The organism is Piscinibacter gummiphilus (genome assembly GCF_032681285.1).
GTDB lineage: Bacteria > Pseudomonadota > Gammaproteobacteria > Burkholderiales > Burkholderiaceae_C > Rhizobacter > Rhizobacter gummiphilus_A.
The window spans coordinates 1,945,646-2,002,901 of sequence record NZ_CP136336.1; the positions used below are offsets into that span (position 1 = coordinate 1,945,646).

47 protein-coding genes and 1 tRNA gene (2 of these 48 cut by a window edge) are annotated in these 57,256 nt (G+C 68.8%); 30 read left to right on the forward strand and 18 right to left on the reverse strand.

Features of this window, described 5'->3' with window-relative positions; all coding sequences use genetic code 11:
- The 6 genes from RXV79_RS09225 to RXV79_RS09250 all read left to right on the forward strand — a co-directional run.
- On the forward strand, positions 1-16 hold the 3' portion of the coding sequence (locus RXV79_RS09225; RefSeq protein WP_316703138.1) for a cation-translocating P-type ATPase. It extends 2,507 nt beyond the left edge of the window; 16 of the gene's 2,523 nt are visible here — the last part of the coding sequence; its start codon lies beyond the left edge, outside the window; its stop codon occupies positions 14-16.
- Positions 17-111: 95 nt separating this feature from the next.
- Positions 112-2,799: a PAS domain-containing protein gene (locus RXV79_RS09230; protein ID WP_316703139.1), complete on the forward strand. Its 2,688-nt coding sequence runs from the start codon at positions 112-114 to the stop codon at positions 2,797-2,799.
- A gap of 91 nt (positions 2,800-2,890) precedes the next feature.
- On the forward strand, positions 2,891-4,432 hold the full coding sequence (locus tag RXV79_RS09235; protein WP_316703140.1) for an AMP-binding protein: 1,542 nt from the start codon (positions 2,891-2,893) through the stop codon (positions 4,430-4,432).
- A gap of 36 nt (positions 4,433-4,468) precedes the next feature.
- Positions 4,469-5,281 carry a 3-hydroxybutyrate dehydrogenase gene (locus RXV79_RS09240; protein WP_316703141.1) on the forward strand — a complete coding sequence of 271 codons (813 nt, stop codon included), beginning with the start codon at positions 4,469-4,471 and terminating at the stop codon, positions 5,279-5,281.
- A 132-nt stretch (positions 5,282-5,413) separates the two neighbouring features.
- Positions 5,414-6,445 (forward strand): glycosyltransferase family 2 protein, encoded by a 1,032-nt coding sequence (locus RXV79_RS09245; protein ID WP_316703142.1) that lies wholly within the window; start codon positions 5,414-5,416, stop codon positions 6,443-6,445.
- Positions 6,433-8,052 carry an ArnT family glycosyltransferase gene (locus RXV79_RS09250; protein ID WP_316703143.1) on the forward strand — a complete coding sequence of 540 codons (1,620 nt, stop codon included), beginning with the start codon at positions 6,433-6,435 and terminating at the stop codon, positions 8,050-8,052. Before RXV79_RS09245 ends, RXV79_RS09250 begins: the two co-directional genes overlap by 13 nt.
- Here RXV79_RS09250 and RXV79_RS09255 read toward each other — a convergent pair.
- Complete coding sequence (locus RXV79_RS09255; RefSeq protein WP_316703144.1) at positions 8,000-8,410, reverse strand: GtrA family protein; 411 nt, start codon at positions 8,408-8,410, stop codon at positions 8,000-8,002. The two genes, RXV79_RS09250 and RXV79_RS09255, sit on opposite strands and share 53 nt — an antisense overlap.
- Between RXV79_RS09255 and RXV79_RS09260 the strand changes: the two genes are divergently transcribed.
- Positions 8,297-9,250 carry a ChbG/HpnK family deacetylase gene (locus tag RXV79_RS09260; RefSeq protein ID WP_316703145.1) on the forward strand — a complete coding sequence of 318 codons (954 nt, stop codon included), beginning with the start codon at positions 8,297-8,299 and terminating at the stop codon, positions 9,248-9,250. The genes RXV79_RS09255 and RXV79_RS09260 overlap by 114 nt on opposite strands.
- 18 nt (positions 9,251-9,268) lie before the next feature.
- Here RXV79_RS09260 and RXV79_RS09265 read toward each other — a convergent pair whose 3' ends face one another.
- The gene (locus RXV79_RS09265) at positions 9,269-10,426 is read right to left on the reverse strand and encodes an ABC transporter substrate-binding protein (protein WP_316703146.1); all 1,158 of its coding nucleotides are present in this window, start codon (positions 10,424-10,426) and stop codon (positions 9,269-9,271) included.
- A gap of 209 nt (positions 10,427-10,635) precedes the next feature.
- On the opposite strand from RXV79_RS09265, the gene RXV79_RS09270 reads away from it, so the two are divergent.
- Positions 10,636-12,834 (forward strand): 3-hydroxybutyrate oligomer hydrolase family protein, encoded by a 2,199-nt coding sequence (locus tag RXV79_RS09270; protein ID WP_316703147.1) that lies wholly within the window; start codon positions 10,636-10,638, stop codon positions 12,832-12,834.
- Between the two features lie 34 nt (positions 12,835-12,868).
- On the opposite strand, the gene RXV79_RS09275 is transcribed toward RXV79_RS09270, so the two are convergent.
- Positions 12,869-13,438 (reverse strand): LuxR C-terminal-related transcriptional regulator, encoded by a 570-nt coding sequence (locus RXV79_RS09275; RefSeq protein ID WP_316703148.1) that lies wholly within the window; start codon positions 13,436-13,438, stop codon positions 12,869-12,871.
- Between the two features lie 200 nt (positions 13,439-13,638).
- On the opposite strand from RXV79_RS09275, the gene RXV79_RS09280 reads away from it, so the two are divergent.
- From RXV79_RS09280 to RXV79_RS09330, 11 genes are all read left to right on the forward strand, one after another.
- A complete protein-coding gene (locus tag RXV79_RS09280) occupies positions 13,639-14,406 on the forward strand; it encodes an ABC transporter ATP-binding protein (protein ID WP_316703149.1) in 768 nt (255 codons plus the stop codon).
- 321 nt (positions 14,407-14,727) lie between these two features.
- Positions 14,728-15,432: an ABC transporter ATP-binding protein gene (locus RXV79_RS09285; RefSeq protein ID WP_316703150.1), complete on the forward strand. Its 705-nt coding sequence runs from the start codon at positions 14,728-14,730 to the stop codon at positions 15,430-15,432.
- Positions 15,433-15,515: 83 nt separating this feature from the next.
- Positions 15,516-16,664, forward strand: coding sequence for an ABC transporter substrate-binding protein (locus RXV79_RS09290; RefSeq protein ID WP_316704041.1), 1,149 nt, complete (start codon positions 15,516-15,518; stop codon positions 16,662-16,664).
- 24 nt (positions 16,665-16,688) lie between these two features.
- A complete protein-coding gene (locus tag RXV79_RS09295; RefSeq protein WP_316703151.1) occupies positions 16,689-17,576 on the forward strand; it encodes a branched-chain amino acid ABC transporter permease in 888 nt (295 codons plus the stop codon).
- Between the two features lie 31 nt (positions 17,577-17,607).
- Positions 17,608-18,564, forward strand: a complete 957-nt coding sequence (locus RXV79_RS09300; protein ID WP_316704044.1) for a branched-chain amino acid ABC transporter permease — start codon at positions 17,608-17,610, stop codon at positions 18,562-18,564.
- A complete protein-coding gene (locus RXV79_RS09305) occupies positions 18,561-20,114 on the forward strand; it encodes a methyl-accepting chemotaxis protein (RefSeq protein WP_316703152.1) in 1,554 nt (517 codons plus the stop codon). The genes RXV79_RS09300 and RXV79_RS09305 overlap by 4 nt, the downstream gene beginning before the upstream one ends.
- Positions 20,115-20,452: 338 nt before the next feature.
- Positions 20,453-21,928 carry an extracellular catalytic domain type 2 short-chain-length polyhydroxyalkanoate depolymerase gene (locus tag RXV79_RS09310; RefSeq protein ID WP_316704047.1) on the forward strand — a complete coding sequence of 492 codons (1,476 nt, stop codon included), beginning with the start codon at positions 20,453-20,455 and terminating at the stop codon, positions 21,926-21,928.
- A gap of 53 nt (positions 21,929-21,981) precedes the next feature.
- Positions 21,982-23,481, forward strand: coding sequence for a sigma-54 interaction domain-containing protein (locus RXV79_RS09315; RefSeq protein ID WP_316703153.1), 1,500 nt, complete (start codon positions 21,982-21,984; stop codon positions 23,479-23,481).
- Between the two features lie 238 nt (positions 23,482-23,719).
- Positions 23,720-24,931, forward strand: a complete 1,212-nt coding sequence (locus tag RXV79_RS09320) for a substrate-binding domain-containing protein (protein ID WP_413816673.1) — start codon at positions 23,720-23,722, stop codon at positions 24,929-24,931.
- Between the two features lie 66 nt (positions 24,932-24,997).
- Positions 24,998-25,363 (forward strand): hypothetical protein, encoded by a 366-nt coding sequence (locus RXV79_RS09325; protein ID WP_316703154.1) that lies wholly within the window; start codon positions 24,998-25,000, stop codon positions 25,361-25,363.
- Positions 25,364-25,451: 88 nt separating this feature from the next.
- On the forward strand, positions 25,452-27,359 hold the full coding sequence (locus RXV79_RS09330; RefSeq protein ID WP_316703155.1) for a hybrid sensor histidine kinase/response regulator: 1,908 nt from the start codon (positions 25,452-25,454) through the stop codon (positions 27,357-27,359).
- 3 nt (positions 27,360-27,362) lie between these two features.
- Here RXV79_RS09330 and RXV79_RS09335 read toward each other — a convergent pair whose 3' ends face one another.
- Positions 27,363-29,321: a TonB-dependent receptor plug domain-containing protein gene (locus RXV79_RS09335; protein ID WP_316703156.1), complete on the reverse strand. Its 1,959-nt coding sequence runs from the start codon at positions 29,319-29,321 to the stop codon at positions 27,363-27,365.
- Positions 29,322-29,569: 248 nt separating this feature from the next.
- On the opposite strand from RXV79_RS09335, the gene RXV79_RS09340 reads away from it, so the two are divergent.
- The gene (locus tag RXV79_RS09340; RefSeq protein ID WP_413816674.1) at positions 29,570-31,312 is read left to right on the forward strand and encodes a cytochrome D1 domain-containing protein; all 1,743 of its coding nucleotides are present in this window, start codon (positions 29,570-29,572) and stop codon (positions 31,310-31,312) included.
- Positions 31,313-31,325: 13 nt separating this feature from the next.
- The gene (locus RXV79_RS09345; protein ID WP_316703157.1) at positions 31,326-32,060 is read left to right on the forward strand and encodes a hypothetical protein; all 735 of its coding nucleotides are present in this window, start codon (positions 31,326-31,328) and stop codon (positions 32,058-32,060) included.
- Here the strand turns inward: RXV79_RS09345 and RXV79_RS09350 are convergent.
- Together RXV79_RS09350 and RXV79_RS09355 are read right to left on the reverse strand one after the other, a co-directional pair.
- On the reverse strand, positions 31,993-32,688 hold the full coding sequence (locus RXV79_RS09350) for a Crp/Fnr family transcriptional regulator (RefSeq protein ID WP_316704055.1): 696 nt from the start codon (positions 32,686-32,688) through the stop codon (positions 31,993-31,995). The genes RXV79_RS09345 and RXV79_RS09350 overlap by 68 nt on opposite strands.
- A gap of 67 nt (positions 32,689-32,755) precedes the next feature.
- Positions 32,756-33,661: a nucleotide-binding protein gene (locus RXV79_RS09355; RefSeq protein ID WP_316703158.1), complete on the reverse strand. Its 906-nt coding sequence runs from the start codon at positions 33,659-33,661 to the stop codon at positions 32,756-32,758.
- Between the two features lie 149 nt (positions 33,662-33,810).
- Here RXV79_RS09355 and RXV79_RS09360 point away from each other — a divergent pair, with 149 nt between their 5' ends.
- A complete protein-coding gene (locus tag RXV79_RS09360; RefSeq protein ID WP_316703159.1) occupies positions 33,811-35,028 on the forward strand; it encodes an MFS transporter in 1,218 nt (405 codons plus the stop codon).
- Here the strand turns inward: RXV79_RS09360 and RXV79_RS09365 are convergent.
- The 4 genes from RXV79_RS09365 to RXV79_RS09380 are packed head-to-tail and all read right to left on the reverse strand — an operon-like array spanning position 35,012 to position 38,749.
- Positions 35,012-35,848, reverse strand: coding sequence for an arylamine N-acetyltransferase family protein (locus tag RXV79_RS09365; protein WP_316703160.1), 837 nt, complete (start codon positions 35,846-35,848; stop codon positions 35,012-35,014). The two genes, RXV79_RS09360 and RXV79_RS09365, sit on opposite strands and share 17 nt — an antisense overlap.
- Positions 35,845-36,753 (reverse strand): DMT family transporter, encoded by a 909-nt coding sequence (locus RXV79_RS09370; protein WP_316703161.1) that lies wholly within the window; start codon positions 36,751-36,753, stop codon positions 35,845-35,847. Before RXV79_RS09370 ends, RXV79_RS09365 begins: the two co-directional genes overlap by 4 nt.
- Positions 36,750-37,247, reverse strand: a complete 498-nt coding sequence (locus RXV79_RS09375; protein ID WP_316703162.1) for a methylated-DNA--[protein]-cysteine S-methyltransferase — start codon at positions 37,245-37,247, stop codon at positions 36,750-36,752. Before RXV79_RS09375 ends, RXV79_RS09370 begins: the two co-directional genes overlap by 4 nt.
- Positions 37,248-37,258: 11 nt before the next feature.
- Entirely contained in the window at positions 37,259-38,749 is a 1,491-nt protein-coding gene (locus RXV79_RS09380) for a DNA-3-methyladenine glycosylase 2 family protein (protein ID WP_316703163.1), read from the reverse strand.
- Between the two features lie 168 nt (positions 38,750-38,917).
- Here RXV79_RS09380 and RXV79_RS09385 point away from each other — a divergent pair, with 168 nt between their 5' ends.
- Genes RXV79_RS09385 through RXV79_RS09395 form a run of 3 tightly spaced genes read left to right on the forward strand, consistent with a single transcriptional unit; the run spans position 38,918 to position 42,594 of the window.
- Positions 38,918-40,306: a phosphomannomutase/phosphoglucomutase gene (locus tag RXV79_RS09385; RefSeq protein ID WP_316703164.1), complete on the forward strand. Its 1,389-nt coding sequence runs from the start codon at positions 38,918-38,920 to the stop codon at positions 40,304-40,306.
- Positions 40,307-40,324: 18 nt separating this feature from the next.
- Positions 40,325-41,296 carry a lipopolysaccharide heptosyltransferase I gene (gene waaC / locus RXV79_RS09390; RefSeq protein ID WP_316703165.1) on the forward strand — a complete coding sequence of 324 codons (972 nt, stop codon included), beginning with the start codon at positions 40,325-40,327 and terminating at the stop codon, positions 41,294-41,296.
- Between the two features lie 2 nt (positions 41,297-41,298).
- The gene (locus tag RXV79_RS09395) at positions 41,299-42,594 is read left to right on the forward strand and encodes a 3-deoxy-D-manno-octulosonic acid transferase (RefSeq protein WP_316703166.1); all 1,296 of its coding nucleotides are present in this window, start codon (positions 41,299-41,301) and stop codon (positions 42,592-42,594) included.
- On the opposite strand, the gene RXV79_RS09400 is transcribed toward RXV79_RS09395, so the two are convergent.
- The 5 genes from RXV79_RS09400 to RXV79_RS09420 are packed head-to-tail and all read right to left on the reverse strand — an operon-like array spanning position 42,572 to position 49,696.
- The gene (locus RXV79_RS09400; protein ID WP_316703167.1) at positions 42,572-43,909 is read right to left on the reverse strand and encodes a TolC family outer membrane protein; all 1,338 of its coding nucleotides are present in this window, start codon (positions 43,907-43,909) and stop codon (positions 42,572-42,574) included. The genes RXV79_RS09395 and RXV79_RS09400 overlap by 23 nt on opposite strands.
- A 52-nt stretch (positions 43,910-43,961) precedes the next feature.
- Positions 43,962-44,615, reverse strand: a complete 654-nt coding sequence (locus RXV79_RS09405; RefSeq protein ID WP_316703168.1) for a protein-L-isoaspartate O-methyltransferase family protein — start codon at positions 44,613-44,615, stop codon at positions 43,962-43,964.
- A gap of 40 nt (positions 44,616-44,655) precedes the next feature.
- Positions 44,656-47,835: an efflux RND transporter permease subunit gene (locus RXV79_RS09410; protein WP_316703169.1), complete on the reverse strand. Its 3,180-nt coding sequence runs from the start codon at positions 47,833-47,835 to the stop codon at positions 44,656-44,658.
- A gap of 12 nt (positions 47,836-47,847) precedes the next feature.
- Positions 47,848-49,005, reverse strand: coding sequence for an efflux RND transporter periplasmic adaptor subunit (locus tag RXV79_RS09415; protein ID WP_316703170.1), 1,158 nt, complete (start codon positions 49,003-49,005; stop codon positions 47,848-47,850).
- Positions 49,006-49,018: 13 nt separating this feature from the next.
- Positions 49,019-49,696, reverse strand: a complete 678-nt coding sequence (locus RXV79_RS09420; protein WP_316703171.1) for a TetR/AcrR family transcriptional regulator — start codon at positions 49,694-49,696, stop codon at positions 49,019-49,021.
- Positions 49,697-49,882: 186 nt separating this feature from the next.
- Between RXV79_RS09420 and RXV79_RS09425 the strand changes: the two genes are divergently transcribed.
- Positions 49,883-50,740, forward strand: a complete 858-nt coding sequence (locus RXV79_RS09425; RefSeq protein ID WP_316703172.1) for an undecaprenyl-diphosphate phosphatase — start codon at positions 49,883-49,885, stop codon at positions 50,738-50,740.
- Here the strand turns inward: RXV79_RS09425 and trmB are convergent, their stop codons facing one another.
- A complete protein-coding gene (trmB, locus tag RXV79_RS09430) occupies positions 50,741-51,439 on the reverse strand; it encodes a tRNA (guanosine(46)-N7)-methyltransferase TrmB (RefSeq protein WP_316703173.1) in 699 nt (232 codons plus the stop codon).
- A gap of 51 nt (positions 51,440-51,490) precedes the next feature.
- Positions 51,491-53,122: a serine hydrolase gene (locus tag RXV79_RS09435; RefSeq protein WP_316703174.1), complete on the reverse strand. Its 1,632-nt coding sequence runs from the start codon at positions 53,120-53,122 to the stop codon at positions 51,491-51,493.
- Between the two features lie 212 nt (positions 53,123-53,334).
- Here RXV79_RS09435 and RXV79_RS09440 point away from each other — a divergent pair, with 212 nt between their 5' ends.
- From RXV79_RS09440 to RXV79_RS09455, 4 genes are all read left to right on the forward strand, one after another.
- Positions 53,335-54,240 carry an aspartyl/asparaginyl beta-hydroxylase domain-containing protein gene (locus tag RXV79_RS09440; protein WP_316703175.1) on the forward strand — a complete coding sequence of 302 codons (906 nt, stop codon included), beginning with the start codon at positions 53,335-53,337 and terminating at the stop codon, positions 54,238-54,240.
- Positions 54,241-54,320: 80 nt separating this feature from the next.
- A complete protein-coding gene (locus tag RXV79_RS09445) occupies positions 54,321-54,947 on the forward strand; it encodes an acyltransferase (RefSeq protein WP_316703176.1) in 627 nt (208 codons plus the stop codon).
- A 54-nt stretch (positions 54,948-55,001) separates the two neighbouring features.
- Positions 55,002-55,075: transfer RNA gene (locus RXV79_RS09450), tRNA-Gly, on the forward strand.
- A 68-nt stretch (positions 55,076-55,143) separates the two neighbouring features.
- Complete coding sequence (locus tag RXV79_RS09455; RefSeq protein WP_316703177.1) at positions 55,144-56,025, forward strand: GGDEF domain-containing protein; 882 nt, start codon at positions 55,144-55,146, stop codon at positions 56,023-56,025.
- 1 nt (position 56,026) lies between these two features.
- On the opposite strand, the gene RXV79_RS09460 is transcribed toward RXV79_RS09455, so the two are convergent.
- On the reverse strand, positions 56,027-57,256 hold the 3' portion of the coding sequence (locus RXV79_RS09460; protein ID WP_316703178.1) for an NAD-dependent succinate-semialdehyde dehydrogenase. It continues 252 nt past the right edge of the window; the window shows 1,230 of its 1,482 coding nt (coding positions 253-1,482); the start codon falls outside the window, past its right edge; its stop codon occupies positions 56,027-56,029.

Genomic DNA, 57,256 nt, shown 5'->3' on the forward strand with positions numbered 1-57,256 from the left:
TCGCACCGCTTCGTGAACGAAGCCCTGGAAGCGCGGGCATTCCACCTGATGCAACGGTAACGACTTGGCTAGACTCTTCTTGTAACTTTCTACTTACAACGACTCCCGCGCATGGCGATCCGCCGCCCCCCGTCGCTGTCCCGGCCCATCAGCGCGTGGACGGCCTTGTTAGAGGCCAGCACCGAACTGCTGGCCTTGCTCGACCGGCATGGCGTCGTGGTGTGGGCCAACCCCGCGTTGCTGCGGGCGGTGGGTGCCCCTGAGGGCCTGCCGCCAGGGCAGACACTCGCCGACGCGCTCCGCCTGCGCGCCGGCGCTGCCATGCAGACCCTGGCCGACGCCTTGCGTGCCCGCCAGCCGGTGCAGCTGAGCGCGCTCGCCTGGTGCGACGCCGAAGGTGCGGTGCGCAGCGCCGATGCCACCCTGAAGCCGCTGCGCGAAGAAGAAGCCAGCGCCGACGCGAGCTGGCTCTGGGCCATGCGCGACACCACCGAACTCACCCGCTCGCAGGCCGAGACCACGCGCGTCACCGAGCGGCTGGCGCGCGCGCAGGAGTTCGGCCGCCTCGGCCTCTACGAGCGCGAGCTGCCGATGGGCAAGGGCCACTGGGACGCCAACATGTTCCGCCTGTGGAACTTCGACCCCGCCAATGGCGCGCCCGACTTCAAGACCTTCGTCTCGCGCATCCACCCCGACGACCGCCCGGGCATGGACTACCGCGACTCCGCCCGCACCCCCGGCAAGTACGCCAAGCGCTACCGCATCAGCTCGCCCAGCGGGCAATGGCGGCATGTGCACGCGCAGTGGGAGGTGAAGGCCGGGCCCGACGGCGAGCCCAACATCATCATCGGGGCGATGGTCGACGACACCGAGGTCTACGAACTCGCCGAGTCGTTCAACACCACGAGCGCGCAGCTCAAGCTGGCGGTCGAACTCGGCAACATCGCGATCTGGCGGCACGACCTCCGGCTCGACCGCATCTTCTACAACGACAAGGCCTTCGAAGTGCTCGGCATCATGCCGCGCCCCGAGGGGCTCGCGCTCGACGAGGTGCGCTCGCTGATCCACCCCGACGACATTCCGCGTGTGGTGGCCACCGCGGCCGAATCGCTCGACACCGACCGCCCGGTCGACATGGAGGCGCGCTACCGCCGCTCCGACGGCACCTACCGCTACGTGCTCACGCGCCGCGTGGTGCGGCGCAACGCCGATGGGCAGCCCATCGAGTTCATGGGCGTGGCGCTCGACGTCACCGAGCAGGTGGCCAAGACGCGGCGTGCGCAGGAGCTGGCGCGCCGGCTCGAAGTGGCGGCGTCGGCGGCGGGGCTGGGCATCTGGAGCCGCGAGCCGGGCCTCGAGCGCGGCGAGTGGAACGAGCAGATGTTCCACATCATCGGCCGGCCCGTCTCGCAGGGCGTGCCACGGCGCACCGAGTGGCTGAACGAGGTCGTCCACCCCGACGACCGCGAGCGCATGCGCACCGCACACGCCGAGCTGCGCGCCACCGAAGACGTGACCGTCGAACATGAATACCGCATCGTGCGGCCCGATGGCGAGGTGCGCTGGGTGGTGAGCCGGGCGCGGCACGAGAAGCGCGAGTCGGGCAGCGTGCAGTTCGGCATCGCCATCGACGTGACCGAGCGGCAGGAGAAGCTCGTGGCCCAGCGCGAGAGCCAGGCGAAGTCGGAATTCCTCGCACGCATGAGCCACGAATTGCGCACGCCGCTCAACGCGGTGCTCGGGTTTTCGCAGCTGCTGCGGCTCGACCCGGCGCTGGCCGGCTCGGCCTCGCTCGCCAAGGTGCAGCACATCGTGTCGGCCGGCGAACACCTGCTGTCGCTCATCAACGATGTGCTCGACCTGTCGAGCCTGGAGAGCGGGGAGGTGAAGCTCGACCTGCGCCCCGTGCGCCTGGCCGACGTGCTGCAGGAGGCGAAGGCGCTGGTGGAGCCGGCGGCGCGCGATGCTGGGGTGAGCGTGGCGGTCGACGAGACGGACGCCGTGGTGCGGGCGGACCGCACCCGCGTGCGCCAGGTCGTGATCAACCTGCTGAGCAACGCCGTCAAGTACAACGTCTTGCGCGGGCGCGTCCACGTGAGCGTGCGCGAGAGCGGCGACGTCGCGCTGCTGAGCGTGGCCGACAGCGGGCGCGGCATGACGCGCCAGCAGATGGCGCACCTCTTCGAGCCATTCAACCGCCTCGGGGTGGAGCGCGAGGGCATCGAAGGGGCCGGTGTGGGCCTGTCGGTCGTGAAGGCGCTGGTCGAGCGCATGGGCGGCTCGGTGCAGGTCGAGAGCACCCCGGGCGTCGGCTCCCGCTTCGAGGTGCGGCTGCCGCGGCACACCGGGCCGGTGGTGCCCGACGAAGCGCCGCCCGCAGACGTGGCGCCCCCGGTGCCGCCTGCGCCGCCTGCATTGCGTCCGCAGCGCCAGGGGCGCCTGCTCTACATCGAAGACAACCCGGTCAACGCGCTGCTGGTCGAAGAGATGGTGCGGCGCCATGCAGGCCTGCAGATCGAGACGGTCGCCAGCGGCCTGGCCGGGGTGGCGCGGGCCCGCGAGCTGCAGCCCGACCTGATCCTCGTCGACATGCAACTGCCCGACGTCGACGGCTACGAGGTGCTGAGCCGCCTGCGCGAGCAGCCCTCGACCGCGGGCATCCGTTGCGTCGCGCTGTCGGCCAACGCCATGCCGGAAGACATCGCCCGTGCCAGCGCGGCGGGCTTCACCGACTACTGGACGAAGCCGATCCACATGCCGACTTTCCTCGCCGCGCTGGAGCGCCTGCTGCCGGGCTGAAAACCCGCGGGTGCAGGGTCAACCCTGATGTACTTGTGCGCCTTGCGAGGCGCGTAGTGCGACTCTTACCCTCACGGGTTCAGGAGTACGCATGAACCTCGCCCATCTGCTGCTGCGCAGTGCCCGCAGCGCCGGCCACCGACCCGCCGTCTACCTCGGCACCGAACTTCTCTTCGACTACGCCACGCTCGCCACGCGTGCGGCCTCGCTCGGCCGCGCGCTCACCGAGCGCCACGCCCTGCAGCCGGGCGACCGGGTCGGCCTCTTCATGAGCAACCACCCGGCGGTGCTCGAGATCTTCTTCGGCTGCTGGTGGGCGGGCCTGGCGGTCGTGCCCATCAACCCCAAGCTGCACCCGCGCGAGGTCGACTACATCCTCGCGCACAGCCAGGCATCGGTCGCCTTCACCACCGGCGACATCGGCCCCGCGTTGGCGGCGCTCGACGCGCGCACCGCCGAGTGGCGCGAGCTGCTCTTCGTCGACCAGCCGGACTACGAGCGGCTGCTGCAGGCGGCGCCGCTCGACGCGCCGGCCGAACGCCGCGGCGACGATCTCGCGTGGCTCTTCTACACCTCGGGCACCACCGGCCGGCCCAAGGGCGTGACGATCACGCACCGCAACCTGATGACGATGTCGCTGTGCTACTTCAGCGACGTCGACCCGGTGCAGCCCGACGATGCCGCGCTCTACGCCGCGCCGATGTCGCATGGCGCCGGCCTCTACAGCCTGCCGCACGTGCTGGCCGGTGCGAAGCATGTGGTGCCGGCCTCGCGTGGCTTCGATGCAGCCGAAGTGCTCGCGCTCGGCCGCCATTTCGGCAGCGTCTCGATGTTTGCCGCGCCCACGATGGTCAAGCGCCTGGTCGACCAGGCCGAGGCGCAAGGAGAGGATGGCACCGGCCTCAAGACCATCGTCTACGGCGGCGGCCCGATGTACGTGGAAGACATCCAGCGGGCGCTGCGGGTGATGGGCCCGCGCTTCGTGCAGATCTACGGGCAGGGCGAGAGCCCGATGACGATTACCGCGCTGTCGCGCCAGCAGATCACCGACACGCAGCACCCCGACCGCCTTGCGCGCCTCGGCTCGGTGGGGGTGGCAATGGCGGCCGTCGAAGTGCGCGTGACCGATGCACAAGGCCGCACGCTGCCCACCGGCGAGACCGGCGAAGTGGTGGTGCGTGGCGACTCGGTGATGGCCGGCTACTGGCGCGACGCCGCCGCCACCGCCCACACCCTGCGCGACGGCTGGCTCTTCACCGGCGACATGGGCAGCCTCGACGAACACGGCTTCCTCACGCTGCGCGACCGCTCGAAGGACGTGATCATCAGCGGCGGCTCCAACATCTACCCGCGCGAGGTGGAAGAGGCACTGCTGCGCCACCCCGGCGTGGCCGAGGTCTCGGTGGTGGGGCGGCCCGACGCCGACTGGGGCGAGGTCGTCGTCGCCTTCGTCGTGGCCCGCCCCGGCACCGAGCTCGAGCCGCTGGCGCTCGACGAGGTGTGCCGCGAGCACATCGCGCGTTTCAAGCGCCCCAAGGAATACCACCTGCTCGACGCCTTGCCGAAGAACCACTACGGCAAGGTGCTCAAGACCGACTTGCGCGCGCGGCTGGCCGCGATGCCGGCGCGCTGACCGCTTTACTTTCCTCAACCACGTCGAGACCTCCCCATGACCTCAACCTCCCTGCGTGGCCGCACCGCCCTCGTCACCGGCTCGATGCAAGGCATCGGCCTGGCCATCGCCACCCGCCTTGCGCAAGACGGTGCCCACATCGTGCTGCACGACGTGGCCGAGCCCGCCAAGGCCCAGGCCGCCCTCGACGCCGTGCGAACGGCCGGTGCCCCCGCGGCAACCTACCTGCAGCGCGACCTGCGCCACGCCGCCGAGATCGACGCGCTGATGGCCGAGGCCATCGCGTGGCAGGGCCGGCTCGACATCGTCGTCAACAACGCCGGCATCCAGTACACCGCGCCCATCGTCGACATGCCGCCGCAGAGCTGGGACGCGATCCTTGCGATCAACCTGTCGTCGGCCTTCCACACCATGCGCCTGGCCTTGCCCGGCATGGTGGCCCGCGGCTACGGGCGCATCGTCAACATCGCCTCGGTGCATGGCCTGGTGGCCTCGGCGCAGAAGGGCCCGTACGTGGCCGCCAAGTTCGGCCTCGTGGGCCTCACGCGCGTGGCGGCGCTCGAATGCGCGGCCGTCGGCTCGAGCGAGACGGGCGGCGTGACGGCCAACTGCATCGCCCCGGGCTGGACCGAGACCGCGCTCATCCAGCCGCAGATCATGGCGCGCGCTCAGGCGCATGGCGGCGACCGCGCCGCCGGCATCAAGGAGTTGCTGCAGGAGAAGCAGCCGAGCCACCGCATGTCGGCCCCGTCCGAGATCGGCGAGGTGGCCGCGATGCTGTGCCAGCCCTGGGCGCACAACATCAACGGCATCACGCTGCCGGTGGATGGGGGCTGGACGGCGCAGTAGCGCCGAGCACAGGGCCGGCCCGGCGCGCCCGCGTGCCGGACCTTGACATCGCGCAACACCCCCTGCGGCGCTCGGTTCAATCTGTCCACCGTCTCGCGCCGTCGCGAGCGCTTGTCGTGGAGAGGTGAAGCCATGAGCGCCGTCCTGGAGGCTCCGCCGGTGACGCTCGCGCCGGCCATCGTGACGCCGCCGCTGCCGCGGCAGCGTCCCGTCTCGCTGTCATGCGTGCTGCCGTGCTGGAACGAGGCGCGCAACCTGCGCCTGCTGCTGCCCTTGCTGGCGCGTGTGCTCGCGAGCCTTGCCGACGAGTGGGAAGTGGTGGTCGTCGACGATGGCAGCACCGACGACACCACGGCGGTTCTCGGCGAATGGACCGAGATGCCCCACGTCCGCCTGGTGCAGCTGTCGCGCAACTTCGGCAAGGAAGCCGCGCTCAGTGCCGGGCTGGAAGCCGCCCGCGGCGACGTGGTCGTGCTGATGGATGCCGACCTGCAGCACCCGCCGGGGTTGATCGCCACGATGATGGCCCATTGGCGCGCCGGCGCCGACGTGGTGTATGCCGTAAGGGCCAGCCGCGACGACGAGGCGTGGGCCAAGCGCGCCGGCACGCGGCTCTTCTACGCACTGATCAACCGCTTCGAGCGCGTGCCGATCCCCGAAGACGCAGGCGACTTCCGCGTGCTGGACCGGCGGGCCGTGGATGCGCTGCTTTCGCTGCCCGAGCGCAACCGATTCATGAAGGGCCTGTATGCCTGGATCGGCTTCGATGCAGTGGCCGTGCCTTACCAGCCGCAACCGCGCGCCCACGGCCGCAGCCATTTCGGCGCGGGGCGGTTGCTGCGCCTGTCGATCGACGGTCTGACCGCCTTTGCGAACTGGCCGCTGCGCATCGCGGGCAGCGTCGGCGTCTTCTGCGCGCTCGCCGGCTTCATGTATGGCGCGTACCTCACGGCGTCGTACCTGCTCTACGGGCACCCCATCTCCGGGTGGACGACCATCGTTGTCACGCTGCTCTTCTTCTTCGGCCTGCAGATGATCTTTCTCGGCATCCTGGGCGAATACGTCGCGCGCATCTTCGACGAGGTCAAGCATCGGCCGCTCTTCGTGGTCAAGCGCGAAGCGGGAAGCGGTTTACCCCCGCGAACCAAGCCATGCGCCAGATGATGGGGCTCGGCGTGGCGACCGAGCCGGCATGGCGCGGCATGGCCTCGCAGCGCTGGCGCCACGTGAAGGCGTGGGGGCACGAGTGGGGGTGGCTTGCCGCGACGCTGGCATGGCTCGTGGTCACGGCGTGGGCTCGCCCTCTGGCGTTGCCGGACGAAGGCCGCTACGTCGGCGTGGCGTGGGCCATGCTCACGAGCGGAGACTGGGTGGTGCCGCAGCTCGATGGCCTGCCTTACTTCCACAAGCCTCCGCTGTTCTACTGGATCACGGCGGGCTCCCTGTCTCTCTTCGGCCCCAGCGAGTGGGCCGCACGTGCCGGCCCGCTGCTGGGTGCCGCGGCGGGCACGGTGGCCGCGTTCCTCTTCGTCCGACGGTGGTGGTCCGCTTCGGTCGCACGGGCGATGCTGCTCGCGTTTGCCACCCAGCCGCTCGCATTCGTGGGCGCTCAGTTCGCCAACCTCGACATGCTGGTGGCCGGCTGCATCGCGGTGACGATCTTCTCGTTCGCGCATGCCGCGCTCGAAGCCGGCCTCGGCCAGCGGCCGTCGCGGAGGGTGCTCGTGGCGGGCTATGCGTTCGCTGCGCTCGGCGTGCTTGCCAAAGGCCTCATCGGGCTCGTGCTTCCGGGCGTGGTGCTGCTCGCCTGGTGCGTGGCGAGCCGCCGGCTCCGCGTGGTGCCGTGGCTGCTCTGGCCGCCGGGGCTGGCCCTCTTCGCGGCCATCGTCGTGCCCTGGTTCGCCGCGATGCAATGGCGCTTCCCGGCGTTCGCCCACTATTTCTTCGTGGTGCAGCACTTCTCACGCTACGCGCAAGGCGGCTTCAACAACGTGCAGCCGTGGTGGTTCTGCGCGGTCGCGATTGCCGTGCTCTGCCTGCCCTGGTCGGCGTGGCTCGTGCTGCCGCGCCGTGGCGGCCTGGGCGGCGCAGAGGTTCCGGCGCTGCGCAGCCTGATGTGGAGCGGGCTGCTCGTCATCACCGTGTTCTTTTCCATCCCGCAGTCGAAACTCGTGGGCTACCTCTTGCCGGTCACCTGGCCGTTGGCGCTGCTGGTGGCCGACAAGGTGACGCCGCTCACTGGCGAGGGGCACAGGCGTCGTTTGTGGGCGGGCAGCCTCGTGCTCGCCGTGGCGGCGTGCCTCGCCGCGGTCACGGCCTTCGCACTGCGTGGCGACCACTCCACGCGCGATCTGAGCCGGCCGCTGGCAACGCAGCTTCAGCCCGGCGACCAGATCTTCTTTCTGCACGATGCCTACTTCGACCTGCCGTTCTATGCACGCCTGCGCCAGCCGGTTCGCATCGTGGAGGATTGGGGCGAGCCCGACATCGCCGCGCGAGACAACTGGCGCAAGGAGCTGGCCGACGCCGCCCGCTTCGCGCCCGATCGAGCCGCCACATCGCTGGTGACCCCGGCGCAGTTCGGCGCACTCCTGTGCAGTGGCTCCAACAGCTGGGTCGTCGGTCACCCTGCCAACCGGGCCCGATACGCGGCGCTGGCCAGCGCAGAGCAGGTGGCCACCGCGCACGAGACCGTGCTCTGGCGCGTGGCGGCTGGCGTCAGTCGCGAGGCCTGTCCCGAAACGCCCAGCCCGAGCTCAGCAGGTAGGTGATGAGCGCCACGGCCACCAGCACGAGTGCGAGGAGCAGGTCGTACCGCAGGCCGCTGAACCGCAAGAAGGCGGCATACGCTGCTTCATTGAGGGCAAAGCCGCCCAACGACAAGGCCATGAACCGTGGCATCGCCTCCTGCCAAGGCGTGGTTCGCGCACGGAAGGTCAGCCGCCACTGGCCGAAGAACGACACGCAGAACGCGACGCACCACCCCGCCACGTTGGCCACGAGCGGTGCCCAGCCATGCCGGGACACCAGCCAGACCACCACCCCCAGGTGCACCGCCGCCGCCGCACCGCCCACGGCGACGAACCAACCGAGACTGCGCCAGTGAGTCACGTGTCGAGCGAGTTGCATGGAGCGCCGAGTATCGGCTCGGCAGCGGCAGCGGCCAAGCGCCGCCGCATCGCTGTTTGCGTGGACGACTTCGGCTTGTACCCCGGCATCGCCACGGCCGCCGTGCACCTGGCCGCGCACGGGCGCATCAGCAGCGTGAGCTGCATGACGGGGGCGCCTGCCTGGCAAGTTGGCCGCCCGGCATTGCGACAGCTGCAGGCGCTGGGCGTGGAGCTCGGTTTGCATCTCGACTTGAGCTCGCACCCGCTCGATGCCCGGCTGCGCGGCAGCCTGCCCCACTGGTTGTTTCGCGCAGGCACGGGCACGGTGGACGTGAACCTCCTGCGCCGCGAGATTCAAGCCCAGCTGGAGCGCTTCGAGGCCATGACGGGTGGCGCACCCGACTACGTCGATGGCCACCAGCACCTGCACCAGTTGCCGGGCGTCCGAACGACTCTGGTCGACGTGCTGCGAGAGCGGTACCCGGGGCGCCTGCCCTGGCTGAGGTCCACGCGGGCCGCCGCCGCAGGCGCAGGCCACAAGGCGCGCGTGATCGAGCGGCTGGGCAACGCCGGCCTCTCGACACTCGCACGACGATACGGCCTTGCGCAGAACGCGCACCTCCTCGGCGTCTACGACTTCTCAGGCGAGCCCGACCGTTACCTCACGCTGCTCGCCGGTTGGCTGGCCGGCGCAGGCGATGGTGATCTGCTCGTCTGCCACCCCTCGAGCGATGCGGCACCGGGCGACCCGATCGGGCCGGCGCGCCGCCGCGAGTTCGAGGTGCTGCGCAGCGCGCCATTCGATCGCCTGCTGAAAGATGCGGGTCTGAGCGTCGTACCGCTGCGCGACATGGCGTGATCGTCGGGTCGTCCGCCTTCACTTCAGCAGCTTCCCCTGGCTGCCGATCACCGTCACCTCGACGAAGCGCGAGCCCACGCGTTCCTTCGGCCCGTAGCTGATGCGCACGCCGCCGAGGTTGTGGTTGTTGATCGACTCCAGCGCGTTCATCACCTTGGCGCGCGTGGGCTTCGGCCCCGCGCGGCGCAGCGCCTCCACCAGCACCTTGGCGCCGAGGTATTCCTCGAAGTTGGTGTAGTTGACTTCGTCCTTCGGCGCGTATTTCTTCATCGCCTCGTGGAACTCGCGCACCACCGGCATCGTCTGCCGGTAGGGGTAGGGCACGACCTGGCTGATGCCCAGGCCGCGCACGTTCTCGAGGCCGCCGAGCTTGACGAGTTCGGCCGGGTCGACCACCGAGATGTTGAAGAGCTGGCCGCCGCCACCCGCCGCGCGGTATTGCTTCGCGAAGGCCGCGGCGGGCTTGTTGACCGCCACCATGATCACCGCCTGCGGCGAGGCGGCGCGGATCACCTTCACCGCCGCATCGACATCGGTGGTATTGCGCTCGTAGCCCGCCGAGGCCACGAGCTTGCGGCCGCGCCGCTGCAGCGCTGACTCCACACCGGCCAGGCCCGCCGTGCCGAAGGCGTCGTTCTGGTAGAGCACCGCCACGCGCGTGAGGCCCTGCGTGTTGAGCTGCTTGATCATGTGCTCGGTCTCGTCGGCATAGCCGGCGCGCACATGGAAGATCCACGGGTTGAACGGTTTGCGCAGCAGCTCGCCGCCGGTGTAGGGCGCCACGAGCGCGATGCCGGCATCGGCCAGCACCTTGTCTTCGAGCAGCTTGCCGATGTTGGCGGTGCCGGCAAAGCCGAAGAGCGCGAGCACCTCGGGCTTGGCCACCAGCTCCTTGGTGAGGCGCAGCGTCTCGTCGACCTTGTAGCCGTCGTCGAGCACCAGCGTGCGGATCTTCGCCCCGTGCACGCCACCGGCCTCGTTGACGGCATCGAAGTACACCTTGCCGCCCAGCACCATCTGGTGGCCGGTGCTGGCCAGCACGCCCGACAGCGGCGCCACCTGGCCGATGGTGATGGTCTCCTGCGCCGATGCGAGCGTGGCCCCCGCCATCAGGGCGACGCTGGCGATCCATGTGCCGCTGCGCGAGCGTGTGCGTGTCTTGAGCCCTGTGTGCATGCGATGCCCCTCGTTACCAAATGTGAGGCGATGCTAGGAGGCGCCTGCGCGCGCCACCACGGGGCCTTCGATGGCGGTGCCCCTACCTAGGGGTTGCTGCTGGCGATGAACTACCTAACGAGTCGTACTGATGTAGTCCTACGACTGCTCGCCGCGCGGGGTGACTTCTACATTGGGCCGCTCACCAACCCCGAGAGGAGACATCCCCAATGAATTCAAAGAACAAGCCCATCCTGCGTGTCGCATTGCTCACTTTGGGTGCTGCCGGGCTGAGCGCCTGCGGCTCGTCCGACGACCCCGAGGTGAGCACGCTGCCCAGCGGCATGACCACCGTGAGCGTCACCACCTACAGCGCCACCACGGTCGGCAGCGGCAGCACCGCCGCCACGCAGGACCTGCTCACCGGCGGCCTCGGCCGCACCGGCCTCGGCGCCGCCACCGCGCCCACCTACGCCGACCCGGCCAACCCCACCGCCGCGGAGTTGCGCCGCAATGCGCTCTATGCCAACTACCGCGGCCTCGTCGACTACACCGCCAATGGCGGCTATGGCCGCCTCTATGGCCCCAACATCGACCTCGCCGGCAACGACACGCTCGGCGAAGGCCTGATCCCCGGCCGCGAATACCTCGCCGTGCTCGACGACGGCACCGGCCGCAAGCAGGTGACGGTGGCGGTGCAGATCCCCACGAGCTTCGACCGCAATGCGCCGTGCCTCGTGGCCGGCCCGTCGTCGGGCTCGCGTGGCGTCTATGGCGCGCTCGCATCGGCCGCCGAGTGGGGCCTGAAGCGCAACTGCGCCGTCGTGCTCACCGATGCCGGCAAGGGCGTGGGCCTCTACGACCCGACCGATGACACCGTGAACCGCATCGACGGCACACGCGCCACGCGCACCGCCGCGGGCGCGCTCTCGCACTTCGCGGCGACGATCACCGACACCGCCCGCGCAGCGTTCAACGCCGCCTTCCCCAACCGCCTGGCGATCAAGCAGGTGCACTCGCAGGTCAACCCCGAGAAGGACTGGGGCACCGACACGCTCACCGCCATCCGCTACGCGCTCTACGCGCTCAACCAGGAGTACGCCGACAACTCACCGCTTGGCAACGGCAAGCTCGCCCGATTCACGCCGGGCAACACGCTCGTGATCGCCGGCTCGGTGTCGAACGGTGGTGCCGCGGTGCTGCGCGCCGCCGAGCAAGACACGAGTGGCCTGATCGACGGCGTGGTGGCCGGCGAGCCGAGCGCCCAGCCCGACACCACCACCGGCTACGGCGTGAGCTTCGCCGGTGCGCCGGTGTCGAGCTTCGGCCGCCCGCTGGCCGACTACTTCACCTTCGCCAACATCTACCAGCCCTGCGCCGCGCTCGCGCCGGCCGCGCAGATGGCCGAGACCTCGGTCTACAACTACATGACGCTCACCGGCATGAACGCGCGCGCCACCAACCGCTGCACGGCGCTGGCGGCCAAGGGCCTGGTGACGGGCGCGACCACCGCCGACCAGGCCACCGATGCGCTGGCCCGCCTGCGCGCCTACGGGTGGACGGCCGACAACGACACCATGCACAACGCGCACTACGGCCTGGGCAATGCCGCGATCATCTCGGCGATGTACCCGACCGGCTACGGCCGCTTCGGCCTCGCCGACAACCTCTGCGGCGTGAGCTTTGCGCAGGTCAACGGCACGGGCGACGTGGTCGCGGTCAACGCCAACGTCAAGGCCGCCAGCTTCGCGCTCGCCAACGGCACGGCCAACGGCACGCCGGCAAGCGTGGTCTACAACGATTCGGAAGGCGGCGCCAAGTCGTGGGCGTTCGCGGTCTCGCCCTCGACCCACATGGCCGACTTCGCGCTCGATGCCGCGCTGTGCCAGCGTGCGCTCGTGACCGGCACCGACCCGGTGACCGGCGCGGCCCTGAGCGGCGTCTCGACCCCCACGCTCGCACAGAGCCAGGCGGTGCGCACCGGCATCAGCGAAGTGCTGTTCAACGGCAACCTGCGCGGCAAGCCCACGCTCATCATGTCTGGCCGCAGCGATGCGCTGCTGCCCATCAACCACGCGGTGCGCGCCTACAGCGCCTACAACCGTGTGGTCGAAGGCAACGCCAGCCAGCTGCGCTACGTGGAGGTCGAGCACGCGCAGCACTTCGACGCGTTCATCCCGTTCTCGGGCTTCGACACGCGCTTCGTGCCGCTGCACGTGTACTTCAACCAGGGCATGAACGCGATGTGGGCCAAGCTGCGCAACAACACCGCGCTGCCGGGGAGCCAGGTCGTGCGCACCACGGTGCGCGGCGGCACGCCGGGCGCAGCGCCGGCCCTGACCACGGCGAACGTGCCACCGATGGCGGCCACCCCGGCTGCGGGCGATGCCATCACCTTCAGCGGCAGCAGCATCGCCATCCCGAACTGATGGCGGTTGAGTGAAGAAGCGCCTGCGCCGGGCGCTACATCAGGCCGGCCAGACGCGACACCATCTCGGTGGCCGTGTTGACCTTGAGCTTTCTCAGCAGCCGCACGCGGTGGGCGTCGATCGTGCGCGGGCTCACCTCGAGCACGCGTGCGATCTGCTTGCTGGTCTTGCCTTCGATCAGCAACTGCGCGATCTCGCGCTCACGGGAGGTGAGCGCGGTGGTGATGGGGCGGCGCGCCGAGATGTCTTCGAACATCCACACCGTGCAGCCATACGGGTCGTCGCGGTCGAGCGTGCGGCCCGAGGCGTGGCACCAGAAGAGCCGGCCGTCGCGGTGTTTCATGATGCGCTCGTCGGCATAGCGGCCGCAGTCGCGCAGCGCTTCGAAGCCGCGTGCACCGATGCCCATGAACTCGCTCTGCGAGGGGTACAGCATGCACATCGACTGCCCCGTCAGCTCGGCGGTCTCGTAGCCGAACATCGAAGCGAGTGCTTCATTGCAGCGCTGGATGACGCGGTTGTTGAGCACGCACAGTCCCACCGGGGCCATGTCGAAGGCCAGCACGAGGTTCACGTCCAGCGGTGGTGGAGGAGCGGGGTTCATGGCGAGTGTCGGCGCGAGCATAGCGAGGCGCCAATGCACATCACATGCCACGAGTACTTACGCAGAAAGCAGTAACGGCTTCTTCCCCAAAAACTGCACGGTCGAGCGCAACCTTGCCCGGGTGAACCCTAGCGTAGTCGCTCGCCATTGCCGCACGCAACGTCAGTCACGACACTGCCGCCTCTCGCAAAGGAGCAGCAGTGGATTGCATTCTTCACACCGAGCGCTTGACGAAAGAGTTCAAGGGCTTCGTGGCTGTCGACAAAGTGGACTTGCGTGTCCGCCGAGGAGACATCCATGCATTGATCGGCCCCAACGGCGCAGGCAAGACGACCTGCTTCAACCTGCTGACCAAATTCCTGACACCGACCTCGGGCCGGATCGTTTTCAACGGCCACGAGATCACCCACGACACGCCGGCCCGCATCGCCGAGCGCGGCGTGATCCGCTCCTTCCAGATCTCGGCGGTGTTTCCGCACATGACGGTGCTGGAGAACGTGCGCGTCGCGCTGCAGAAGAAGCTCGCCACGTCCTTCCACTTCTGGAAGCCCGAGCGTTCTCTCGATGGCCTGAACGCGCGGGCGATCGAGCTGCTGCGTGAAGTCGACCTCGCACCCTACGCGCACCTCACCACCGTCGAGTTGAGCTACGGCCGCAAGCGCGCGCTGGAGATCGCCACCACACTCGCGATGGAGCCCGAGCTGATGCTGCTCGACGAGCCCACGCAAGGCATGGGCAGCGAAGACGTCGACCGCATCCGCCAGCTCATCAAGCGGGTGTCGGCGGGTCGCACGATCCTGATGGTCGAGCACAACATGAGCGTCGTCTCCAGCATTGCCGACACGATCACCGTGCTGGCGCGTGGCGCCACGCTCGCTGAAGGGCCGTATGCGGAGGTGTCGAAGAACCCGTCGGTGATCGAGGCCTACATGGGGTCGGCGAGCGTTGAACTGGTGGGGGCGCATTGATCGTGACGCGTGCTCCGGTTGGCGCGAGCCGAGGCTGCCGGGTGACCGGCTCCGCTCATGTCCCCCGGCCAGGCTGCGCCTGGCCTCCTCCTTTACTTCGCTGCGCCGGTCACCCGACAGCCTCGGCAAGCACCTCAGGTAGCACGCCAAGTTTTCGGCGTGCCTCCAGTGTGGCTGGCTCGCTGCGGTGGGGCGCCGTGTGGAGTGAAGTAAAGGAGGAGACCGTTCACCACGGGAGTGGTGAACGGTCGGGGGACATGAACGGAACACGGCGCCCCGCCGTAGCGAGCCCGCTCAGCCCCAAGCAAAGGACCCATTGAGATGCCCACCAAGTTTCTGGAAATCAACAACCTACAAGGCTGGTACGGCGAAAGCCACGTGCTGCATGGCGTGAACTTCCACGTCAACGAAGGCGAAGTCGTCACGCTCCTGGGTCGCAATGGCGCCGGCCGCACGAGCACCATGCGCGCCATCATGGGCTTGATCGGTGCTCGCAAGGGCAGCATCAAGGTGCAAGGCAAGGAGACGATCCACCTCCCGACGCATCGCATCGCACGTCTCGGCCTGGGCTACTGCCCCGAAGAGCGCGGCATCTTCTCGAGCCTGAGCGCGGAAGAGAACCTGCTGCTGCCGCCGTCGCTGATGCCTGCGGGCATGAGCCTCGACGACATCTACGCGATGTTCCCCAACCTCAAGGAGCGCGCCAAGAGCCAGGGCACGCGCCTCTCGGGCGGCGAGCAGCAGATGCTGGCCGTGGCCCGCATCCTGCGCACCGGCGCCAAGCTTCTGCTGCTCGATGAGATCTCCGAAGGCCTCGCGCCGGTAATCGTGCAGAAGCTGGCCGAGATGGTGCTGATGCTGCGCTCGCGCGGCTACACCGTGCTGATGGTGGAGCAGAACTTCCGCTTCGCCGCACCGCTGGCCGATCGCTTCCTCGTGATGGAGCACGGCCGTGTCACCCAAGAGTTCACCCAAGCCCAGCTGCCCTCGCGGCTGGATCAACTGCACGAAACCCTCGGCGTCTAACAGTTCCTAAAGGAGACACTGTCTTGAATCTCTCGAAAATCAAAGCCATCGCCGCTGCCTGCGGCCTCGTGTGTGCCGCTCCGATGGCGCAGGCCCAGATCTCCGGTGACGTGATCCGCATCGGCTTCATCACCGACGTGTCGGGTCTGTACTCCGACATCGACGGCCCCGCCGGCGCCGAAATGATCCGCCAGGCCGTGGCCGACATGGGCGGTGCCGTCAACGGCAAGAAGATCGAGGTGCTGGTGGCCGACCACCAGAACAAGGCCGACATCGCCAGCTCCAAGGCCCGTGAGTGGTTCGACCAGCAAGGCCTCGACCTCCTGATCGGCGGCACCAACTCCGGCGCCAGCCTCGCGATGGCCGGCATCGCCGCCGAGAAGAAGAAGCCCTTCATCGCCGTGGGCGCAGCAGCTTCCGCGCTGACCAACGAGCGCTGCTCGCCCTACACCGTGCACTGGGCCTACGACACCGTGGCGCTGGCCAAGGGCACCGGCAACGCCGTGGTCAAGGCCGGCGGCAAGAGCTGGTATTTCCTGACCGCCGACTACGCCTTCGGCTCGGCGCTGCAGACCGACACCTCGGCCGTCGTCAAGGCCGCCGGCGGCAACGTGATCGGCTCGGTGCGCCACCCGCTGTCGGCCAGCGACTTCTCGTCGTTCCTGTTGCAGGCGCAGTCCAGCAAGGCCGACATCCTGGGCCTGGCCAATGCCGGTGGCGACATGATCAACGCGGTGAAGGCCGCCAACGAGTTCGGCATCACCAAGACGATGAAGCTCGCGGGCCTGCTGATGTTCATCAACGACGTGCACTCGCTCGGCTTGAAGACGGCGCAGGGCATGTACCTCACCGACAGCTGGTACTGGAACCAGGACGCCGACACCCGCGCCTGGAGCCGCAAGTTCTTCGACAAGTTCAAGCGCATGCCTTCGTCGATCCAGGCCGCCGACTACTCGGCCGCGCTGCAGTACCTCAATGCCGTCAAGGCCACCGGCACCGACGACGCCGACAAGGTGCTCGCCCACATGCGGAAGACGCCGATCAACGACGTGTTCGCCAAGGGCGGCCGCATCCGCGAAGACGGCCGCATGGTGCACGACATGTACCTGATGCAGGTCAAGACGCCCGCGCAGTCGAAGGAGCCGTGGGACTACTACAACGTGGTCGAGACGATCAAGGGCGAAGCCGCGTGGACCACAAAGGCCGAAACGCGCTGCACGTTGTGGAAGTGATGGCACAAGGGCAGGAGAACAGCCGTGGCTGAGATATTCGGAATCCCTGTCCAGGCCTTCATGGGGCAACTCATGCTGGGCCTGGTGAACGGCTCGTTCTACGCCATGCTGAGCCTCGGCCTGGCGGTGATCTTCGGCCTGCTCGGCATCGTGAACTTCGCGCATGGCGCGCTGTACATGATCGGCGCCTACGTGGCGTGGTTCGTGCTCGAGACCGTTGGCATCAACTACTGGGCGGCGCTCTTGATCGCGCCCTTGGTGGTGGGCGCCATCGGCCTCGTGATCGAGCGCACGCTGCTCAAGCACCTCTACAAGCTCGACCCGATCTACGGCCTCTTGCTCACCTTCGGCATCTCGCTGATCTTCGAAGGTGTGTTCCGCGAGCAGTACGGCGTGTCGGGCCAGTCGTACTCGGTGCCCGAGGCGCTGCAGGGGGCCACCAACCTCGGCTTCATGGTGCTGCCCAACTACCGGGCGTGGGTCATCGTGGCCTCGCTCATCGTGTGCCTGGGCACCTGGGCGCTGATCGAGAAGACGAGCCTGGGCGCCAAGCTGCGCGCCGGCACCGAGAACCCGGCGCTGGTGCAGGCCTTCGGCATCAACGTGCCGATGATGGTGATGTTCACCTACGCGGGCGGTGCAGCCCTTGCCGCATTGGCGGGCGTGCTGGCGGCGCCGGTGATCCAGATCACGCCGCTCATGGGCACCAACCTCATCATCGTCGTCTTCGCGGTGGTGGTGATCGGCGGCATGGGCTCCATCCTCGGCTCCATCCTCACCGGGCTCGCGCTCGGGTTGGTCGAAGGCCTCACCAAGGTGTTCTACCCCGAGGCCTCGAACATCGTCGTCTTCGTGATCATGGCCATCGTGCTGATGATTCGCCCCGCCGGCCTCTTCGGCAAGGAGAAGTAAGTTGTCTTCACTGTTCTCGACTCCGGCACGCATGGCGGGCTGGGCGGCGCTGGCCCTCTTCGTCGCCGCACCCTTCATCGGCATCTACCCGGTCTTTGCGATGAAGGCGCTGTGCTTCGCGCTCTTTGCGTGCGCCTTCAATCTGCTGCTCGGCTTCACCGGCCTGCTGTCGTTCGGCCACGCCGCCTTCATGGGCGCGGCGGCCTACGGCACGGGCTGGCTGGTGCGCTCGGCCGGCTTCACACCCGAGCTCGGGCTGATCGCCGGCGTGCTGGTGGCGGCAGGGCTCGGGCTGGTGGTGGGGCTGATTGCCATCCGCCGCCAGGGCATCTACTTCGCGATGATCACGCTCGCGATGGCGCAGATGATCTTCTTCATCTGCCTGCAGGCACCCTTCACCGGCGGCGAAGACGGGCTGCAGGGCGTGCCGCGCGGCAAGCTCTTCGGGCTCTTGCCGCTCGACAACGACCTCGCGATGTACTTCTTCGTGCTGGCCATCTTCGTGGCGGTGTACCTCTTCATCATCCGCGTGGTGCACTCGCCCTACGGCCAGGTGTTGAAGGCCATCCGCGAGAACGAGCCGCGCGCCATCTCGCTCGGCTACAACGTCAACCGCTACAAGCTGCTCGCTTTCGTGCTCTCGACCGCCATCGCGGGCCTGGCCGGTGGCCTGAAGACACTGGTGCTGGGGTTCGCGACCCTGTCCGACGTGCACTGGTCGCTCTCGGGCGAGGTGATCCTGATGACCCTGCTCGGCGGCCTCGGCACCTTTGCCGGCCCGGTGGTGGGGGCGTTCACCATCATCGGCCTGCAGAACTTCCTCGCCGACCGTGTGGGCTCGTGGGTCACCGTCATCATCGGCGCGATCTTCGTGGTCTGCGTCCTGGCCTTCCGCCGTGGCTTCGTGGGCGAGTTCATCGCGCGCCGCAAGAAGCCGGCCGCGGCCGAGCCGGCAGCCGCACCGGCGCAGGTGGAAGTGCACGCATGAGGCCCCAGCTCTCCGTCGCCAGGCGTCTCGCACTGGGCTTCGCCAGCCTGGTGCTGATGCTGGTGGGCGTGGCCACGCTCAACGGGCTCGAGATCCGCTCGCTGGGTGCGCGCATGCAGCACATCGTCGAAGTCGACAGCGCACGCAGCGACCTCGCGCAGGCCCTGCTCGCCCAGATCGGCCAGATGTCGGTGCAGGCCCGCACGGTAGCCCTGCTCACCGACCTGCGCGAGATCGACAACGAGATCAAAGCGCTCAACGCGACGGTGGCGCGCTATCAGGAGACCGAGCGCCAGCTCGCCGAGTCGCTCGACGGGGCCAAGTCGTCCGACGAAGAGCGCCAGCTGGTGGGCGAAATCGCCGCCACCTCCAAGGTGGCCATCCCCTTGCTGCTGCGCGCCGCCCGGCAGGGGCAGGAGGGCTCCAACATCGAAGCCACCACCACGCTCATGACGCAGGCCCGCCCGCAGGAAGCCCTGTGGCGCGGCAAGGCCGAGCAGCTGATGGCGGTGGAGCGGCAGTCGAGCGTGGCCTCGTATGCGAGCGCCGTGTCGGGCCAGCAGCGCGCCTTGTCGATCGCGGCGGTGGTGGTGGCCATCGCCGTGCTCGCGGGTGCGTTGCTGGGCTGGCGCATCACGCGCAGCGTGAAGCAGCCGATCGACCGTGCCATCCGCGTGGCCGAGCGCATCGCCGAGGGCGACTTGAGCTCGCAGGTGGAGGTGGGCTCGCACGACGAGATCGGCCGCCTGCTGCTGGCCATCGCGGCCATGCAGGAGCGCCTGCGCACGCTCGTGGGCCAGATCCGCGAGTCGTCCGACAGCATCCATGTGGCCAGTGCCGAGGTCAGCACCGGCAACCTCGATTTGAGCCAGCGCACCGAGCGCGCCGCGTCGAGCCTTCAGCAGACGGCTTCGTCGATGGAAGACCTCACGAGCACGGTGCGCCACAGTGCGAGCGCCGCCGAGAAGGCCAACCAGCTCGCGCACCGCGCCTCGGCTGTGGCCACGCGCGGCGGCGAGGTGGTGTCGCAGATGGTGTCGACCATGCGCGAGATCGACGACAGCTCGCGCAAGATCGCCGACATCATCGGCGTGATCGACGGCATCGCCTTCCAGACCAACATCCTTGCGCTCAACGCCGGCGTGGAAGCGGCGCGCGCCGGTGACCAGGGCCGCGGCTTCGCGGTGGTGGCCAGCGAGGTGCGCAGCCTCGCGCAGCGCAGCGCCGTGGCCGCGAAGGAGATCAAGGCGCTGATCGACTCTAGCGTCGACAAGGTCGATGCCGGCTCGCGGCTGGTGAAGGCGGCAGGCGAGACCATGGTCGAGATCGTGGCGAGCGTCGATGAGGTGGCCGCCATCGTCGGCGAGATCACCACTGCCGCCTCGGCGCAAAGCACGGGCATCAGCCAGGTGAGCAGTGCCGTCACGCAACTCGACCAGGTCACGCAGCAGAACGCCGCGCTGGTGGAAGAAGCCTCGGCCGCCGCCGAGAGCCTGCGCGAGCAGGCACAGAGCCTGACCAACGTGGTGTCGGCCTTCCGGCTGAAGTAGCCGGGCGCGCACGCCGCGCGTGATCGGAAGCCGGACGGGTTGTCTTCGAACCGGACGTTGCTGCACTGCGATGCCGTCCGGCGAGCAGGCAACCGTCCCCACGCCATCGCCGGCGTGAGCCCGCTCTCCGAGGGGAACGCGCGCCACGAGCGCGCCGGCCGGGGCTGGCACCAAGCTTGCGCTCTTCAGCAGGTGCACTCGACGCACCGCAGGGAGCGGAGAGGGCCCGGCAAGCACCGGGCCAGCCCACGCCCCGACTGCACGACGATGCAGCGGGGAAACCCCAGGCCCAATCAGAGGCAAAGGAGACAAGCTTGAAATTCACCCGCATCCTCGTCATGGCCGCCGCCCTCGGCGTGGCCGCTTCATCGGCCAGTGCCGCCGTCGTGGCGCTGCCGGCCTACAACGTCGACAAGAGCCAGATCACCGTGTCGGGCCTGTCGTCGGGCGGCTTCATGGCCAACCAGCTCGGCTACGCCTACTCGGCCACCTTCTCGGGCGTGGGCGTGTTCGCCGGCGGCCCCTACATGTGTGCCGGCCACAGCAACTACACCGCCTGCATGTACAACGCGACCATCAGCGCCAGCATGCTCAACACCATGCAGGCCGACCTCAACAACTGGAGCGGCACGGCCATCGACAACAAGGCCAACGTGGCCAACCAGAAGGTCTACATGTTCGTGGGCACCAGCGACTTCACCGTCGGCCCCAACCCGATGGACGCACTGAAGACGCAGTACACCAACAACGGTGTGTCGGCCGCCAACCTCGAGTACGTGAAGCGCGCGAGCACGGCGCACGTGTTCCCGACCGACTTCGACTCGACCGGCAACAACAGCTGCGGCAGCTCGGCCTCGCCCTACATCTCGAACTGCGGCTACGACGGCGCGAAAGCCGTGCTCACCAAGCTCTACGGCACGCTGAACGCGCGCAACAACGCACCGGCCGCGGCCAACTACATCGAGTTCAACCAGTCGACCTACAGCAACAACAACCCCGGCATGGCCGCGAGCGGCTGGCTCTACGTGCCGTCGGCCTGCGCAAGCGGCACGCAGTGCAGGCTGCACGTGGCGCTGCATGGCTGCCAGCAGAGCACCTCCAACATCGCCGACAAGTTCGTGAAGAACACCGGCTACACCCGCTGGGCCGACACCAACAACATCATCGTGCTCTTCCCGCAGACCAAGGCCGACAGCACCAGCCGCGCCACCTCGGCCAGCGGCTCGCTGCCCAACCCCAACGCCTGCTGGGACTGGGTGGGCTGGTATGGCAGCAACTTTGCGCAGAAGGCCGGCACGCAGGCTGCCGCCATCAAGGCGATGGTCGACCGCGTGGCCTCGGGCTCCACGGGCGGTGGCGGCACGCTGCCCGCGCCCACCAGCGTGAGCACCTCCAACGCGACGACGAGCAGCATGACCGTCACCTGGAGCGCGGTGAGCAATGCGGTGGGCTACAACGTCTACCGCAACGGCGCGAAGGTCAATGGCGCCGCCGTCACCACCACCAGCTACACCGACAGCGGCCTCGCGGCCGGCACCACCTACAGCTGGACGGTGCGTGCGCTCGACACCAACGGCGCCGAAGGTGCCAGCTCCGCGCCCGCGAGCGGCACCACCACCGGCACGCCGCCGCCCACGGCCACCTGCTACACCGCGAGCAACTATGCGCACACCACCGCGGGCCGTGCGACGCAGAGCGGCGGGTACACCTATGCCAAGGGCTCGGGCCAGAACATGGGGCTGTGGAACGTCTTCACGACGACCACGCTGAAGCAGACCGGCACCAACTACTACGTGATCGGCACCTGCCCCTGAAGGGCCGGTGCCCTGGTGCGTGCCCCAGGCGGGGCACGCCCGGGAAACCCCAGATGACACAACTGTCGCGGCTCCTGCCGCTGGACTCCCACAGCGTCCTGAAGCTGGCCGCGAAGTCGATGTTCGAGGTCTTCGAGCAGCTGGCGATGGGCATGATGGTGGTCGACCGCGATCACCGCATCGTGTGGATCAGCGAAGGCTACAAGCGCTTCCTGCCCGCGCTCGGCATCAGCGATCCCGAAGACTTCATCGGCCGCGCCGTCGAAGAGGTGGTGCCCAACACGCTCATGGGCAGCGTGGTCGACAGCGGCCGCGCCGTGCTGGTGGACCTCCTCACCAACCAGGCCGGCACCTTCCTCGTGAGCCGCCTGCCGCTGCACGACGACGCAGGCCAGGTGATCGGCGCCATCGGCATGGTGCTGCTCGACCACCCCGGCACCAACATGCAGCCGCTGATGACGAAGTTCACCCGGCTGCAGCGCGAGCTCGACGACGCGCGCCGGCAGCTCGCCGTGCAGCGCCGCTCGCGCTACACCATCGCCAGCTTCATCGGCACCAGCCCCGCGGCCGTGGGCCTGAAGAGCATGGCCTTGCGCGTGGCCGGCACCGAGAGCACGGTGCTGCTGCTGGGCGAGACGGGCACCGGCAAGGAGGTGCTGGCGCAGGCCATCCATGCGGCCTCGCCGCGCTCGGGCGGCCCCTTCATCGGCATCAACATCGCGGCCGTGCCCGAGAGCCTGCTCGAAGCGGAGTTCTTCGGCGTGGCGCCCGGCGCCTTCACCGGCGCGGGCACCAAGGCGCGCGACGGCAAGTTCAAGCTCGCCAGCGGCGGCACGCTCTTCCTCGATGAAGTGGGCGACATGCCGCTGCCGCTGCAGGCCAAGCTGCTGCGCGTGCTGCAGGAGCAGGAGGTGGAGCCGCTCGGCGCCAACGAGGTGGTGCGCGTCGACGTGCGCGTGATCGCCGCCACCAGCCGCGACCTGCCGGCGATGGTGGCCGCGGGGGAGTTCCGCGCCGACCTGTTCTACCGGCTCAATGTGCTGCCGATCCGGCTGCCGGCGCTGCGCGAGCGGCTGTCGGACCTCGGGGCGCTTGCCGACGCGCTGCTGGCCGACATCGCCCGCTGCAGCGGCATGCCCCAGCGCATGCTGACCCCCGACGCCCTGGCGCTGCTCGCCGGGCAGCGCTGGCCCGGCAACGTGCGCGAGCTGCGCAACGTGCTCGAGCAGGCGAGCGTGATGACCGACGACCTGCAGCTCACCCCCGCGCACCTGGCCGGCGTGCTGCCCGGCCGCGCCTCGCCCGCGAATGCGCCGCGTGCCGTGGGGGACGGGTTCGACCCCGCCACCTGGGTGCCGCAGGCCGCCGGGGAGATCCGACCCTTGCCCGACCTGATGGCCGACCTGGAGCGACACGCGATCGGCGCGGCGCTGCGCGCGACGGCGGGCAACCGTGTCGCGGCGGCGAAGCTGCTGCGCATCTCGCGCGCCACGCTCTACGAGAAGCTCGTGCTGTACCCCGAGCTGCGCACGGCGGGGACTCTGCCGCGCTGACGGCGGCGTGTCGTCTTCTTCGCAGACGACTGTCCGGCTTGCGAGCAGGCGCTTGTCCGGGTTGCTCGACACATCTCGCACCGAGCGGCTTCGGGTGGGTGCCCGCTTTCCACAAACCGAGAGGTAAGTGGGAATCGGGCCGGCCGGTGTGGCTGGTCAGCGAATTGCGATGGAGCAGGGGCCGGTGGCGCATGACGCAACCGGCCTACGACCCATCACACATTCGTTGGAGACCGACATGCACCCTCTCACCCGCCGAGGCCTGCGCGCCGCCGCCTTGATGCTCTCGCTCGCGCTGCCCGCCCTCGCTTCGGCCAAGGAATTGCCCCCGCCGCAGGAGCTGCGCATCGCGCACATCTACAGCAAGACCGGCCCGCTCGAGGCCTACGGCAAGCAGACGGCCACCGGCTTCACGATGGGCCTCGAATACGCGACCGGCGGCAGCATGAGCGTGGCCGGCCGCAAGCTGGTGGTCACCGAGCACGACGACGAAGGCAAGCCCGAGCGTGGCCGGCAGTTGCTGGAAGCGGCCTATGGCGAAGGCCGCGCCGATCTGGCGGTGGGGCCCACGTCGTCCGGCGTCGCGCTGGCCATGCTGCCGGTGGCGCAGGCGCACAAGAAGGTGCTGATCGTCGAGCCGGCGGTGGCCGATGCGATCACCGGCGAGAAGTGGAACCGCTACGTGTTCCGCACCGGGCGCAACAGCTCGCAGGACGCCATCTCCAACGCCGTGGCACTCGACCAGGCCGGCGTGCACGTGGCCACGCTCGCGCAGGACACGGCCTTCGGTCGCGACGGCATCCGCGCCTTCAAGGATGCGCTCAAGCAAGGCAAGGTCGTGCACGAGGAGTACATGCCGCAGGGGTCGGCCGATTTCGCCGCCGCGCGCCAGCGGCTCGTCGAGAGCCTGAAGGGAAAGCCCGGTCGCAAGGTCATCTGGGTGCTGTGGGCCGGCGCCGGGTCGCCGTTCACCATCGCCGATGCCGAGCTGAAGGCAGCCGGCATCGAGATGGCCACCGGGGGCAACACCTTGCCGGCGATGGTGCAGTTCAACCGCCTGCCCGGCATGCAGGGCGCGGCGTACTACTACTTCGGCTTCCCGCGCGGCAATGCCAACATGTGGCTCGTGTCGCAGCACTTCATGCGCTACAACGAGCCGCCCGACATGTTCACCGCCGGCGGTTTCTCGGCCGCGATGGCGATCGTGACGGCCTTGAAGAAGAGTGCCGGCGTGGCGCAGGGCGACATGCTCGTCGACATCATGGAAGGCATGAGCTTCGACACGCCCAAGGGCACGATGACCTTCCGCCGCGACGACCACCAGGCCATCCAGTCGATGTACCACTTCCGCGTGTCGGCCGGCGCGATGGCCGGGCGCATCCCCGACCTGCGGCTGGTGCGCGAGATCGCGCCCGACGAGATCGCGGTGCCGGTGCGCAACAAGCGCTGAGCGCGTGCGGCGGGGCCGCCCACCGATCTGGCATGCTGCAAATCCGACCCACCGGAAAGCCCCCTCATGCCGATGCACGCCCTTCAAGACCTGCCTTTCACCTCGGTGGTGCCCGGCCGCCCCGGCGCCTTGCCCGACGTGGCGACCCTCAAGCGCCAGATCGCGCTGGCGGCGCTCGTCCACTGCGAGCTCACCGAGCAGGCGCTCGGGGTCTATGCGCCACCGAAGGAGGTGCGCGAGGTGCAGCTCACCTACGCTGCCACCGACCAGATCCGCACGATGTGGCAGGGCCTTCGGCAGGCGGGCAGCACGGCGCCGCCGACCATTCCCTTGAAGGTATTCGTCACCGGCTTCGGCCAGGACTCCAACGGCGACACCTGGGCCGACATCGAGGTGCACCCGGGCCTGGCCGAGTGGGCCGGCCTCGCCTGAGCCTCCTGGGGTAACCGCGGGCGCTTCCGGGCTTGGCCCGGCGGGAATAATCGGGCGGATGCACACCTCCACCCCGGTGACCTGAACGATGGACGAGAGCCGCTACAGGCTGCTGGTCGACTCCGTCACCGACTACGCCATCTACATGCTCGATGCCGACGGCATCGTGTCGAGCTGGAACAGCGGCGCCCACCGCTTCAAGGGCTACACCGAGGCCGAGATCGTCGGCCAGCATTTCTCGCGCTTCTACGTCGACGAAGACCGTGAGGTGGGCCTGCCGCAGAAGGCCCTGGCCACCGCGCTGCGCGAAGGCCGCTTCGAGGGCGAAGGCTGGCGCGTGCGCAAGGACGGCACGCGCTTCTGGGCCCATGTGGTCATCGACCCCATCCGCGCGCCGGGCTCGGGCGAGCTGCTGGGCTTCGCCAAGATCACGCGCGACCTGAGCGAGCGCAAGGCGGCGGCCGAGCTGCTCAAGCGCAGCGAAGACCAGTTCAACCTGCTGGTGCAAAGCGTCACCGACTACGCGATCTACATGCTCGACACGCAGGGCCGCGTGTCGAGCTGGAACCTCGGCGCGCAACGCATCAAGGGCTACGCGCCCGAAGAGATCATCGGCGTGCACTTCTCGCGCTTCTACACCGCCGAGGATCGTGCCCGCGACCGGCCCAAGATCGCACTTGAGACGGCCACCCGCGAAGGCCGCTTCGAAGGCGAGGGCTGGCGCGTGCGCAAGGACGGCACGCGCTTCTGGGCCAATGTGGTGGTCGACCGCATCGTCGACCCGAGCGGCCAGCTGCTCGGCTTCGCCAAGGTCACGCGCGACGTGACCGAGAAGCGCGAGGCCCAGCACCAGCTCGAGATCGCCCGCGAAGCCTTCTTCCAGTCGCAGAAGATGGACGCCATCGGCCAGCTCACGGGCGGCGTGTCGCACGACTTCAACAACCTGCTGATGGCGGTGCTGTCGAGCCTCGCCCTCATTCGCAAGCGCATTCCCGAAGACCCGAAGACGCAGGCGCTGCTCGACAACGCGGTGCGTGGCGCGAAACGCGGCGCCGAGCTGACGCAGCGCATGCTGGCCTTCGCGCGCCGGCAGGAGCTCAAGCCCGGGGTGGTGCACGTGCCCGATCTGGTGGACGGCATGTCGGGGCTGCTGCAATCGTCGCTCGGGCCCACGGTCAGCATCGACACGCGCTACGAGGAGCTGCTGCCGCCGGTGCTGGTCGACGGCAACCAGCTCGAGCTGGCGCTGCTCAACCTCGCCGTCAACGCGCGCGACGCCATGCCGCAGGGCGGCGTCATCACCATCGCGGCGCGCGCGGAAAACGTGACGGGCGAGCACCCGGCGCGGCTCGCGCCCGGCCGCTACGTCTGCATCTGCGTGCACGACGAAGGCGAGGGCATGGACGAGGCCACGCTCGCGCGAGCCACCGAACCGTTCTACACCACCAAGGGCGTGGGCAAGGGCACGGGCCTCGGCTTGTCGATGGTGGAGGGCCTGGCCGCCCAGTCGGGCGGGCGGCTCACGCTCAAGAGCACGAAGGGCGAGGGCACCACCGCCGAGCTGTGGTTGCCGGTGGCGCGCGAGCAGGCCGAGCCGGCGCCCGCGCCGGTGGCCCCGAGCGAGGTGGCGCAGGTCGCGCCCCTCACGGTGCTTGCGGTCGACGACGACGCGCTGGTGCTGATGAACACCGTGGCCATGCTGCAGGAGCTGGGGCACACGGTGCGCGAGGCGCTGTCGGGCAAGGAAGCGCTGGCGATGCTCACGCGAGATGCGTCGATCCAGCTGCTCGTGACCGACCAGGCCATGCCGCAGATGACAGGTGCGCAGCTGATCGAGGCCGCGCGGCGCGAGAGGCCCGGCCTGCCGGTCATCCTGGCCACCGGCTATGCGGAGCTGGCCACTGCCTTGCCGCAGAACGTGCCGCGCCTGGCCAAGCCCTTCGACCTGGACGCGCTGGCGCAAGGCATCGCCTTTGCGCTGCAGCCGCAGACCTGAGCGCTACCAGGCGCCGCGCAGGGCCACCCGCAGCGTGCGCGGTGCTTCGCCCGCGACGTAGAGCGCCGAGCGCTCCGGCGGGTTGGTGTTGGTGAGGTTGCTCACGCCGATGGTGAGGCGAAAGCCCTGCTCCAGCTGGCGCGTGACGCTCGCGCCGAGGAAGACCAGCGGCGGCGCGTCGAGCGGCGGCTGGCCCGCAGTCGGCGAGGCGATGGCCTGGCCCGCCGTGGCGTCGAGCTGGGCGCTGGCGCGCCATTGCGCGGTGGCCCATTCGATGCCGGTGCCGAGCGTGTGGCGAGGGCGCTTCTCCAGCCGCATGCCGTGGCCGTCGGCGGCGTCGAGGTACTGGTAGTTGGCGTCGAGCTTCCAGCCTGGCGCCGGGCGCAGCGAGCCCGAGAGTTCGGCGCCACGCAACGTGGCGCGGTCGACGTTCTGGAAGCGGTAGACGGTGCGCGGCACGGTCACGCCGGTGGGCACCGGCACGATGAGGTTCTTCACGCGGTTGTCGAAGGCCATCAGCATCACGCCGGCATCGCGGCTGTCCCAGGCCACGCCCGCCTCGAAGCCGTTGCTGGTCTCGGCCTGCAGGTCGGGGTTCGAGAGGTAGGTGTAGGGGCCTTCGTCTTCCTGGTAGCCCGGGGTGATCTGCTTGAGCGTGGGCGGCTTGAAGCCGTGGCTGTAGCCGCCTTTCACGACCCACTGCGGCGCGGCGCGCCACACCGCGTAGAGGCGCGGGCTCCAGGCGTGGCCGAAGCGCTGGTGGGCGTCGTAGCGCAGGCCGGCGGTGAGCGTGAGCGCCTCGAGCGGCCGGGCTTCGTCCTGCAGGAAGACCGAGTGGTGCCACGCGCTTGCCTCGCCGCCGGGCAGGGCCTGGTTCTCCAGGCCCTCGTCGCGCCACTCGGCGCCGCCCGTGAGCTGGTGACCGGCCCCGGGTTGGCCGTCGAACTGACCGTCGACGGCGCGGTCGCGCAGCGTGTTCGGCCGCAGCGCCGCCACGCCGTTGGTGCGGGTGTTGGCCATCGCGAGGCGGCTTTCATAGATGCGCACGTCGCTGTGCCAGCGGGAGGTGCCCGACCAGTCGGCGTTCCAGCCGAAGGCGGTGTGCTGGCGGTCGACCTCGGTGTCGGAGCCGTACACCCGCCGCAGGCCGCTGCGCTCCACGGCCTTGGCCCAGCGCAACTCGCTGCCGAAGCGCTGTTGCACGTCGATCGTGTGGCCCGGCGCGGCGGCCCAGGCGAGGCGCCAGGCGGCTTCGCGCTTGCTGCGGCCTTCCAGGTCGGAGATGCGCGGGTCGAGCGCCGAGGGCACGTCGTCGCGCCAGCTTTCGCTGAGCGAGAGCGCACCGTTCACGCCCTCCATCAACGGCCCGGTGATGCGTGCCGCGGCGCGGTGACCATCGCTGCCGCGACCACCCTGGCCGCGCGAGCCTTCGAGCGAGACGCTGCCGCCGAGCGTGTCGGCCGGGGCCCGCGTGAAGATCTGCACCACGCCGCCGAGCGCTTCGGCGCCGTACAGCGCGGCCAGCGGCCCGCGCACGACCTCGATGCGCTCGATCTCGTCCATCGGCACCCAGTCGAGCTGGAAGTCGGTGTGGCCAATCACGCCGTCGCTCGCACTGATGCGCCGCCCGTCGACGAGAAAGAGCGTGTGCTTGGGGTCGAAGCCTCGCAGCGAGAGCGCCTTGCGGCCGGAGATGGTGCGGGTGAAGACGGTGACGCCGGTCTCGCCGCGCAGCGCTTCGAGCACGTTGTCGGCGCCGCGCTGTTCGATGGTGGCGCGGTCGACCACGGTGACGGCGGCGGGCGCGTCGGCCAGCGGCATGGCGTGGCGCGTGGCGCTGATGACGACACGCTCCAGCTCGTAGGTGGGCTTGTCGGCTTGGGCCCAGGCGCTCAGGGTGACGGTGGCCATGAGCGTCGTGGCGAAGAGGGCAGGGCGAGCGGGGTGGGCTCGGCGGCGCATGGTGGCTCCAGGGGTACGGAAGGACATGGCCGCAGCATCGGCGGCGTCCCGTGCCGTTTCCTTGAAGTGGTTCGCGTTCCAGGTGCAAAGGCGTGGGTCGCCTGCCCTCCGATTGACGGGGATCAAGGGGCGCGGTCGCGACGGGGCTCCGCGCCCGCGGCTTGAACTGGTTCAAGGATTTGCCGACGGCCTAGGCGGACCATGCCTCGCATCCGCCATTCCACGTCCACAACCCTTTAGGAGGGACCATGAACCCGATCAAGACCGCGCTCCGGCTCACCACACTCGCCGCGACGTTTGCGCTGCTCGCTTCGCCGCTCGCGCAGGCGCAGGACAAGAAAGCCGTGGCCCCCGGCGACGTGCAGTACCACGCGGCCCCCTCCGCGCTGACCGGCGTGCCGATGGTGGAAAGCCGCAACCCGAAGGCGCCGCCGATGACACAGGCCGAGTTCGATCAGGCGCGCACCATCTACTTCGAGCGCTGCGCCGGCTGCCACGGCGTGCTGCGCAAGGGCGCCACCGGCAAGCCGCTCACCCCCGACATCACCATCGGCAAAGGCACCGACTACCTCAAGGTGTTCATCGCCTACGGCTCGCCCGCCGGCATGCCCAACTGGCAGACCAGCGGCGAGATGGACGAGAAGACCGTCGACATGATGGCCCGCTACATCCAGCACGAGCCGCCCGTGCCGCCGGAGTTCGGCATGGCGCAGATGAAGCAGACCTGGAAGGTCATCGTGCCGCCGGAGAAGCGCCCGACCAAGAAGATGAACGACTTCAACATCGAGAACATCTTCTCGACCACGCTGCGCGACACCGGCGAGGTGGCGCTCATCGACGGTGACACCAAGAAGATCATCAACGTGGTGAAGACCGGCTACGCGGTGCACATCTCGCGCACCTCGGGCTCGGGCCGCTATGTGTTCGTGATTGGCCGCGACGCCAAGATCAACATGATCGACCTGTGGATGCCGGTGCCCGACAACGTGGCCGAAGTGCGCATCGGCCTCGAAGCCCGCTCGGTCGACACCAGCAAGTACAAGGGCAAGCTCGGCGACTTCAGCGACAAGCTGGCCATTGCCGGCGCCTACTGGCCGCCGCAATACGTGATCATGAACGGCGACACGCTCGAGCCCATGAAGATCGTGAGCACGCGCGGCATGGTCGTCGGCACGCAGGAATACCACCCCGAGCCGCGCGTGGCCTCGATCGTGGCCTCGCACTTCAAGCCCGAGTTCCTGGTCAACGTGAAGGAGACCGGCAAGACGCTGATGGTGGACTACTCGAACATCGACGCGCTCAAGGTCACCGAGATCGGCTCGGCGCCCTTCCTGCATGACGGCGGCTGGGATTCGTCCAAGCGCTACTTCATGGTGGCCGCCAACAACAGCAACAAGATCTCGGTCATCGACGCCAAGGACGGCAAGCTGGCCGCGATCGTCGACGTGGGCAAGATCCCGCACCCGGGCCGCGGCGCCAACTTCGTGCACCCGAAGTTCGGCCCCGTCTGGGCCACCGGCCACCTGGGCGACGAGACCATCTCGCTGATCGGCACCGACCCGGTGAAGCACAAGCAGTACGCGTTCAAGCAGGTCGACACGCTCAAGGGCCCGGGCGGCGGCGCGCTCTTCATCAAGAGCCACCCGAAGAGCCGGCACCTGTATTCCGATGCGCCGCTCAACCCGGATCCGGCGGTGTCGCAGTCGGTGGTGGTGTTCGACATCGACAAGCTGGAGAAGGGCTCGGTCACGCTGCCCATCGCCCAATGGGCCGACCTGAAGGACGACGGCGCCAAGCGCGTGGTGCAGCCCGAGTTCAACAAGGCGGGTGACGAAGTGTGGTTCTCGGTCTGGTCGGCCAAGAACAAGCAGAGTGCGCTGGTGGTCGTGGACGACAAGACGCTCAAGCTCAAGGCCGTGATCAAGGACCCGCGTCTCATCACCCCCACGGGCCATTTCAACATCCACAACACGCAGCACGACGTGTACTGAGCCGGAGGCCGCGATGAAGCTCATCAGGCGCCGTGTGCTGGCGCTGCTGCTGGCCGCGGGCGCCTTGCACGCCGCGCAGGAGGACGACTGCGCGGCACCCGAGGCCGCGCTGAGTCTGTCCACCGACGGTGGGCGTTATGTCGCCCTGGCGCAAGGCGAAGCGCTGAGCATCTACGAGACCAGCGTGGGCCTGGTGCGGCGTCTCGAAGGACGAAGCCTGGATGGGCGTTTGCAGGGCCCTGCGACCGCTCTCTTCGCCATGCCCCAGCGGCGCAGCATCGTGGCGGCCTGGCCGGCGCTCGGCGAAGTTTGGGAGCTGTCGCTCGACCCGCAGGCCCCGCCGGTGTACGACGGCCTGGTGCACGACTTCCGCATGGGCGAGGGCATCGCCGCCAGCGGCTTTCTTCACCCGCGCCGTGCGCGCATCGGGCCGCCGTTCCCGGAGTTGCGCTTCGCCGACTCGCGCGTGCCGTGGCTGGCCGGTGAGGTGCCCGGGGGCGTGGCCATCGTGCACCTCGACGTGCGGCGCCAGATCGCGCTGCTGCCCTGCCGCGAGCCGCAGCTGGAGCGCGCCGAACTGCGCGGCGAAGGTGGCGCGATGCGCTGGTGGCTGCCCTGTGGGGACCGCGTGCTGGTGATCGACCCCGTGCGCTGGCGCGTGGTCGAAGAGCGGGAGGCCCTCAGGCCGGATAAGCCGCCAGGCGCTGCGGATCGAGGATGCGGATGTCGCGCTTGTCCACCTCGATGAGGCGCGCCTCTTCCAGCTCGCGCAGCACGCGCGAGAAGTATTCCGGCGTGAGCGACAGGCGCGAGGCCACGGTGGCCTTGCTCACGGGCAGCGAGACGGTGACCACCTCGCCCGTCACGCCGTCTTCGGCCGTCTGGTCGCGCAGCAGGTAGCCGATCACGCGCTGCAGGCCGCTCTGCAGCGAATAGGCCTGCACGTCGTGCACGAGCCCGTGCAGGCGGCGCGACAGGCCGGCGAGCATGCGCATGGCGAAGCGCGGGTCGCGTTGCAACTCGTCGACCACCACGTCGCGCTGCACGTCCAGCAGCACTGTCTCGGCGAGCGCCTGTGCGTTGACCATGTACGGCTTGCCCAGGAACATCAGCGCTTCGGCGAAGCTGCCGCCGGGGCCGATGAGCTCGATGACCTTCTCATGGCCGTCGGGCGAGATCACGAAGAGCTTCACCTGCCCGCTCACCACCACCTGGAACGACAGGCAGGGGTCGCCCACGCGGAATACCATCTCGCCGCGCTCCACGCGGCGGATGTGGCAGCCGGTGGCCAGGCGCTCCAACTCCGGCAGGCCGATGTCGGAAAACAGCGGCAGCATCGAGAGAAAGCGCGGGATGTTGAACGAACGGGGGCTCAGCACGAGGCCGATGGTGGCGGCCGCCCTGGGGCGCCCGCTTGATGGGCGTCAAGAAACCGCAGGCCGGTTAGCGCTGCAGCAGGCGCGAGACGCTGAAGCTTTCGAGCCAGCCACCGAGCCGGCCGGCCACGGAGAGGCTGCGGGCCGGTGTGCCTGCCTCGGCCGTCACGGGTGCGCGCGCCACCGGCGCTGCCGCGGTGGCATTGGCGGAGGTGGTGCCGGCCGGCAGCAGCGGCCCCTGGGCGGGCTGGAGGCTCGCCACCCGGTGGCCGAGCGGTGCGGGCGACTGGCCGGTCGCCACCGGTCGGGTGAGCAGGGCGGCGGGCTTGGGATGCAGCACCGGGCGCAGCCAGTTCAGGATGGGCTGCCACTGGGCGATGTCGGCTTCCACCTTGGAGGCGGGCAGGTCGAAGAGGGTCAGGCCCTGCTCGACGCAGCGCACGTAGCCCTGCGTTTCACGCAGCACGCCGATGAACGGGATCTCGTGCTTGGCGGCCCAATCGCGCAGGGTCTCGTCGGCCTTGGTCCGGGCGTCGAGCCGCATGCCCACCGCGGCCACCTTGCACTTGCCGGTGGCGATGCGCGGCAGCGTCATCAGCTCGGCGAAGCAGTCGGCGGCCGATTCGCGGTCGAAGACGGAGTTGCACACGGGCATCACGATCGCGTCGGCAAACATCGCCACGCGGGCGAGGTCGAAGCCGCGCAGGCCGCCCGGGGTGTCGAGGATCACGTGGCTCACGCCCGGGGGCGAGCGCAGCACGCTGCGGGCGTCGACCGTCCAGCCGACGATGGGGGCCTTGTTGGTGACGTTCTGCTTGGCGCGCAGCCGCAGCCAGGCCTGGGTGGACTGTTGTTTGTCCACGTCGCCGAGCATCACGGGAATGCCGTCGTGCGCCAGGTGAGCGGCCAAATGGGTGGCCAGCGTGCTCTTGCCGCTTCCACCTTTTCGATTGACGACTGCAACGACGGGCATGAAGACCTGTGTCCGTGAAGGATGCCGCTCGCGCAGAGGCCAGCGGCCGTTGATTAAATCACCAAACCAGTGCGGCTCCCATAGGCTCGTGCCCTCGTAGCTGCCAAGTCTTGCCGGCCTGGATACTCGGCTTCGCTTCCTATATCGGCATGACCCCAGCAGTTCCTGACTCCCGATACGCCTGGATACGCCTGATGGCGGCGCTGGCGCTCATGACCATCGGCAGCGGCGGCATGTACCTCGTGGCCGTGGTGCTGCCCTCGGTGCAGGCCGAATTCGGCGTGGCGCGGGCCGATGCCTCGCTGCCCTACACGGCGCTCCTCATCGGCTTCGGCGTGGGCGGCATGCTGATGGGAAAGCTCGCCGACCGCTACGGCGTGATGGTGCCGGTGCTCATCGGCAGTGCCGGCCTCGGGCTCGGGTACCTGGCCGCCGGGCTCGCGCCCAACGTGTGGGTCTTCGCGCTGGCGCACGGCGTGTTGCTGGGGCTGCTGGGCAGCTCGGCCACGTTTTCACCGCTGGTGGCCGACACCTCGCTCTGGTTCGTGAAGCGGCGGGGCACGGCGGTGGCCATCTGCGCCAGCGGCAACTACCTGGCCGGCGCCATCTGGCCGCCGGTGGTGCAGCACTTCAACGAGACGGTGGGCTGGCGCCACACCTATTTCGGCATCGGCGTCTTCTGTGTGCTCACCATGCCCTTCATTGCCCTGATGCTGCGCCCGCGGCCGCCCGTGGCGCAGGTCTCGGCCGTGCCGGGCGGCGCGGTGGTGGCGAGCGAGCGGCCCTTCGGGCTGTCGATGAACCAGGCGCAGCTGCTGCTGTGCGTGGCGGGCGTGGCGTGCTGCGTGGCGATGTCGATGCCGCAGGTGCACATCGTGGCCTACTGCGGCGACCTCGGCTACGGTGCGGCTCGCGGGGCGCAGATGCTCTCGCTGATGCTCGGGCTGGGCATCGTGAGCCGGCTGGTGTCGGGCTGGATCTGCGACCACATCGGCGGCTTGCGCACGCTGCTGCTCGGCTCGACGCTGCAGGGCGTGGCGCTGCTGCTCTTCCTGCCCTTCGACGGGCTCGTGCCGCTCTTCATCATCTCGGGGCTCTTCGGCCTCTTCCAGGGCGGCATCGTGCCGTCTTACGCGATCATCGTGCGTGAGCATTTCCCGCCGGCCGAAGCGGGCTCGCGCGTGGGCGCGGTGCTCATGTGCACGCTGCTCGGCATGGCACTCGGCGGCTGGATGTCGGGCAAGGTGTACGACCTCACCGGCTCGTACCACGCCGCCTTCCTCAACGGCATCGCCTGGAACGCGCTCAACCTGAGCATTGCGTGGTGGCTCTTCAGCCGCGCGCGGAAGGCTACGCGGCCGGTGTGACGAACTGATCGAGCCCCTTGGGCACTTTCGCCCAGAGCGCCTCGCGCCGGTCGGGCGTCAGTTCCATGCGGAAGTGCTCGCGCAGCGCGGCGTCGAAGGCTTGCTGCGTCGCCAAGCGCGTGGTCAAGGGCGGCACGCCCGGGCGGCGCTGCACCAGGCGGTCGTTGAAGAGACCCACGCGCAGCTCGGGCGTCACGCGCTCCATCAGCAGGTTGTGGCAGAAGATCGACGTGGGGTGCGTCGCGGTGAACCAGTTGAGCGGCTCGTAGTCGGCCGCGGCATGCGGCTCGAGCGTGAAGCGGTACATCGGCATCCAGCCGGCGGGCAGCCGCGTTTCGGCGGTGTAGGTGTCGCCTTCCAGGGTGAAGCGCAGCGTCGCATGCGGCGAGCGCTGTGGCTCGTCGACGACGAGGGGCAGCGGAGTGTCCATCAGGTTGCCGCCAAAACCGGCATCGGCGATGTAGGCGCCACCCGGCAAGGTCACCTTCAGCAGCATGTGGCTGCGCGGGCGCAGCGGCGCATCGGCCGGGCGCATCCACACCACGCGTGCAGCCAGCGCCTCGACCTCGAAGTCGAGCGCTTCCAGCGCCAGCTTGAGCAGCAGGTTCTGCTCGAAGCAGTAGCCGCCGCGGCCTTGTTGCACGAGCTTGTCGGCCACCGCCGCGGGGTCGAGCGAGGGCGGCGTGCCCAGCAGCGGGTCGATGTTTTCGTAGGGGATGTGGGCGGGGTGGCGTGCGCACAGTTCAGACAGCACATCCAGAGTCGGTTCACGCGCACCCTTGTAGCCGAGGCGGAGCAGGTAGTCGTCGAGTTTGATCATGATGCGCGGCGTTCGCCCAAGGCCCTCGGCAACTTCAGCACCCCGGTCACCAGGCTGGTGCCCAGCAGGATGACCGCGCAGCCGAGCGCCATGGCAAGGTCGACCTTCTCGCCGAGGAAGATGCCGCCCCAGACCACCGCGAACACCGGGATCAGGAAGGTCACCGAGATGGCGTTGGCCGGCCCGACGTTGGCGATGAGGCGGAAAAAGAGCAGGTAGGCGAGCGCCGTGCAGGCGACGGCCAGCACCAGCGCGTAGCCCCATGCCTCGGCGCCGGGCATCTGCGCCGGCCACCACACGAGCGCCGGCACGGCGAGGAAGAGCGCCGCGCCGGCCTGGCTGCCGGCGGCCACCGCCATCGGCGGCACGCCGGTGAGGTAGCGCTTGGTGAAGCTGGCCGAGAAGCCATAGAGCACGGTGGCGGCCAGGCAGGCCAGCACGGCCAGGGCGATGCCGGCGCTGCCACTCGCGCCGGGCTTGAGGCCGGCGCGGTCCCACACCAGCCAGAGCACGCCGCCAAAGCCGATCAGGAGGCCGGCGATGCGGGCGGGGTCGAGCCGGTCCTTCAGCCACAGCCAGGCGAAGACGGCGCCGAAGAGCGGCGTGGTCGCGTTGAACACCGCCGACAGGCCGGCGTTGATGGACAGCGCCGCGTAGTTGAAGCACAGGAAAGGCAAGGCCGAGTTGGTCAGGCCCACCACCAAGATCGCGCGCCAGTGCTGGCGCAGCGCGGGCATCTGCGCGCGGTAGGCAAGCAGCGGCAGCAGCAGGGCGCTCGCGGCCGCCACGCGCACGAAGGCGAGCGCGGCCGGGCCGAACTCGGCGGCGCCCAGGCGCATGAAGAGGAACGAGGCGCCCCATAGCGCCGCGAGGCTCACGAGTTCGAGCAGGTCGGTCCTTTTCATCGGGTGTTTTCTTCCAGTGCGAGCAGGGCCCGCTTGCGGTCGAGCCCGCCCGCGTAGCCGGTGAGTTGGCCGCTGCTGCCCAGCACGCGGTGGCAGGGCACGATCACGCTGATCGGGTTGCGGCCCACCGCGGCGCCCACGGCGCGCACGGCTTGCGGCGAGCCGATGCCGCGGGCGATGTCGGCGTAGCTGCGGGTGGCGCCGCACTCGATGTCGCGCAGGGCCTGCCACACGCTGCGCTGGAAGGGGCTGCCGTGCAGGTCGAGCGGCAGCTCGAAGCGGGTGCGGCGGCCAGCGAAGTAGTCGGTGACCTGCGTGGCGGCCTCGCGCAGCAGCGGGTCGTCGGGGCGCTCGGGCGCGTCGAGCGGCGCCGGGTGCCACTTCTGCGATTCGAACCAGAGCCCGGCGAGACCGGCCTCGGTGCGGGCGATGAGCACCTGCCCGAGCGGCGTGGTGTAGGTGGCCTGGGCGGTGATGTGGCGAAGCGTGGGCATGGTCAGGCCTTTCAGGCGAGCGAGTTCCAGAGACGAAGCACCGCGTATGAACGCCAGGGGCTCCAGCGCTCTGCGTGAGTCTCGGCCTCGCGCCGGGTGGTGATGCCGAAGAGCGGCTTCATGGCGTTGAGCACGGCCACGTCGTTCGGCGGGAAGGCGTCGGGCCAGCCGAGGGCGCGCATCGCGATGTAGTGCGCCGTCCATGGGCCGATGCCAGGGAGTTGCTCGAGCATCTCGATCAGCGCGGCGGGTTCGTGCTTGTCGTGCAGGTGGCGCGAGGCCTCGGGCCAGGCCTGTGCCAGCGCCTGGATGGCACCGGCGCGCGCGCGGATGATGCCGAGTTCGGCGATGTGCTCGACCGGGGCCGCCGCGATGGTCTCGGGCGACGGGAAGGTGCGCGTGACCTCGGGCCACGGGGTGGCGACGGCCTCGCCGAAACGGTCGGCGAAACGGCGGGCCAGCGTGCGCGCGGCGGCCACCGTGACCTGCTGGCCGAGCACGGCGCGCACGACCATCTCGAAGCCGTCGACGCAGCCCGGCAGGCGCAGGCCGGGGCCGCCGGGCAGGCCGGCGAGGGCGTGGTCGATCGTGTCGGGCGAGGCGTCGAGGTCGAGCCAGCGGCGAACGCCGGCGACCACGCGGGCGCTGTGGGGCGCGAGCGAGGGGGCGAACTGAAGGCGCACGTGGGGCCCACGGGTTTCCGTCTCGGGCACGAACTCCACCTGCAGCCAGCCGCCACTGGGTGCGAGCGCCCCGGCGCGCAGGCTTCGCCGCACGCACGGGTCCTCGACCTGCTCGACATCGGGAATCGCCCGCAGCGAGAGGAAGCGAAGCATCGCCGCCGTGTCGTAGGGCGGGCGGTGGCCGAGGTTGACGCAGACCGCCTGGTCGGCGGGCAGAGGGGTCGCGTCGTCGGCGTCTTGCCTCAGTCGGCTCGGGCTGATGCGGTAGCTGTCGGCAAAGGCGGCGTTGAAGCGGCGCAGGCTGCGAAAGCCGCTGGCGAGCGCCACCTGCGAGACGGGGAGACGCGTGTCGGTCAAGAGCTGCTTGGCCAGCAGCAGGCGGCGCGTCTGCAGGTATTGCAGCGGCGTCACACCATGCTCGGCGGCGAAGATGCGGCGCAGGTGGCGGTCGCTCACGCCGAGGTGGCTGGCCAGCGCAGCCATCGACGGGGCGTCGCTCTCGTCGTCGTCGGCGCCCAGCCGGCTGTCGAGCCATTGCGCGGCCTGGCGGGCGAGCGTGCGCGAGGCATCCATCACCGTCCAGGCGAGGCCGGGCCCGGGGGCCATCTCGGGGCGGCATTTCATGCAGGGGCGGAAAGCTTCGGCCTCGGCCTGGGCCGGGGTCGAGAAGAAGCGACAGTTTTCCTTGCGCGGGGTCTTCACGCGGCAGACCGGCCGGCAATAAATGCCGGTCGAGGTGACGCCCACGAACAGTCGGCCGTCGAAGCGGGCATCGCGGGCCTTGAAGACCTGGTAGGAGGCGTCGTGGTCGAGGGTCATGAGGTTCATTATGGGCGGCTGGAACGGCTCGACTGGCCGTTTCCGGACACATGCATTCGACTGTGGAAACGGGCCCGCGCGCGGTGGTGGAACGCCCCGTGCTCCAGGCCCCGAGGGCGCCATGTGGCGTCTATAGAATCCGCCAACTTCTTCCAGGAGCACTCACGCATGCAAGTCACCGCCTCCAACTTCAAGGCCTATGACATCCGCGGCATCGTCGGCAAGACCATCGACGAAAGCTTTGCGGAACACCTCGGCAAGGCCTTCGGGAGCGCGGCTGTGGCAGCAGGCGAGAAGGCCGTGGCCGTGGGCCGCGACGGGCGCCTCTCGGGCCCGGGCCTCGTGGCCGCGCTGACCCGTGGTCTCGCCTCCACCGGCCTCGACGTGGTGGACCTCGGCGCCGTGACCACGCCGATGCTCTATTACGTGGCGGCCACGCGCGGCCAGCACGGTTGCAACTCGGGCATCCAGGTGACTGGCAGCCACAACCCGAAGGACTACAACGGCTTCAAGATGGTACTGGCCGGCCGCGCGATCTACGGCGACGAGATCCAGGCCCTGCGCACGCGCATCGAGCGCGAAGACTACGTGGTCGGCAAGGGTCGCTCGGCCCAGATGGACATCCTCGCCGAGTACCGGCACCGCATCGCGAGCGACTGCAAGCTCAAGCGCAAGATGAAGATCGTGGTCGACAGCGGCAACGGCATCCCCGGCGCGTCGGCCCCCGGCATCCTGCGCGCACTCGGCTGCGAGGTGACCGAGTTGTATTCCGAGGTCGACGGCGACTTCCCCAACCACCACCCCGACCCGAGCAAGCCGGAGAACCTGGCCGACCTGATCCACGCGGTGAAGACGAGCGACGCCGAGATCGGCCTCGCCTTCGATGGCGACGGCGACCGCCTGGGCGTTGTCACCAAGGGCGGCAACATCATCTACCCCGACCGGCAGCTGATGCTCTTCGCCATCGACGTGCTGGAGCGCAACCCCGGCGCGACCATCATCTACGACGTGAAGTGCACGCAGCGCCTCGCCCCCGTGGTGCGCGAGCATGGCGGCAAGCCGCTGATGTGGAAGACCGGCCACTCGCTGGTCAAGGCCAAGCTCAAGGAAACCGGGGCGCCGCTCGCCGGCGAGATGAGCGGGCACATCTTCTTCTCGGAGCGCTGGTACGGCTTCGACGACGCGACCTACACCGCAGCGCGCTTGCTGGAGATCCTGTCCAAGAGCAAGGATCCGAGCGCCGTGCTCGATGGCCTGCCCACGAGCTTCAACACGCCCGAGCTCAACGTGCCCTGCGCCGAGGGCGAGCCGAAGCAGGTGGTCGAGAAACTGCTGAAGAACGCCGACTTCCCCGGCGCCGAGGTCGTGACCATCGACGGCCTGCGCGTGGACTACGAAGACGGCTTCGGCCTCATCCGCTCATCGAACACCACGCCGGTGCTGGTGTTGCGCTTCGAGGGCCACACGCAGGAGGCGCTGCACCGCATCGAAGAGACGATGATGGCGGCGCTGAAAGCGGCCAAGCCCGACGCGCAGGTCGCTGCGGCCGCGCACTAATCAGTTGTACCCGCCCCCTTGCGTGTCCTGATCGTCAAGTTGTCGTCGCTGGGGGACGTGGTGCACGCCATGCCGGTGGTGCACGACATCCGCAGCGTCTACAGCGGGGCGCGCATCGACTGGGTGGTCGAGCCGGCCTTCGCGCCGCTCGTGCGCCGCGTGCAGGGCATCGGCGAGGTGATCGAGTGCGCCCAGCGCCGCTGGCGCAAGCGCTGGTGGACAAGCGCAGTGCGCGCCGAGTGGCGCGAGTTCAAGCGCAAGCTCACCGCCGAGCGCTACGACGCGGTGATCGACCTGCAAGGCCTCACCAAGTCGGCCCTCGTCGCGCGCATGGCGCAGGGGCCAAGCTTCGGCCTCGCCAACAAGACCGAGGGCTCGGGCTACGAGTGGCCGGTGCGTTGGCTGATCGACCAGACCATCGAGATCACGCCGCGCATCCACGCGCTCGACCGCTCGCGTGAACTCGCGGCGCGGGCGCTCAACTACCAGGTGAGCGGCTCGCCGTACTTCGGCCTGCTGTCGCATGCCGAACCGCTGGCGCAGCCGACGGTGGTGTTCGTGCACGGCACCTCTCGCGACGACAAGCTGTGGCCCGAGGAATGCTGGGTGGAGCTCGGGCAGCGCATGGTCGCCTCGGGCGTGGCGGTGGCGCTGCCGCATGCGGGCCCGGTGGAGCTGGCGCGCGCCGAACGCATCGCCCGCGCGATCGGGCCGCAGGCGAGCGTGTGGCCGCAGATGTCGCTCGATGCGCTGGTCGACCGGCTGGGGGCCGCGCAGGGCGTGATCGGCGTCGACAGCGGCCTGAGCCACATCGCGGTGGCGCTCAACCTGCCGCACGTGCAGCTCTACAACTTCCCGACCGCCTGGCGCACCGGGCCGCTCGCGGCCCACGGCCACCATCACCAGGCGGCGCTGGAGCGCGAGCCCACGCCCGAGGTCGACCTCGTTTGGGCCACGTGGCAGGTGGTGCGTCGCGCCAAGCGCGGCTGAGCATGTTCGCGCGGCACCTCTATTCCAACCTGTTGCGCCTGCTCAAGCCGGCCTATGTGCTGCGCCTGTGGTTGCGTGGGCGCGCCGAGCCGCTGTACCGCCATGCGATCGGCGAGCGATTGGGCGCCTATCAGGGCGCGGCGCAGGCCGGTGCGTTGTGGGTGCATGCGGTGTCGCTCGGCGAGACGCGCGCCGCCGCGGCGCTGGTGGATGCGCTGCGCCTGCGCCACCCGCAACTGCGCCTGCTGCTCACCCACAGCACCGCCACCGGCCGCGAGGCAGGCAAGGCTTTGCTTCGCGAGGGCGACGTGCAGGCCTGGTTGCCCTATGACACGCCGGGTGTCGTCGACCGCTTCTTCAAACAGTTCAAGCCGGTGGCCGGCGTGCTGATGGAAACCGAGATCTGGCCCAACCTGCTGCATGCGGCCCATGCGGCGGGTGTGCCGATGGTGCTGGCCAATGCGCGCCTGAGCGCCAAGAGCCACCGCCAGGGCCAGCGCCTGTCGTCGGTGATGTACCCGGCAGCGGCCACGCTGCGCATGGCGCTCGCGCAGACGGAAGACGACGCCACACGGCTGCGCGATTCCGGCGTGCGCGAGGTCGTTGTCTGCGGCAACCTGAAGTTCGACATGACGCCCGACCCGGCGCTCATCGCACGTGGACGTGCGTGGCGTGCGCGGCTGGGGCGCCCGGTCGTGATGGCCGCGGCCACGCGCGAAGGCGAGGAGGCGCTGCTGCTGGCCGCCTGGGCCGCGCTGCCTTCGGCGCAGCGGCCACTGCTGCTCATCGTGCCGCGGCACCCCCAGCGTTTCGACGAGGTGGCGGCGCTCGTCGCGGCACAAGGGCTCTCGGTCGCGCGGCGCAGCAGCTGGCAGGCAGAGCCTGGCGAGGGGGCGTGGCCGGCCGACGTCTGGCTGGGCGACAGCATGGGCGAGATGCCGCTCTACTACGGCATGAGCGACGTGGCGCTGCTCGGCGGCAGCTTCGCGCCGCTCGGCGGGCAGAACCTGATCGAGGCGGCCGCCTGCGGCTGCCCCGTCGTGATGGGCCCGCACACCTTCAACTTCGCCGAGGCGGCCACGCTGTCGCTGGCGGCCGGCGCGTCGCGGCGGGTGGCCGACATGGGCGAGGGTGTGGCGCAAGCGGTAGCGATGGCCGGCGATGCGGGGCGGGGCCAGTCCGCCGAGCGGGCCGTGGCCTTCGCCACGCAGCATCGCGGCGCTGCCGAGCGCATGGCGGAAAAGATCTCCGCGCTGCTGCCGGACAGTGCCTCGGTTACTTCACCAGCAGCTGGTTGATCGCGGCCACATCGGCCGGCGAAAGCTGCCCGGCGGCCTGCTTGAGGCGCAGGGTGTTCACCAGCACGTCGTAGCGCGCACGCGCCAGGTCGCGGCGGGTGCTGTAGAGCTGCGTTTGCGCGTTGAGCACGTCGAGGTTCACCCGCACGCCCACCTTGTAGCCGAGCTGCGTGGCGTCGAGCGCCACCTGGCTGGACGTCTCCGCGGCTTCGAGCGCTCGTACGCGGGCCTGCAGCGACTCGGAGCCGTAGTAGGCCTGGCGGGCGGCCTGGTTGGCCGAGCGGCGGGCCGCGTCGAGGTTGTTGCGCGACTGCTCTTCGAGTAGCAGGGTTTCCTTCACCCGGTTCTGGATGGCGAAGCCGGCGAAGAGAGGGATGTTGACCGTCACGCCGATGCTGGACTGGTTGGTGTCACCGTTGTAGCGGTTGACTGGCAGCGAGCCCTGCTTCGAGAAACCGGTGGCGCGGCCCTGGCCATAGCTGCCGCTGAGATCGACCGTGGGCAGGTGGCCGGCGCGTGCCTTGCTGGTTTCGAGTTGCGCCACTTCGTAGCCGACCTGCGCCTTGCGAACGCCGGGGCCGCCTTCAGCCAGCGAGACCCAGGAATTCACGTCGGCCGGCATCACCGGCGGCAGCACCACCGGCGTGGCCAGCGGCTTGGGCTCCACGTTGCTGCGCCCTACGAGCTGGTCGAGCGCGATGCGCTTGTTGAGCAGGTCGTTCTCGGCCGCCAGCTCCTGCGCCGTGGCCAGGTCGTAGCGCGCCTGCGCTTCGCGGGTGTCGGTGATGGTGGCGGTGCCCACCTCGAAGTTGCGCTTGGCCGAGGCGAGCTGCTCCGAGATGGCCTTGGTGCTGGCCCTGGCGGTGGTGAGTGCGTCTTGTGCCCCCAGCACGTCGAAGTAGGCGTTGGCCACGCGAACGATCAGATCCTGCTCGGCGAGCGCGAGGTCGGCCCTGGCGGCCTCGACGCCGAGGTCGGCTTGCGAGATGGTGGCGTCGTTGGCCCGATTGAATAGCGTCTGCTTGGCGTTGAGTGCCGCGGTGGGCCCGCGGTTTTCGCTCTCGGTTGCCGGCGTTTCGTTGGTGGTGCGGGCATAGCCCACCGTCGCGCCCACATTCGGCCTGCGCAGCGAATGGACCCCCTCTGCCTTGTACACCGTCGAATCCGCCAGCGCTCGCGCCGCGAGATAGGTTGCGTCGTAGCCTCGGGCGGTGTCGTACAGCTCCTGCAGCGATTGCGCATGGGCCGTGGAGAGCGCGCCGAGCGCGAAGGCAGCCGCCAGGGCGAGCCGGCGTGGCGTGAAGGCAGGGGACATGGAACGGTCCTTGGGGTTGTACTGCGTTCGAAAGAAAGATCAGAAGTGCGGTTTAGAAGTGAAACCGCGAAGGCTCGTCGAAGCCCACGAGGCGCTGGGCCACGGTGTCGAAGAGGTTTACGCTCTTGAACTCGTTCTCGCCCACGCGGGTCACGAGCACGGCGTTCATCACCGGCTCCTGGCCGACGATGGCGGCGAGGCGGCCGCCGACCTTGAGCTCGTTGAGCAGGTTCTGCGGGATCGACGCCACCGAGCCCGAGAGCAGGATCACGTCGAACGGGCCAGCGGTGGGCAGGCGTTTGCTGCCGTCGCCTTCCATCACGCTCACATTGGTGACTGAGGCGCGCTTCAGGTTCTCGGAGGCGAGCCTGGCCAGCGTCGGGTCGCTCTCGAGCGTGACGACCTGGCGCGCCTTGTGCGCCAGCAGCGCGGCCATGTGGCCGGAGCCGGCGCCGATCTCGAGCGCACGCTCGTGCTTGCGCACTTCGAGCTCCTGCAGCAGGCGGGCTTCGATCTTGGGCGCCAGCATGCACTGGCCGTTCGGCAGGGGCACCTCGGTGTCGAAGAACGCCATGCTGCGGTAGGCAGCGGGCACGAAATCCTCGCGCTTGACCACGGCCAGCAGGGACAGGACGCTCGCGTCCAGCACGTCCCAGGGGCGGATCTGCTGTTCGATCATGTTGAAGCGGGCTTGCTCGGTGTTCATGGCGTGTTCTCGTTAAGACAGATGGGGTGAGCCAAAAATTCTATTTCCCGCCCGCGGGTTGCGGCGCAATGTCAGCAGCGGGGGCGGGCTGGCCGGCGAACTTGCGCTTGAGCCAGGCGGAGAAGTCGTCGAGGTAGCAGTAGATGACGGGCACCACGACGAGCGTGAGCAGCGACGAGGTGATGACCCCGCCGATCACCGCCTGCCCCATGGGCGCACGCTGCTCCGAGCCTTCGGAGAGCGCGAAGGCGAGCGGCACCATGCCGAAGACCATCGCCAGCGTGGTCATGAGGATCGGGCGCAGCCGCACTTCGGCCGCATGCAGCAGGGCGGCTTCGCGGCCCATCGGCGCGTCGCCGTGCTCGCCCTGGCGGGCGCGGATCGCGAAGTCGACCAGCAGGATGGCGTTCTTCGTCACCAGGCCCATCAGCATCACGATGCCGATGATGCTGAACATGTTGAGCGTGGAGCCGAAGACCAGCAGCGTGAGCACCACGCCGATCAGCGTGAGCGGCAGCGACGCCATCAGCGCGATGGGCTGGAGGAAGCTCTTGAACTGGCTCGCGAGGATCATGTAGATGAAGACGATGGCGAGCGCCAGCGCGCCGATGGCGTACTGGAACGACTCGTTCATGTTCTTCGTCGAGCCACCGAAGCTGTAGCGGTAGCCAGGCGGCCAGGCCACGCTGTCGAGCACGCGGCGGATGTCGGCCGACACCTCGCCCGAGCTTCGGCCATAGGCGTTGGCATCGACGTTGATCTCGCGGTTGAGGTCGCGCCGGTTGATCTGGTTGAGGCCGGTCGAGGGCTTCACATCGGCCACCTGCGACAGGCGCACGATGCGCGGCGAGCCGTCGGCCGCAGCTGTGACGTTGATGGGCACGCGCAGCAGGTCGGTGACATCGGTGCGCGCTTCGGGCGTGACGCGCACGTTCACGTCGTAGTTCTCGCCGTCGGGCGCGCGCCAGTTGCCGGCGGTGGTGCCGGCCACGAGCGTGCGCAGCGTGCCGGCCAGCGCGTTGACGTTGAGACCGAGGTCGGCGGCGGCGTCGCGCTTCACGTCGATCGACACGGTGGGTTTGTTGGGCTTGAGCGTGCTGTCGAGGTCCACCAGGCCGGGGATCTCGCGCAGCTTGGGCATGATGAGGTTCGACAGCCGCTCCAGCTCCGCGAGGTCGGGCCCCTGGATGGAGAACTGCAGGCTCTTGCCGCCGCCGAGATCGGTCACGCCGATGTTGGTGACGGTGACGCCGGGTATGCGCGCGAGCCGCTCGCGCAGCGGTGCAGTGAGCTGGTCGACGCTGCGGGTGCGGTCCTTGCGGTCGACCAGGCGCACGTAGACAGACCCGTAGATCTTGCCGGGCGCGCCCACGCCGTTGATGGTGGTCACGGTGTGGCGCACCTCGGGCATCTCGCGCAGCACGGCGTCGATCTGGCGGGCGCGGGCTTCGGTGGTCTCGAGCGACGAGCCGACCGGCGTGTAGAAGTTGAGCTGCGTCTCCGAGAAGTCGGCCTTCGGGATGAACTCGGCGCCGAGGATGGGGATCACGAAGAAGCTCGCGACGAAGGTGGCGAGTGCGACCAGCAGCGTCTTGAACTTGTGCCTGAGCGACCAGCCGAGGATGTGCTGGTAGGCATCGGACAGCCACTCGGTCAGGCGATCGAACACCGCGGTGACGCGGCCGATGGTCTTGTCGTACAGCGTGACCGGCGGGCCGCGGCGGCCGTGCTCATGCGCCTGCGGGTCGTGCCACACGCTCGAGAGCATCGGGTCGAGCGTGAAGCTCACGAACATCGAGATCAGCACCGCCGCGACGATGGTGATGCCGAACTGGTGGAAGAACTTGCCGACGATGCCGCCCATGAAGCCGATGGGCAGGAACACCGCCACGATCGACAGCGTGGTGGCGAGCACGGCCAGGCCAATCTCGTTGGTGCCGTCGAGCGCGGCCTGCATCGGGGTCTTGCCCAGCTGCACGTGGCGCACGATGTTTTCGCGCACCACGATCGCATCGTCGATCAGGAGGCCCACGCACAGGCTCAGCGCCATCATCGTGATGCCGTTGATCGTGAAGCCGAAGGCATACATGAAGAGGAAGGTGCCGATCAGCGCGATCGGGAGCGTCAGGCCCGTGATGACGGTCGAGCGCCACGAGTTCAGGAACAGGAAGACGATGAGCACCGTGAGCGCCGCGCCTTCGATGAGCGTCTGCGTGACGTTGGCCACCGAGACGCGGATCGAGCGCGAGTTGTCACGGTTGACCTCGACCTTCACGCCCGGCGGCACGAGCGGGGCCACGTCCTTGAGGGCGGCCTGCAGGCCGTCGACCACGGCGATGGTGTTCTCGCCCTGCGACTTCTGCACCGACAGCAGCACCGTGCGCTGGCCGTTGTAGAGCGCGAGGCTCTCGATCTCCTGCGGTCCGTCGACCACGTCGGCCACCTGCCAGAGCTTGATCGCGTTGCCGCCACGGCGGGCCACCACGATCTCGCGGAAGTCTTCCGGGCGCTTGAGACGCGCGTTGATCTGCACCACGCGCTCCTGCTCGGCCGACTGCAGGGCGCCCATCGGCAGCTCCTGGTTCTCGCTCTTCACGGCGGCGAGCACCTGGTCGACGCTCACGCCCATTGCTTCGAGCGCGGCCGGGCGCAGGTAGAGGTTGACCTGGCGCTTGACGCCACCCACCACCGTGACGGAGCCCACGCCGCGCACGTTTTCCAGGCGCTTTTGCAGCACCTGCGTGGCCCAGGTGGTGAGCTCCTGCGGCGACTTCTTGCCCTCCGGTGCCAGCACGGCCACGTTGAAGATCGGCGCGCTCTGCGGGTCGAAGCGGAAGATGCGCGGCTCCTTCACCTCGTCGCGCAGGTTGGGGCGGATCAGCGCGATCTTCTCTCGCACATCGTCGGCGGCCTTGCGGCCATCGACGTCGAGGTTGAATTCGACGACCACCACCGACGTGCCCTCATACGAGCGCGACGAGAGGGCGTTGATGCCGGCGATGGTGTTGACCGCTTCTTCGACCTTCTTGCTGATCTCGGCCTCGACGATCTCGGGCGAGGCGCCGGGGTAGTCCATCTGGACGACGACCGTCGGGAAGTCGACGTTCGGGAACTGGTCGACCGCGAGCCGCTGCACGCTGAAGAGACCGAGCACCACGAAGGCCAGCATGACCATCGTGGCCATCACCGGGTTGCTGATGGAAACGCGCGTGAACCACATGGCGGCGGCCCTTCAGCGGGCGGCGGCTGCGGAAGCCGGCGAAGCGATGCTGACGGGCGAGCCGTCGCGCAACTGGCCCACGGTGCCGCGGAGCACCTGCGTGCCGGCCGCCAGGCCCTGCGTGATCTCGACCACGCTCTCGCGCGTGCCGTTGATCACCGCCTCGCCACGTGCGCCGACCGTCACCGGCTTGTAGGCGATGCGGCCCTCGGCAATCGCCATCACGTAGGGGCGGGCCTGGTCGACGCGCACCACGCCGGCCGGCACCACGAGCGCAGTGCGCCGCTGCACCTCGACCGTGCCCCGTGCAAACAGCCCCTGGCGCAACCCCGGGTGCGGCTTGACGCTCAGGTAGACCATCACCGCGCGGGTGCCCGCCTGGGTGCTCGGGTTGATGCGCGCCACGGTCGCTTCGACGGGCTCGCGGTAGCCGTCGATCTCGAGCCGGGCGGTCTGGCCTACGCGCACGTCGGCCACGTCTTCGGGCGTGACGGCGGCTTCGAGTTCGATGCGCGACAGGTCGACGACCTCGATGAGGCGGGTGTCGATGGACACACGCTCGCCCACCTGCACCAGGCGCTGCGACACCGTGCCCGAGATGGGCGCCACGAGCTGCGCATCGGCGAGCGCCTTGCGGGCCAGGTCTGCGGCCGCTTGCGCCGCGCCGTAGTTGGCCCGGGCAGAGGCTTCGTTCGAGATCGAGGTCTCGAGACCCGTGGGCGAGATGAAGCCCTGGGCCACGAGGGCGCGGTTGTTCTCGAGCGCGCGTTTGGCGATGTCGAGCTGCGCGCGCGACGAGGCGGCCGTCTGCTCGGCCTGGCTCACGCGCAGCGTGAGTTCGGAGGTGTCGAGCTGGCCGAGCACCTGGCCGGCCTTGACCGCGTCGCCCTCGCGCACGGTGAGCGACTTCACTTCGGCGGCGACCTTGGCCTTGATGAAGGCGCTGTTGACGGCCTTTAGGCCGCCCGAGACGGCGAGCGTGCGCACGAGTTCCTGGTTGCCGGCGGCCACGAGGTCGGCCGGTGCGAGGTCATAGCTCTGCACCACCTTGGCCGGCTGAGCGGCGGCGACACGCGCCTGCCGTTTTGCATTCAACCGGCTGCCCACCAGGCCCAGCACCAGCAGCAGCACGATCCCCCCGATCGCCCACTTCAACTTTCTCTTCGTCATGACAGGTCTTCCCTCAGGATGCTTTTGTTGTCGTCTTCGCGGTGATGGCGGGCTTGGTCAGCAGCCCGTTGAGCATCAGCTCGATGTGGACCTCGATCACCCGGTCGGGGTCGAAGTCCATGCCTTCGAGCGGGCACGCGCCGAAGGAATTCTTGTGCAGCGACATGAAGATCAGCGGCGCGATCAACGCGTGCATCGCCTCTTCATAGGGGAGGGGGCGGAACTCGCCGCGCTCCACGCCGCGGCGCAGCGTGCGGATCAGCAGCTCGGATGACGGCTGGATCACCTCGTCGCGGTAGAACTGCGCGATCTCGGGGAAGTTGCGCACCTCCGCCATCATGATCTTGTGGATGCCGCCGGCCGGCGAACTGCCCACACGCGTCCACCACATGCGCATCAGCATGGCGAGCAACTCGGCGGTCGGGCCTTCGAAGTTGTCGACGATGCCGGCGCCTTCGGCGATCAAGCCGCTGTAGTTTTGCTGGATCACTGCCTTGAGCAGCTCTTCCTTGCTCGGGTAATAGAGATAGAGCGTGCCCTTGGAGACACCGGCGCGCACCGCGACTTCGTCGGAGCGTGTGGCGGCGAATCCCTTTTCGACGAAGAGCGCAAGCGCGGCGTCGAGCAGTTCCTGGGGGCGCGCTTCCTTGCGCCGCTGGCGCGTGGGCGCGGCCGATGATGTTTTGGACATGAAGGGGGGTTGAGATACTGACCAACCAGTCATTAATGTATCTGCCTTAGACGCGGTGGGTCAACCAAAGGCCCGTGAAGCTTTGCAAAGACTTGATCGGCCGCAAGGGCCAGGGTGGGGCGGCCCGCGCAATCCAAGGGCAAAAGTGCGCCGCTATCATGCGGCGTCTTTTTTGAGGGGTCGCATTTGGACGTCGTACTGCTGCTGAAGGCAGCCATCATGGGCATCGTCGAAGGCCTGACGGAATTCCTGCCCATCTCCAGCACCGGCCACCTGATCCTTGCAGGCTCCCTGCTCGACTTCACCGGCGACACCGTCAAGGTGTTCGAGATTGCCATCCAGACCGGCGCCATGCTGTCGGTGATCTGGGAGTACCGCGTGCGCCTCGGCCGCACGGTGGTCGGCATCACGCACGACCCGGTGGCACAGCGCTTTGCGCGCAACGTGATCGTGGCGTTCGTGCCGGCGGCCGTGTTCGGCCTGCTGCTGGGCAGCGTCATCAAGCAGCACCTCTTCAAGCCGGTGCCGGTGGCCATCGCCTTCATCGTGGGTGGCCTGATCATCCTGTGGGTGGAGCGGCGCCACAAACGGCTCTATGGCGAGAGCGACACCGAAGGCACGCGGCAGGCGCGGGTGGAGACGGTCGACGAGATGACCGCGCTGGACGCGCTGAAGGTCGGCCTGCTGCAATGCCTCGCGCTGATTCCCGGCACCAGTCGCTCGGGCGCCACGATCATCGGCTCCATCGTGCTCGGCTTCTCGCGCAAGGCGGCCACCGAGTTCAGCTTCTACCTCGGCATTCCCACGCTGATGGCCGCGGGCGCGTATTCGGTGTGGAAGCAGCGCGATCTCCTGCACTGGGGTGACCTGCCGATGTTTCTCGTGGGCACGGTGTTCGCGTTCATCAGCGCCTTGCTGTGCATCCGCTGGCTGATCCGGTACGTGTCGACGCACGACTTCACGGTCTTCGCGTGGTACCGCATCGTGTTCGGCCTGATCGTGCTCGCGACGGCCTACACCGGCCTCGTCACCTGGGCGGCCTGATCAAGCTTTCCGGAAGACGAGGTCCCACACGCCGTGGCCGAGCTTGAGGCCACGGTTCTCGAACTTGGTGAGCGGCCGGTAGTCCGGCTTGGGCGCGTAACCCTCGGCGGTGTTGCGCAGCCCCGGCTCGGCGGACAGCACTTCCAGCATCTGCTCGGCGTAAGGCTGCCAGTCGGTCGCACAGTGCAGGTAGCCGCCCGGTGCGAGCCGCGTCACGAGCTTCGCGACGAAGGGCGCCTGGATCAGGCGGCGCTTGTTGTGCTTCTTCTTGTGCCACGGGTCGGGGAAGAAGACGTGCACGCCGGCCAGCGAGGCGGGCGCGACCATGTGCTCCAGCACCTCCACCGCATCGTGCTGGACGATGCGGACGTTGGCGAGCTGCTGCTCGTCGATGAGCTTGAGCAGGGCGCCCACGCCCGGCGTGTGGACCTCGATGCCGAGGAAGTCGGTGCCGGGCAGGGCCTGCGCGATCTGCGCGGTGGCCTGGCCCATGCCGAAGCCGATCTCCACCACGAGCGGCGCCTGGCGGCCGAAGGTGGCCACGGGGTCGAGCACCTGCGGCGCGTAGGGCAGCACGAAGCGCGGCCCGAGCGTCTCGAGGGCGCGGATCTGGCCCGTGCCCATGCGGCCGGCACGGACCACGAAGCTCTTGATGCCGCGCCGCGGGGGAGATGAAGGAGAAGAGGTGTCGTCGCTCATGGGGGCACGCATTGTGCCTCGTGCCCCCTCAAGCGACGACCGCGTGCAGGCTCAGAGGCCGCCTTCCCACAGCTTCAGGTCGGGGGCGTAGTTGCCTGCGCCGTAGGCCGAGCAGAAGGCGGTGTTGTTGCCACGGTAGGTCGGGTCGAGTGCCACCACCGCCGGGCGGATGGCCTGCCAGAAGCGGCCGGGCTCTTCACCCGACTGGCCACCGGAGTCCTTCACCACGATCACCATGTCGAGGCCACGGTGCACGATGATGTACTGGCCACCGAGGCCCGCGGCGAAGAACACGCCCACGTCGTACTGCTGCGCGGGGCAGCCGGCGGTGCGCAGACAGCTCGGGGCGTTCGACACCGGGCCGTGCGGGTAGGCGCGGTACTGCGGCTTGGGCGCGCAGCTGTCGGCCTCGTTCAGCCAGGTGAGGTAGCCGTAGCGGGTGTTGGCGTCTTCGAACGAGGTGTGCGCGAGGTTGTGCAGGTAGTTCACGTCGACCAGGCGCTGGCCGTTCCACACGCCGCCGTTGTTCATCAGGAGGCCCAGACGTGCCATGTCGCGGATGGTCGTCTGCCAGCTGGTCGCGAAGTTCTTGCTGCTCGACGAGGTGCCCCAGGTGGAGTTCTCGAAACCCAGCGGCTGGGCGAGGTAGCGCGTCCAGAAGGCGCCGATGTTGCTGCCCAGCCGTGTGGTGTCTTGCGCTACCACGGTGTTGATGACGTCGCTCAGGCGGTTGATGGCGTCGCTTCCGACCGTGTCGTACTGGAACTCGCGGTTCGGGTAGTTGAGGTTGGGCGATGCGTCGCTCACCATGCCCAGCACGTGTGCCGTGGTCGAGGCCTGCTGGAAGGTGAAGCTGTCGAGCCAGTGGTCGATGCGCTGGAACTCGCCGAGCGGCCCGCGCTTGCGCGTGGTGGTGACGGGGATGTTCTTCGTCTGGTGGATCAGGGCGCCGATGGTCAGCGCCCCCATCGTCTTGGTGGTCGAGTAGACCTGGCTCACCGAATCGCGCCCGCTCGGGTAGTACTCGTGGCAGAGCTTGCCGTAGCGAACGATGGCATATGACAGGCCGAGCGTGCGGTTGGCCGATTGCAGCGCGGCGGGGTCGAGCTTGCATTCGGCGGCGACGTTGGCGGCCGAGACGAGGGTCCACGGGCCGGTGCCGGGGTCGCGCAGGCCGCCGGTGGGCGGCGGTGTGTCGGTGCGCGTGCCTTCGATGCGGGCGTGGGTGACCGTGTACGACTCGGTGGCGCTGTTGGCGTTCACGCGGAAGCGGATGTAGAGCGAGGCCTGCCCCGCGGCGGTGGTCGGGAGGGCGAAGGTCGCGGCCCCCGAGGCGCTGTTGCTCGACTCGAGCACGGTGTAGGTGCTGCCGTTGGTCGAGAACTCGACGATGCCAGCCTCGCCGGTGTCGAGCCCGGTGGAGCTGCGGCTGAACTGCAGCGTGAGGTTGGTGAAGCCCACGGTGCTGATGGGCGCGGAGCGGATGGCGCCGTCCGCACTCAGCAGCGATGCCGTCATGCGCGCGCCGTAGCTGCCGGTGCTGACGCTGCCGGTGGAGGTGAAGCCGCCAAGGCCGGCACTGAAGGTCTGGTCGAGCAGCACGTCGGCCTGGGCGGCGGCGGTGCAGAGGGTGAGGCCCAGGCCGCAGAGCAGCCGGTTCATCCGGTTCAGGGGGAAGGTCACGGTGTCTCCTTTGAAGCTTTTTGCCGAGGCGCGAATATGAACTGGCGTGCAAAAAGAGCGAATATCGATTTCCCGAGGCCGCGTTCTCCGGTGGAAAACACGCGCTCGCCCGTGCGATCCCGGTCGGGAGTGCGGGCTTGTATCGAGCGGGCGCGTTGCGCAAAGCCCGAGCGCCTGCTCACTATTGACGCTGCTGCCTAGAATCCGCGCCCATGCTGCTTCGACATTGGGTGCTTCTGACTTTCGTGGCGTCGGCCCTGTATGCGCACCTGCGCGGGCGCGAGCGGTTCGAGCTCAAGCGTGCGCTCGACTTCACCATCCTCCTGGCGCCGATCAACGCGCTGATGTACCTGTTCTCGCGCGTGCGGGCCTCGGCCTTCCTCGACACCCGCGACTTTCCTGAACTCGCCCCGCTGGCCGCACACTGGCAGACCATCCGCGACGAGGCCTTGCGCTTGCAGGAAAACGGCCAGATCCGCGCGGCCACCGGCTACAACGACATCGGCTTCAACTCGTTCTTCCGCACGGGCTGGAAGCGCTTCTACCTCAGCTGGTACGGCAAGGACATGCCGTCGGCCCAGGCACAGTGCCCGCAGACGGTGGCGCTGCTCAAGAGCATTCCGAGCATCAAGGCGGCGATGTTCGCGTCGTTGCCACCGGGCGCGCGCCTCACCCGCCACCGCGACCCGTATGCGGGCTCGCTGCGATACCACCTGGGCCTGGCGACGCCGAACGACCCGGGGTGCTACATCGAAGTCGATGGCCAGCGCTACCACTGGCGCGATGGCGAGGCGGTGATGTTCGACGAGACCTACATCCACCACGCCGAGAACACCACCGTGCAGCAGCGCGTGGTGCTCTTCTGCGACGTCGAGCGGCCCTTGCACTCAAGGGCGATGCGCTGGTTCAACCGCGTGTTCGCGAAGTACGTCATGGCCGCGGCGTCGAGCCAGAACGTCGAGACCGAGGCCGAGACGGTCGGCGCGATCAACCGCTTCTTCCGCTACCTCTATGCGCTGCGCCTGAAGGCCAAGGCGCTGAAGGCGTCAAACCGCAGGCTCTATTACGTGGGCAAATGGGCGCTGATCGCGGCGCTGGTGTGGTTGCTGTTCTGGTGAGGCTCGAGCGGCCCGCCGACGCATAACGATGATCGTTTTGCTTCGTTGGACGCATTGCGGTGCCTCTCTAGCATGTGGCCATGATCAAGATCCTTCGCCGCGTGCTGCGCCACCTTGCCCTCGAACATGGACTGCTGGCCGGGCTCTGGCTGCGCTTCGGAAAGCCGTCCAACCATGACAACGCGCTGTACCTCGGGCGCTGGGGCGGGCTGCATTCGGTCGGCCGCAACACGACCATCACCAAGGGCGCGGTGTTCACCGATCCGTCCTACGTGCGCATCGGCCACAACTGCGGCATCTCGGAGGCCACTTTCATCGGGCACGACGGTTCGATCCGGGTGCTGAACAACGCCTACGGCGTGCGTCTCGATGCGGTCGGCAAGATCGACGTGCGCGACAACTCGTTCATCGGCTATGGCGCGATCATCATGCCCGGCGTGACCATCGGGCCGAACTCGGTGGTGGGGGCGGGCGCGGTGGTCACGAAAGACGTACCGCCCAACACCGTGGTCGGTGCCGGCCCCACCCGCACGCTCATGAGCACCGAAGAGCTGGTGCAGCGCAAGCTCACCAAGGCGCGCAGCTACCCGTGGTACCCGCTCATCGAGCAGCGCGTGGGCGACTTCGACCCGAGACTGGAGCCCGAGTTGTTGCGTCAGCGCGTGGCGAGCTTCTACGGCCCCGACGCAGCACTCCCTGTGCGCTGACGAAGCCGGGAGCGGCCCGCTGGCCGACTGCCACGCTAGAATCCGCGCCACATCGCGGGTGTAGTTCAATGGTAGAACGGCAGCTTCCCAAGCTTCATACGAGGGTTCGATTCCCTTCACCCGCTCCACTTTCCGTCTGGCAGGGCCGCTTTTGCGGCCCTTGTCGTTGGGGCCCCCAGTCGCTGGAGAGCCGGGCATGACCGAGAAGCTGCTTCGTATCGTGTGGGTCGACCGGCCCGAGGTCTCGGTGTTCGACCTGCCTGAGACGAGCGTGTGGGGCCCGTTCACGGCGACCTCCGTGGTCGACCTCGGCGCCCAGTCCTCGCACGACGCGATCGCCAGTGCCGAGGCCGCGCTGCTGTGCCTGCCCTCCGGGGCGAAGGCGGCGCCCATCCCCTGGGCGGCCCTGTCGGCGGTGAGTGCCGACGCGGCGGTGCTGGTTCTGGCCGACACGATGGATGGCGCCACGCAGCAGCGGCTGCTCAACACGGGCGTGCAAGACGTGGTGCTGCAGCCCGATGCGGCGTCGCTCGCGCAGCGTGTGCGCCTGGCCGTGCAACGCAAGCAGGTCGAGCTGGAAGCCCGCAAGGCTTACGCCACCGACCTCGGCACCGGGCTGCCCAACCGGCAGCAGCTGATCGAGCACATGAGCCAGCTGCTCGCGCTGCGCGAGCGCGAGCCCAAGCCGGTGAGCGTGCTGGCCTTCCGCATCGAGGGCCTGCAGGGCGTGGAGAGCGGGCATGGCGTGGAGTCGGCCAACGTCGTGCGCCGCAAGATCGCGGTGCGTCTGCGGGCCGGCGTGCGCGCGAGCGACGTGGTGGCCTCCCTCGGTGGTGACGTGTTCGCGGTGCTGCTGCCGTCCACCGAATCGGCCACCGATGCCGAGTACGTGGTGCAGAAGCTCCTTCGCTCGCTGCGCGACCCGTTCAAGATCGCGGGGACCGAGGTGCCGATCACCGCACACGTGGGCGTGGCGCAGTACCCCGACGACGGCAAGCAGCCCGAGCCGCTGCTGCGGCACGCCTCGACTGGCGCCTTGCTCGGCGCCTACGGGATGAAGGATTCGGCGAACGAGTGATTCACTTGTTGATGTCGCCCAGGCAGAGGTACTTGATCTCGACGTAGTCGTCGATGCCGTGATGGGAGCCTTCGCGGCCCAGGCCTGACTGCTTCACGCCACCAAATGGCACTTCGGCCGTCGAGATGAGCCCGGTGTTGATGCCCACCATGCCGTATTCCAATGCTTCGCCCACGCGGAAGATGCGGCCCACGTCGCGACTGTAGAAGTAGCTCGCGAGGCCGAACTCGGTGTTGTTGGCTGCGGCGATCGCCTCAGCCTCGGTCTTGAAGCGGAATACGGGAGCCACCGGGCCGAAGGTTTCTTCCCGGGCGCAGAGCATGTCGCTCGTCGCGTTGGCGATCACGGTCGGCTCGTAAAAGCGGTCGCCGATCTTCTTGCCGCCGGTCAGCACCTTGCCGCCCTTCGCGGTGGCGTCGGCCACGTGCTTCTCCACCTTGGCGATGGCTGCGTCATCGATCAGCGGGCCTTGCGTCACGCCGGGCTCGAAGCCGTTGCCGACCTTGATGCTCTTTGCCTTCTCGGTGAGCTTGGCGATGAAGGCCTCGTACACGCCGTCCTGCACATAGAGCCGGTTGGCGCAGACGCAGGTCTGGCCGGCGTTGCGGTACTTGCTGGCAAGCGCACCTTCGGCCGCGCTGTCGAGGTCGGCATCGTCGAACACGATGAAGGGCGCGTTGCCGCCGAGTTCGAGCGAAAGCTTTTTGATCGTCGGCGCGCATTGCGCCGCGAGGATGCGGCCCACTTCGGTGGAGCCGGTGAAGGAGAGGTGGCGCACGATGTCGTTCGCGCACAGTTCCTTGCCGACCTCGATGGAATTGCGGCCATCGGCGGTGACGACGTTGAGCACCCCAGGCGGCATGCCGGCACGCTGTGCCAGTTCGGCCACGGCCAGCGCCGACAGCGGCGTCTGCTCGGCCGGCTTGATGACCACGGGGCAGCCCGCCGCCAGCGCCGGTGCCACCTTGCGTGTGATCATCGCGATCGGGAAATTCCACGGCGTGATGGCCGCACACACGCCCATGCTCTGCTTGATGACGAGGTAGCGCTTGTTGTTGTCGGTGGTGGGCACGGTTTCGCCGTAGACACGGCGGGCTTCCTCCGCAAACCACTCGATGAAGCTCGCGCCGTATCCCACTTCCCCCTTGGCCTCGGCGAGCGGCTTGCCTTGCTCGGCCGTCATGATGCGGGCCAGGTCGTCGGCGTGCTGATGCAGCAGGTGGAACCACTT

Coding starts and splice junctions, on each gene's coding strand:
- RXV79_RS09230 (WP_316703139.1), top strand. CDS start 112: ATGGCGATCCGCCGCCCCCCGTCGCTGTCCCGGCCCATCAGCGCGTGG.
- RXV79_RS09235 (WP_316703140.1), top strand. CDS start 2,891: ATGAACCTCGCCCATCTGCTGCTGCGCAGTGCCCGCAGCGCCGGCCAC.
- RXV79_RS09240 (WP_316703141.1), top strand. CDS start 4,469: ATGACCTCAACCTCCCTGCGTGGCCGCACCGCCCTCGTCACCGGCTCG.
- RXV79_RS09245 (WP_316703142.1), top strand. CDS start 5,414: ATGAGCGCCGTCCTGGAGGCTCCGCCGGTGACGCTCGCGCCGGCCATC.
- RXV79_RS09250 (WP_316703143.1), top strand. CDS start 6,433: ATGCGCCAGATGATGGGGCTCGGCGTGGCGACCGAGCCGGCATGGCGC.
- RXV79_RS09260 (WP_316703145.1), top strand. CDS start 8,297: ATGCCGGGACACCAGCCAGACCACCACCCCCAGGTGCACCGCCGCCGC.
- RXV79_RS09255 (WP_316703144.1), bottom strand. CDS start 8,410: ATGCAACTCGCTCGACACGTGACTCACTGGCGCAGTCTCGGTTGGTTC.
- RXV79_RS09265 (WP_316703146.1), bottom strand. CDS start 10,426: ATGCACACAGGGCTCAAGACACGCACACGCTCGCGCAGCGGCACATGG.
- RXV79_RS09270 (WP_316703147.1), top strand. CDS start 10,636: ATGAATTCAAAGAACAAGCCCATCCTGCGTGTCGCATTGCTCACTTTG.
- RXV79_RS09275 (WP_316703148.1), bottom strand. CDS start 13,438: ATGAACCCCGCTCCTCCACCACCGCTGGACGTGAACCTCGTGCTGGCC.
- RXV79_RS09285 (WP_316703150.1), top strand. CDS start 14,728: ATGCCCACCAAGTTTCTGGAAATCAACAACCTACAAGGCTGGTACGGC.
- RXV79_RS09290 (WP_316704041.1), top strand. CDS start 15,516: ATGGCGCAGGCCCAGATCTCCGGTGACGTGATCCGCATCGGCTTCATC.
- RXV79_RS09300 (WP_316704044.1), top strand. CDS start 17,608: ATGGCGGGCTGGGCGGCGCTGGCCCTCTTCGTCGCCGCACCCTTCATC.
- RXV79_RS09305 (WP_316703152.1), top strand. CDS start 18,561: ATGAGGCCCCAGCTCTCCGTCGCCAGGCGTCTCGCACTGGGCTTCGCC.
- RXV79_RS09310 (WP_316704047.1), top strand. CDS start 20,453: ATGGCCGCCGCCCTCGGCGTGGCCGCTTCATCGGCCAGTGCCGCCGTC.
- RXV79_RS09315 (WP_316703153.1), top strand. CDS start 21,982: ATGACACAACTGTCGCGGCTCCTGCCGCTGGACTCCCACAGCGTCCTG.
- RXV79_RS09320 (WP_413816673.1), top strand. CDS start 23,720: ATGCACCCTCTCACCCGCCGAGGCCTGCGCGCCGCCGCCTTGATGCTC.
- RXV79_RS09325 (WP_316703154.1), top strand. CDS start 24,998: ATGCCGATGCACGCCCTTCAAGACCTGCCTTTCACCTCGGTGGTGCCC.
- RXV79_RS09330 (WP_316703155.1), top strand. CDS start 25,452: ATGGACGAGAGCCGCTACAGGCTGCTGGTCGACTCCGTCACCGACTAC.
- RXV79_RS09335 (WP_316703156.1), bottom strand. CDS start 29,321: ATGCGCCGCCGAGCCCACCCCGCTCGCCCTGCCCTCTTCGCCACGACG.
- RXV79_RS09340 (WP_413816674.1), top strand. CDS start 29,570: ATGAACCCGATCAAGACCGCGCTCCGGCTCACCACACTCGCCGCGACG.
- RXV79_RS09345 (WP_316703157.1), top strand. CDS start 31,326: ATGAAGCTCATCAGGCGCCGTGTGCTGGCGCTGCTGCTGGCCGCGGGC.
- RXV79_RS09355 (WP_316703158.1), bottom strand. CDS start 33,661: ATGCCCGTCGTTGCAGTCGTCAATCGAAAAGGTGGAAGCGGCAAGAGC.
- RXV79_RS09360 (WP_316703159.1), top strand. CDS start 33,811: ATGACCCCAGCAGTTCCTGACTCCCGATACGCCTGGATACGCCTGATG.
- RXV79_RS09365 (WP_316703160.1), bottom strand. CDS start 35,848: ATGATCAAACTCGACGACTACCTGCTCCGCCTCGGCTACAAGGGTGCG.
- RXV79_RS09370 (WP_316703161.1), bottom strand. CDS start 36,753: ATGAAAAGGACCGACCTGCTCGAACTCGTGAGCCTCGCGGCGCTATGG.
- RXV79_RS09375 (WP_316703162.1), bottom strand. CDS start 37,247: ATGCCCACGCTTCGCCACATCACCGCCCAGGCCACCTACACCACGCCG.
- RXV79_RS09380 (WP_316703163.1), bottom strand. CDS start 38,749: ATGACCCTCGACCACGACGCCTCCTACCAGGTCTTCAAGGCCCGCGAT.
- RXV79_RS09385 (WP_316703164.1), top strand. CDS start 38,918: ATGCAAGTCACCGCCTCCAACTTCAAGGCCTATGACATCCGCGGCATC.
- RXV79_RS09395 (WP_316703166.1), top strand. CDS start 41,299: ATGTTCGCGCGGCACCTCTATTCCAACCTGTTGCGCCTGCTCAAGCCG.
- RXV79_RS09400 (WP_316703167.1), bottom strand. CDS start 43,909: ATGTCCCCTGCCTTCACGCCACGCCGGCTCGCCCTGGCGGCTGCCTTC.
- RXV79_RS09405 (WP_316703168.1), bottom strand. CDS start 44,615: ATGAACACCGAGCAAGCCCGCTTCAACATGATCGAACAGCAGATCCGC.
- RXV79_RS09410 (WP_316703169.1), bottom strand. CDS start 47,835: ATGTGGTTCACGCGCGTTTCCATCAGCAACCCGGTGATGGCCACGATG.
- RXV79_RS09415 (WP_316703170.1), bottom strand. CDS start 49,005: ATGACGAAGAGAAAGTTGAAGTGGGCGATCGGGGGGATCGTGCTGCTG.
- RXV79_RS09420 (WP_316703171.1), bottom strand. CDS start 49,696: ATGTCCAAAACATCATCGGCCGCGCCCACGCGCCAGCGGCGCAAGGAA.
- trmB (WP_316703173.1), bottom strand. CDS start 51,439: ATGAGCGACGACACCTCTTCTCCTTCATCTCCCCCGCGGCGCGGCATC.
- RXV79_RS09440 (WP_316703175.1), top strand. CDS start 53,335: ATGCTGCTTCGACATTGGGTGCTTCTGACTTTCGTGGCGTCGGCCCTG.
- RXV79_RS09445 (WP_316703176.1), top strand. CDS start 54,321: ATGATCAAGATCCTTCGCCGCGTGCTGCGCCACCTTGCCCTCGAACAT.
- RXV79_RS09455 (WP_316703177.1), top strand. CDS start 55,144: ATGACCGAGAAGCTGCTTCGTATCGTGTGGGTCGACCGGCCCGAGGTC.